The 55066-nt window shown below is 63.6% G+C and carries 57 protein-coding genes, 1 tRNA gene, 1 pseudogene and 1 riboswitch (1 of these 60 cut by a window edge); of the genes and pseudogenes, 28 read left to right on the top strand and 31 right to left on the bottom strand.

The window, feature by feature from the left end; genetic code table 11:
• Both IVB42_RS29530 and IVB42_RS29525 read left to right on the top strand, forming a co-directional pair.
• Positions 1-1185, top strand: the 3' portion of a protein-coding gene (locus IVB42_RS29530) for an acyl-CoA dehydrogenase (RefSeq protein ID WP_247391548.1). 30 nt of this gene lie to the left of the window's left edge; 1185 of the gene's 1215 nt are visible here — the last part of the coding sequence; the start codon falls outside the window, past its left edge; it ends in the stop codon at positions 1183-1185.
• 149 nt (positions 1186-1334) lie between these two features.
• Positions 1335-2258: an MBL fold metallo-hydrolase gene (locus IVB42_RS29525; protein WP_247391550.1), complete on the top strand. Its 924-nt coding sequence runs from the start codon at positions 1335-1337 to the stop codon at positions 2256-2258.
• Positions 2259-2265: 7 nt separating this feature from the next.
• On the opposite strand, the gene IVB42_RS29520 is transcribed toward IVB42_RS29525, so the two are convergent.
• On the bottom strand, positions 2266-3120 hold the full coding sequence (locus IVB42_RS29520; RefSeq protein WP_247391552.1) for a DUF1499 domain-containing protein: 855 nt from the start codon (positions 3118-3120) through the stop codon (positions 2266-2268).
• 240 nt (positions 3121-3360) lie between these two features.
• Positions 3361-4989 carry a fatty-acid--CoA ligase gene (locus IVB42_RS29515; RefSeq protein WP_085352551.1) on the bottom strand — a complete coding sequence of 543 codons (1629 nt, stop codon included), beginning with the start codon at positions 4987-4989 and terminating at the stop codon, positions 3361-3363.
• A gap of 65 nt (positions 4990-5054) precedes the next feature.
• Between IVB42_RS29515 and IVB42_RS29510 the strand changes: the two genes are divergently transcribed.
• Complete coding sequence (locus IVB42_RS29510) at positions 5055-6191, top strand: extensin family protein (protein ID WP_247396504.1); 1137 nt, start codon at positions 5055-5057, stop codon at positions 6189-6191.
• Positions 6192-6228: 37 nt separating this feature from the next.
• On the opposite strand, the gene IVB42_RS29505 is transcribed toward IVB42_RS29510, so the two are convergent.
• Entirely contained in the window at positions 6229-6915 is a 687-nt protein-coding gene (locus tag IVB42_RS29505) for a L,D-transpeptidase (protein ID WP_018456233.1), read from the bottom strand.
• A 336-nt stretch (positions 6916-7251) separates the two neighbouring features.
• Here IVB42_RS29505 and IVB42_RS29500 point away from each other — a divergent pair, with 336 nt between their 5' ends.
• Together IVB42_RS29500 and IVB42_RS29495 are read left to right on the top strand one after the other, a co-directional pair.
• The gene (locus tag IVB42_RS29500; protein ID WP_018456234.1) at positions 7252-8229 is read left to right on the top strand and encodes a magnesium transporter CorA family protein; all 978 of its coding nucleotides are present in this window, start codon (positions 7252-7254) and stop codon (positions 8227-8229) included.
• A 186-nt stretch (positions 8230-8415) separates the two neighbouring features.
• Positions 8416-8634 carry a hypothetical protein gene (locus tag IVB42_RS29495; protein ID WP_247298668.1) on the top strand — a complete coding sequence of 73 codons (219 nt, stop codon included), beginning with the start codon at positions 8416-8418 and terminating at the stop codon, positions 8632-8634.
• Positions 8635-8839: 205 nt separating this feature from the next.
• Here the strand turns inward: IVB42_RS29495 and IVB42_RS29490 are convergent, their stop codons facing one another.
• The gene (locus IVB42_RS29490) at positions 8840-9592 is read right to left on the bottom strand and encodes an SDR family oxidoreductase (protein WP_026233115.1); all 753 of its coding nucleotides are present in this window, start codon (positions 9590-9592) and stop codon (positions 8840-8842) included.
• Positions 9593-9689: 97 nt separating this feature from the next.
• The gene (pdxH, locus tag IVB42_RS29485) at positions 9690-10331 is read right to left on the bottom strand and encodes a pyridoxamine 5'-phosphate oxidase (RefSeq protein ID WP_247391556.1); all 642 of its coding nucleotides are present in this window, start codon (positions 10329-10331) and stop codon (positions 9690-9692) included.
• A gap of 113 nt (positions 10332-10444) precedes the next feature.
• Between pdxH and IVB42_RS29480 the strand changes: the two genes are divergently transcribed.
• Both IVB42_RS29480 and IVB42_RS29475 read left to right on the top strand, forming a co-directional pair.
• On the top strand, positions 10445-10852 hold the full coding sequence (locus tag IVB42_RS29480) for an RT0821/Lpp0805 family surface protein (RefSeq protein ID WP_247391558.1): 408 nt from the start codon (positions 10445-10447) through the stop codon (positions 10850-10852).
• A 109-nt stretch (positions 10853-10961) separates the two neighbouring features.
• The gene (locus IVB42_RS29475) at positions 10962-11927 is read left to right on the top strand and encodes a J domain-containing protein (RefSeq protein ID WP_018456238.1); all 966 of its coding nucleotides are present in this window, start codon (positions 10962-10964) and stop codon (positions 11925-11927) included.
• 328 nt (positions 11928-12255) lie between these two features.
• Here the strand turns inward: IVB42_RS29475 and IVB42_RS29470 are convergent, their stop codons facing one another.
• The gene (locus IVB42_RS29470; protein ID WP_085352549.1) at positions 12256-13026 is read right to left on the bottom strand and encodes an anti-sigma factor; all 771 of its coding nucleotides are present in this window, start codon (positions 13024-13026) and stop codon (positions 12256-12258) included.
• Positions 13027-13132: 106 nt separating this feature from the next.
• Positions 13133-13621, bottom strand: coding sequence for a sigma-70 family RNA polymerase sigma factor (locus tag IVB42_RS29465; protein ID WP_007594679.1), 489 nt, complete (start codon positions 13619-13621; stop codon positions 13133-13135).
• A gap of 171 nt (positions 13622-13792) precedes the next feature.
• Here IVB42_RS29465 and fabI point away from each other — a divergent pair, with 171 nt between their 5' ends.
• The 4 genes from fabI to IVB42_RS29445 all read left to right on the top strand — a co-directional run bounded on the left by fabI (position 13793) and on the right by IVB42_RS29445 (position 17747).
• Positions 13793-14608, top strand: a complete 816-nt coding sequence (fabI, locus tag IVB42_RS29460; RefSeq protein ID WP_027568710.1) for an enoyl-ACP reductase FabI — start codon at positions 13793-13795, stop codon at positions 14606-14608.
• A gap of 14 nt (positions 14609-14622) precedes the next feature.
• Entirely contained in the window at positions 14623-15222 is a 600-nt protein-coding gene (locus IVB42_RS29455) for a histidine phosphatase family protein (RefSeq protein WP_204513890.1), read from the top strand.
• A 165-nt stretch (positions 15223-15387) separates the two neighbouring features.
• Positions 15388-16476, top strand: coding sequence for a chorismate synthase (gene aroC, locus IVB42_RS29450; RefSeq protein ID WP_247391560.1), 1089 nt, complete (start codon positions 15388-15390; stop codon positions 16474-16476).
• Between the two features lie 80 nt (positions 16477-16556).
• Positions 16557-17747 (top strand): adenylate/guanylate cyclase domain-containing protein, encoded by a 1191-nt coding sequence (locus IVB42_RS29445; protein WP_247391562.1) that lies wholly within the window; start codon positions 16557-16559, stop codon positions 17745-17747.
• A 44-nt stretch (positions 17748-17791) separates the two neighbouring features.
• Here the strand turns inward: IVB42_RS29445 and IVB42_RS29440 are convergent, their stop codons facing one another.
• The 7 genes from IVB42_RS29440 to IVB42_RS29410 form a co-directional block, all read right to left on the bottom strand.
• Positions 17792-18961, bottom strand: coding sequence for an HWE histidine kinase domain-containing protein (locus IVB42_RS29440; RefSeq protein ID WP_026233117.1), 1170 nt, complete (start codon positions 18959-18961; stop codon positions 17792-17794).
• A gap of 61 nt (positions 18962-19022) precedes the next feature.
• Positions 19023-19274, bottom strand: a complete 252-nt coding sequence (locus tag IVB42_RS29435; RefSeq protein WP_026233118.1) for a hypothetical protein — start codon at positions 19272-19274, stop codon at positions 19023-19025.
• Positions 19275-19825: 551 nt separating this feature from the next.
• On the bottom strand, positions 19826-20131 hold the full coding sequence (gene clpS, locus IVB42_RS29430) for an ATP-dependent Clp protease adapter ClpS (protein ID WP_007594672.1): 306 nt from the start codon (positions 20129-20131) through the stop codon (positions 19826-19828).
• A 43-nt stretch (positions 20132-20174) separates the two neighbouring features.
• Positions 20175-20516, bottom strand: a complete 342-nt coding sequence (locus IVB42_RS29425; protein WP_247396500.1) for a DUF190 domain-containing protein — start codon at positions 20514-20516, stop codon at positions 20175-20177.
• Positions 20517-20518: 2 nt separating this feature from the next.
• Entirely contained in the window at positions 20519-20947 is a 429-nt protein-coding gene (gene crcB / locus IVB42_RS29420) for a fluoride efflux transporter CrcB (protein WP_018456248.1), read from the bottom strand.
• A gap of 6 nt (positions 20948-20953) precedes the next feature.
• Positions 20954-21352 carry a fluoride efflux transporter CrcB gene (gene crcB, locus IVB42_RS29415; RefSeq protein WP_247396565.1) on the bottom strand — a complete coding sequence of 133 codons (399 nt, stop codon included), beginning with the start codon at positions 21350-21352 and terminating at the stop codon, positions 20954-20956.
• 7 nt (positions 21353-21359) lie between these two features.
• Positions 21360-22568: an MFS transporter gene (locus IVB42_RS29410; RefSeq protein ID WP_247391582.1), complete on the bottom strand. Its 1209-nt coding sequence runs from the start codon at positions 22566-22568 to the stop codon at positions 21360-21362.
• A gap of 126 nt (positions 22569-22694) precedes the next feature.
• Positions 22695-22772, bottom strand: a riboswitch (Fluoride riboswitch).
• A 286-nt stretch (positions 22773-23058) separates the two neighbouring features.
• Here IVB42_RS29410 and IVB42_RS29405 point away from each other — a divergent pair.
• The gene (locus IVB42_RS29405; RefSeq protein ID WP_018456251.1) at positions 23059-23943 is read left to right on the top strand and encodes a DUF1194 domain-containing protein; all 885 of its coding nucleotides are present in this window, start codon (positions 23059-23061) and stop codon (positions 23941-23943) included.
• Between the two features lie 175 nt (positions 23944-24118).
• Positions 24119-24751, top strand: coding sequence for a hypothetical protein (locus IVB42_RS29400; RefSeq protein WP_018456252.1), 633 nt, complete (start codon positions 24119-24121; stop codon positions 24749-24751).
• A 4-nt stretch (positions 24752-24755) separates the two neighbouring features.
• Here IVB42_RS29400 and IVB42_RS29395 read toward each other — a convergent pair whose 3' ends face one another.
• Together IVB42_RS29395 and IVB42_RS29390 are read right to left on the bottom strand one after the other, a co-directional pair.
• Positions 24756-24920, bottom strand: a complete 165-nt coding sequence (locus IVB42_RS29395) for a hypothetical protein (RefSeq protein WP_018456253.1) — start codon at positions 24918-24920, stop codon at positions 24756-24758.
• Between the two features lie 624 nt (positions 24921-25544).
• Entirely contained in the window at positions 25545-26603 is a 1059-nt protein-coding gene (locus IVB42_RS29390; RefSeq protein WP_018456255.1) for a class I SAM-dependent methyltransferase, read from the bottom strand.
• A 167-nt stretch (positions 26604-26770) separates the two neighbouring features.
• Between IVB42_RS29390 and IVB42_RS29385 the strand changes: the two genes are divergently transcribed.
• On the top strand, positions 26771-27373 hold the full coding sequence (locus tag IVB42_RS29385) for a hypothetical protein (RefSeq protein ID WP_247391568.1): 603 nt from the start codon (positions 26771-26773) through the stop codon (positions 27371-27373).
• Here IVB42_RS29385 and IVB42_RS29380 read toward each other — a convergent pair whose 3' ends face one another.
• From IVB42_RS29380 to IVB42_RS29340, 9 genes are all read right to left on the bottom strand, one after another.
• Entirely contained in the window at positions 27374-28621 is a 1248-nt protein-coding gene (locus IVB42_RS29380) for a methyltransferase (RefSeq protein WP_204513896.1), read from the bottom strand.
• Positions 28614-29348: a TlyA family RNA methyltransferase gene (locus tag IVB42_RS29375; RefSeq protein ID WP_247369205.1), complete on the bottom strand. Its 735-nt coding sequence runs from the start codon at positions 29346-29348 to the stop codon at positions 28614-28616. The genes IVB42_RS29380 and IVB42_RS29375 overlap by 8 nt, the downstream gene beginning before the upstream one ends.
• Positions 29349-29374: 26 nt before the next feature.
• On the bottom strand, positions 29375-29929 hold the full coding sequence (locus tag IVB42_RS29370) for a nucleoside 2-deoxyribosyltransferase (protein ID WP_247391570.1): 555 nt from the start codon (positions 29927-29929) through the stop codon (positions 29375-29377).
• 33 nt (positions 29930-29962) lie between these two features.
• Positions 29963-31891: a 1-deoxy-D-xylulose-5-phosphate synthase gene (gene dxs / locus IVB42_RS29365; protein ID WP_247369204.1), complete on the bottom strand. Its 1929-nt coding sequence runs from the start codon at positions 31889-31891 to the stop codon at positions 29963-29965.
• Between the two features lie 175 nt (positions 31892-32066).
• Entirely contained in the window at positions 32067-32267 is a 201-nt protein-coding gene (locus tag IVB42_RS29360) for a hypothetical protein (RefSeq protein WP_085361378.1), read from the bottom strand.
• A 222-nt stretch (positions 32268-32489) separates the two neighbouring features.
• On the bottom strand, positions 32490-32741 hold the full coding sequence (locus IVB42_RS29355; protein ID WP_007594646.1) for an exodeoxyribonuclease VII small subunit: 252 nt from the start codon (positions 32739-32741) through the stop codon (positions 32490-32492).
• A 73-nt stretch (positions 32742-32814) separates the two neighbouring features.
• A complete protein-coding gene (locus tag IVB42_RS29350) occupies positions 32815-33744 on the bottom strand; it encodes a histone deacetylase family protein (protein ID WP_247396497.1) in 930 nt (309 codons plus the stop codon).
• A 133-nt stretch (positions 33745-33877) separates the two neighbouring features.
• Positions 33878-35536 (bottom strand): bifunctional metallophosphatase/5'-nucleotidase, encoded by a 1659-nt coding sequence (locus tag IVB42_RS29345; protein ID WP_247391574.1) that lies wholly within the window; start codon positions 35534-35536, stop codon positions 33878-33880.
• A gap of 198 nt (positions 35537-35734) precedes the next feature.
• Positions 35735-36493: an enoyl-CoA hydratase-related protein gene (locus IVB42_RS29340; RefSeq protein WP_018456264.1), complete on the bottom strand. Its 759-nt coding sequence runs from the start codon at positions 36491-36493 to the stop codon at positions 35735-35737.
• A 245-nt stretch (positions 36494-36738) separates the two neighbouring features.
• Between IVB42_RS29340 and IVB42_RS29335 the strand changes: the two genes are divergently transcribed.
• Positions 36739-37980, top strand: coding sequence for an MFS transporter (locus IVB42_RS29335; protein WP_247392917.1), 1242 nt, complete (start codon positions 36739-36741; stop codon positions 37978-37980).
• 91 nt (positions 37981-38071) lie between these two features.
• Here IVB42_RS29335 and IVB42_RS29330 read toward each other — a convergent pair whose 3' ends face one another.
• Positions 38072-39850 carry an acyl-CoA dehydrogenase gene (locus tag IVB42_RS29330; RefSeq protein ID WP_085352538.1) on the bottom strand — a complete coding sequence of 593 codons (1779 nt, stop codon included), beginning with the start codon at positions 39848-39850 and terminating at the stop codon, positions 38072-38074.
• A 254-nt stretch (positions 39851-40104) separates the two neighbouring features.
• Between IVB42_RS29330 and IVB42_RS29325 the strand changes: the two genes are divergently transcribed.
• Positions 40105-40179 (top strand) — tRNA-Gln (locus IVB42_RS29325).
• Between the two features lie 73 nt (positions 40180-40252).
• Here IVB42_RS29325 and IVB42_RS29320 read toward each other — a convergent pair.
• Positions 40253-40531, bottom strand: coding sequence for a hypothetical protein (locus IVB42_RS29320; RefSeq protein ID WP_247392916.1), 279 nt, complete (start codon positions 40529-40531; stop codon positions 40253-40255).
• Positions 40532-40636: 105 nt separating this feature from the next.
• On the opposite strand from IVB42_RS29320, the gene IVB42_RS29315 reads away from it, so the two are divergent.
• Positions 40637-42274 (top strand): tyrosine-type recombinase/integrase, encoded by a 1638-nt coding sequence (locus tag IVB42_RS29315; protein ID WP_247392915.1) that lies wholly within the window; start codon positions 40637-40639, stop codon positions 42272-42274.
• Positions 42275-42526: 252 nt separating this feature from the next.
• Here IVB42_RS29315 and IVB42_RS29310 read toward each other — a convergent pair whose 3' ends face one another.
• Complete coding sequence (locus IVB42_RS29310) at positions 42527-42787, bottom strand: hypothetical protein (RefSeq protein ID WP_247392914.1); 261 nt, start codon at positions 42785-42787, stop codon at positions 42527-42529.
• 98 nt (positions 42788-42885) lie between these two features.
• Here IVB42_RS29310 and IVB42_RS29305 point away from each other — a divergent pair.
• From IVB42_RS29305 to IVB42_RS42370, 3 genes and pseudogenes are all read left to right on the top strand, one after another.
• A pseudogene (locus tag IVB42_RS29305) lies at positions 42886-43188 on the top strand (SAM-dependent methyltransferase); the annotation flags it as partial.
• Between the two features lie 1583 nt (positions 43189-44771).
• Positions 44772-45107, top strand: a complete 336-nt coding sequence (locus IVB42_RS42375) for a hypothetical protein (RefSeq protein WP_346659089.1) — start codon at positions 44772-44774, stop codon at positions 45105-45107.
• Between the two features lie 64 nt (positions 45108-45171).
• Positions 45172-45474, top strand: coding sequence for a hypothetical protein (locus tag IVB42_RS42370; RefSeq protein ID WP_346659088.1), 303 nt, complete (start codon positions 45172-45174; stop codon positions 45472-45474).
• Positions 45475-45509: 35 nt separating this feature from the next.
• On the opposite strand, the gene IVB42_RS29290 is transcribed toward IVB42_RS42370, so the two are convergent.
• Entirely contained in the window at positions 45510-45695 is a 186-nt protein-coding gene (locus IVB42_RS29290; protein ID WP_106946902.1) for a DUF3606 domain-containing protein, read from the bottom strand.
• 397 nt (positions 45696-46092) lie between these two features.
• On the opposite strand from IVB42_RS29290, the gene IVB42_RS29285 reads away from it, so the two are divergent.
• The 8 genes from IVB42_RS29285 to IVB42_RS29250 all read left to right on the top strand — a co-directional run bounded on the left by IVB42_RS29285 (position 46093) and on the right by IVB42_RS29250 (position 52056).
• Positions 46093-46413, top strand: a complete 321-nt coding sequence (locus IVB42_RS29285) for a PepSY domain-containing protein (protein WP_204513968.1) — start codon at positions 46093-46095, stop codon at positions 46411-46413.
• 35 nt (positions 46414-46448) lie between these two features.
• Positions 46449-47069 (top strand): general stress protein, encoded by a 621-nt coding sequence (locus IVB42_RS29280; RefSeq protein WP_247392913.1) that lies wholly within the window; start codon positions 46449-46451, stop codon positions 47067-47069.
• A 71-nt stretch (positions 47070-47140) separates the two neighbouring features.
• Positions 47141-47599 carry a YidB family protein gene (locus IVB42_RS29275; RefSeq protein WP_231190556.1) on the top strand — a complete coding sequence of 153 codons (459 nt, stop codon included), beginning with the start codon at positions 47141-47143 and terminating at the stop codon, positions 47597-47599.
• A 25-nt stretch (positions 47600-47624) separates the two neighbouring features.
• Entirely contained in the window at positions 47625-47888 is a 264-nt protein-coding gene (locus IVB42_RS29270; RefSeq protein ID WP_247392912.1) for a GlsB/YeaQ/YmgE family stress response membrane protein, read from the top strand.
• 62 nt (positions 47889-47950) lie between these two features.
• The gene (locus IVB42_RS29265; protein WP_249803189.1) at positions 47951-48289 is read left to right on the top strand and encodes a hypothetical protein; all 339 of its coding nucleotides are present in this window, start codon (positions 47951-47953) and stop codon (positions 48287-48289) included.
• 175 nt (positions 48290-48464) lie between these two features.
• On the top strand, positions 48465-48671 hold the full coding sequence (locus IVB42_RS29260) for a hypothetical protein (RefSeq protein WP_247392910.1): 207 nt from the start codon (positions 48465-48467) through the stop codon (positions 48669-48671).
• A gap of 906 nt (positions 48672-49577) precedes the next feature.
• Positions 49578-51044, top strand: a complete 1467-nt coding sequence (locus IVB42_RS29255) for a helix-hairpin-helix domain-containing protein (RefSeq protein ID WP_247396487.1) — start codon at positions 49578-49580, stop codon at positions 51042-51044.
• Between the two features lie 277 nt (positions 51045-51321).
• Positions 51322-52056 (top strand): sensor histidine kinase, encoded by a 735-nt coding sequence (locus IVB42_RS29250; RefSeq protein WP_018455627.1) that lies wholly within the window; start codon positions 51322-51324, stop codon positions 52054-52056.
• A 6-nt stretch (positions 52057-52062) separates the two neighbouring features.
• On the opposite strand, the gene IVB42_RS29245 is transcribed toward IVB42_RS29250, so the two are convergent.
• Together IVB42_RS29245 and IVB42_RS29240 are read right to left on the bottom strand one after the other, a co-directional pair.
• Positions 52063-53011 (bottom strand): IS630 family transposase gene (locus IVB42_RS29245; protein ID WP_247396561.1). Its coding sequence is split into 2 segments (ribosomal slippage): positions 52063-52674 and positions 52676-53011, totalling 948 coding nucleotides; the frame shifts between segments, so codons are not numbered across the junction.
• A 717-nt stretch (positions 53012-53728) separates the two neighbouring features.
• Positions 53729-54175, bottom strand: a complete 447-nt coding sequence (locus IVB42_RS29240; protein WP_247396485.1) for a hypothetical protein — start codon at positions 54173-54175, stop codon at positions 53729-53731.
• Between the last annotated feature and the right edge of the window lie 891 nt (positions 54176-55066).

The following is a 55066-nucleotide window of genomic DNA, read 5'->3' as shown; positions in this document are numbered from 1 at the left end:
CCGGCTTCGGCTTCTTTCCAGTGGGACGATCCGTTCCTGCTCGACGAGCAGCTCACCGAAGACGAGCGCATGGTGCGCGACACCGCGCGCGCCTACGCCCAGGACAAGCTGCTGCCGCGCGTCGCCAAGGCCTATCTCGAAGAGAAGACGGATCGCGAGATCTTCAACGAGATGGGCGAACTCGGCCTGATCGGCATCACGTTGCCGGAGGAATATGGCTGTGCCAATGCAGGCTATGTCGCCTATGGTCTGGTCGCGCGCGAGATCGAGCGGGCCGATTCCGGCTACCGCTCGATGAACTCGGTGCAGTCCTCGCTGGTGATGTATCCGATCTACGCCTATGGCGACGAGAACCAGCGCAAGAAGTACCTGCCGAAGCTCGCCAGCGGCGAGTGGGTCGGCTGCTTCGGGCTGACCGAGCCCGATGCCGGCTCCGATCCGGCCGGCATGAAAACGCGCGCCGAGAAGGTGTCGGACGGCTATCGCCTGACCGGCAGCAAGATGTGGATCTCGAACGCGCCGATCGCCGACGTGTTCGTGGTCTGGGCCAAGTCGGCCGCGCACGACAACCAGATCCGCGGCTTCGTGCTGGAGAAGGGCATGAAGGGCCTGTCGGCACCGAAGATCGGCGGCAAGCTGTCGCTTCGCGCCTCCATCACCGGCGAGGTCGTGATGGACGGTGTCGTGGTTCCGGAAGACGCGCTGCTGCCCAACGTCTCCGGCCTGAAAGGCCCGTTCGGCTGCCTCAACCGCGCCCGCTACGGCATTTCCTGGGGCGTGCTCGGCGCGGCCGAGGACTGCATGCACCGCGCCCGCCAGTATACGCTCGACCGCAAGCAGTTCGGCAAGCCGCTCGCCGCGACCCAGCTCGTGCAGAAGAAGCTCGCGGACATGCAGACCGAGATCGCGCTGGGCCTTCAGGGCTCGCTGCGCGTCGGTCGCCTGATGGACGAGGGCAAGTTCGCTCCCGAGATGATCTCGATCATGAAGCGCAACAATTGCGGCAAGGCGCTCGACATCGCCCGCGTCGCGCGCGACATGCACGGCGGCAACGGCATCTCGATCGAGTATCACGTGATGCGCCACGTCCATAACCTCGAGACCGTCAACACCTACGAGGGCACCCACGACGTCCACGCCCTGATCCTGGGCCGCGCGATCACGGGCATTCAGGCGTTTTTCTGAGCAAACCGCCCCAGTGTGGGATGCGACTGAACTCTCCAATCGCGTCATGGCCGGGCTTGTCCCGGCCATCCACGTCTTAGACCACGCGAAGAACGTGGATGCCCGGCACGAGGCCGGGCATGACGAAGTCAGCAAGGTACGAGCAAGCCATGTCCGACAACGACGACGTCCCGTTCAACCGCGACTTTCCGCTGAAGCCCGGCATCGTCGAGGAAGTCCGCCCCGGCGTGCGGCGCGTGCTCTGTAACAATCCGAGTCCGTTCACTTTCACCGGCACGCTCAGCTACATCGTGGGCCGGGGCAACGTCGCGATCATCGATCCCGGTCCGGACGACGAGGCGCATGCGGCGGCGCTGCTCGATGCCGTCAGCGGCGAGACGGTGAGCCATATCTTCGTCACCCACACCCACCGCGACCATTCGCCGAACACCGCGCGGATCAAGCGGTCGACCGGCGCGCCAGTTTACGCCGAAGGCCCGCACCGCGCCTCGCGCCCGCGCTTCGAGAGCGAGAAGCACAACCCGGAATCCGGCGCCGACCGCGACTTCGCGCCCGATATCAGGATCGGCCATGGCGACGTGGTCGAAGGAGATGGCTGGCGGCTCGAGGCCGTGGCGACACCCGGCCATACCGCCAATCACCTCGCTTTTGCCTGGTCCGAGCGAAAATTCAACTTCGTCGGCGATCACGTGATGGGGTGGTCGACCTCGATCGTGGCCCCGCCCGACGGGTCGATGATCGACTACATGGAATCGCTGGATCGTCTCGCCGCGCGCGAGGAGGATGTGTATTTCTCCGGTCACGGCCCCGAAATTCCGGACGGTCCGCGCTTCGTGCGCTTCCTGATCCGTCACCGCAAGGCGCGCGAGGCCTCCATCCTGCACCGCCTTGCCAAGGGCGAGACCGACATCCCGACCATGGTCCGGGCGATCTATATCGGCATCGATCCGAGGCTCACCACGGCGGCGGGCTACTCCGTGCTGGCGCATCTGGAAGACCTGGTCGCCCGCGGCGTGGTGGCGACGGACGGCGATCCCGTGATCGGCGGGACCTATCGGATGGCGAACGCTTAGCCTTCCGTCACTTCTTCACCGTCTTTGCCTGCGCCTTCGGCGGCGCCACTGGCGTCTTCTTCACCGGCTTGAGTGCGTCGGCATCGGCGGCGGTGTTGAGATCGTCGATGAATTTCTTCACGCGTGCGGCGTTGCTGCCGAGGTCGCTCTCGAAATAGCGCGAGGCGGAGCGGATATCGACGCGGGAATCCTCGCCGTCGGGCACGACCCGGATGGCGATGTCCTCGCGGAAACCCATGATCGGGGAGCGCGCCACCGCCTCGATGCGGCCGATGCGGCGCGGCGGCTGCGGCGCGCGCTCGTCGATGATCAACCATTTGCGCTTGTTGACCAGCTGAAGCGCGATCGCATAGGCGCGGTCGACTGAAATCTCGAGCTCGATCGGCTCGATATCGGGATAGGATTGACGCTGCTGCTCGGCCGAATAGAGGCCGGCATACACAGCGGTATTGGCACCATCCCCAGTGCGCAGGCGAGCCAGTGCGTCGAAGCGCGGCGGGTCGATCGGGTCGGTGGTGATGTCGTGGATCGCCGGCAGCTTGCGGTATTGCAGGCCGAGATAAGCGGGATAGGCGAGGATCGCGCCGTCGATCAGGAACGCAAGCAGGATGCGCGCCATGCCGCGCGAGCCGTTCTGCCAGATCGCGGCAAAGCCGGCGAGCCCGAACAGGATCGAGAGCGCGGCGATCCCGAGCCCGCCGAAGAAGGTCGCGAGCGCCGGCTTCATCTCCAGGAAGCCGAACCGGACGATGATGATCGAGACCACCACCGCCACCACGGCGAACACGGCCAGATTGCGCGCCCAGCTCGCGAGGCTGGACACGGGCTCCGACTGGTAGGGAGCGGAAAACCTGCGGGCCATCGGGTGAGCTCTGCCGGGATCTTGGGGACGGTGCCGGCCGATCTGGCACGACGACGGGCCGTTGAGACCACGGCCCGCGGGCAAATTCAAGAGTTCCGCACAAGGCTGCATCGTCATGGCCGGGCTTGACCGGCCATTCACGTCTTTTTGCCACGAGGACGCGGATGCCGGCCTTCGCCGCGCCGAAGCGGCTTCGGCCCCGCAGGCGGGACGAAGCCCGGGCACGACGTCCGAGATGGCCTACGCCGCCGCGTTCGGGAAGCGGTATTCCCTAAACTGATCGCGCAGCGCGGTCTTCAGGATCTTGCCCGTCGCCGTGTGGGGGATACCGTCGACGAAGGCAACGTCGTCGGGCATCCACCATTTGGCGATCTTGCCATCCATGAACTTCAGGATGTCCTCGCGGCTGGCCTGCTGGCCCTGCTTCAGCTGCACGATCAGCAGCGGACGCTCGTCCCATTTGGGATGGAACACGCCGATCACGGCGGCTTCCGCCACCGCGGGATGGCCGACTGCGAGGTTCTCCAGCTCGATCGAGGAGATCCACTCGCCGCCGGACTTGATCACGTCCTTGGAGCGGTCGGTGATCCGCATGTAGCCGGCTTCGTCGATGGTCGCGACGTCGCCGGTGTCGAAGAAGCCGTCCTCGTCGAGAATGTTGGCGTCGACCCGGTAATAGGCCTTGGCGACGGCCGGGCCGGCGACCTTGAGGCGGCCGAAGGTCGTGCCGTCCCACGGCAGTTCCTTGCCGGCATCGTCGGTGATCTTCATCTCGACGGCGAACGGCGCGTAGCCCTGCATCTGGAGCACGTCGAGCCGCGCCTCGCCAGTCGCATTCTGGAACGGCGGCTTCAGCGCCGCGACGCTGCCGATCGGGCTCATCTCGGTCATGCCCCAGGCGTGACGGACGTTCGAGCCCATGTCGAGGAAGGCCTTGATCATCGAACGCGGCATCGCCGAGCCGCCGCAGATCACCATCTTCAGGTCCGGCAGCTTCAGATTGTTCGCGGTCATGTGCTGGAGCAGCATCAGCCACACCGTGGGCACGCCCGCGGTATGCGTCACCCTCTCGGTCGAGAGCAGCTCATAGACCGAGGCGCCGTCGAGCTTGGCGCCGGGCATGACGAGCTTGGTGCCCTGCGACGGCGCGGAGAAGGCGATGCCCCAGCTGTTGGCGTGGAAGAGCGGCACTACGGGAAGCATGGTTTCGGAGGCGCTGGTACCGAGCGCGTCGACATTGTTGGCCATCAGCGCGTGCAGCACGTTGGAGCGATGCGAATACAGCACGCCTTTGGGATCGCCGGTGGTGCCCGATGTGTAGCACATCGCGGCCGCCGTGTTCTCGTCAAAGTCCTTCCATTTAAACTTGCCGTCGGCCTCCGCGATCCAGTCCTCGTAGGCGACCACGTTCTTCAGCGTCGTCTGCGGCATGTGCGCCTTGTCGGTGAGCACGACATAGCGTTCCACGCTTGTCAGCTTGTCGGCGATCTTCTCCAGGACCGGAATGAACGTGATATCGGTCATCACGATGCGGTCCTGCGCATGGTTGATGATCCAAGCGATCTGCTCGGGGAAAAGGCGGGGATTGACGGTATGGCAGATGGCGCCGATCCCCATGATGCCGTACCAGACCTCAAGATGGCGCCAGGTGTTCCAGGCGATCGTTGCGACACGGTCGCCGAGCTTGATGCCGTCGCGCTCCAGCATCTGCGAGACCTTGAGCGCGCGCTTGTGGATATCGGCATAGGTGGTGCGATGGATCGGTCCCTCGACCGAGCGCGTCACGACCTCCTGCTTGCCATGAATCTTGGCGGCGTGTTCGATGATCCTGTGGCAGAGCAGGGGCCAGTCTTGCATCAAACCAAGCATTCCGTCGTTCCTCCGAGAAGCCGCTGGGCGGATTGTCGCTCTCAGCGTTGGGCCAAAGAATTGTCATGAGTTTTAGCCTGCCCGTCTTTCGCCGCAAATGGTCTTATCGCGGCTATATGTCCGTCGGCGCGGCAATGGTTACCGTCGCGCTCGGGCTCGCGGATCGGGCAGAGGCGCGCAAATATGGGTCCCCGCTGGACATCTTTGGTATTGCGGCACCACGGCCGCGCGCCACGGTTCATTCTGCCAATATCTCTGGCAGGATCCCGCTCCCAAGACCTCGCCCCGAGGAGGCCCCCAAGGCATCGGCCAAGGCATCGGACGAGGCTCCTGCGGAGACCGGCGGCAAGCCTTCCGCGGAAAAGCCTTCCGCGGACAAACCTGGCGCCACCAAGCCCGCCGAGTCGGCGCCGCCGCCCGAGAAGCAGGCCTCGGCGTGCCGCGTCGCGCTGACCGAGGAGATCGCGATCGCGCCTTCGATCCCGGATATCCGCGGCCCCGGCGCCTGTGGCGGCGAGGATCTGGTGCGGCTCGAGGCCATCGTGCTGCCGGACAAGCGCAAGGTGGCGGTCAAGCCGGCGGCGATCCTCCGCTGCACCATGGCATCCGCAATCGCCGATTGGGTGCGCAAGGACGTGGTGCCGCTGGCCGCGAGCCTCGGCTCGACCATCAGCGATCTCGACAATTTCGACAGCTTCGAGTGTCGTGGCCGCAACCGCGTCGTCGGCGCCATGCTGTCCGAGCACGGCAAGGCCAATGCGATCGATGTGCGCGCCATCAAGCTCGCTAACGGGCAGTCGATCGGCCTGACCGACCGCACCATGCCGCGCGAGGTGCGCGAGCGCGTGCTGCATTCGGTCTGCTCGCGCTTTTCGACTGTGCTCGGCCCCGGCTCGGATTGGTACCACGAGGACCATATCCATCTCGATCTCGCGCAGCGGCGCAACGACTACCGGATCTGCCAGTGGAACGTCTGGGATCCGCTGCCGCAGGTTGCCCCGCTGCTGCCGGCGGAACGGCCCGAGGAGGCGCCGCCGCGTGAGGTCGCGGCCAAACCCGAAGCGAAGCCCGAGGCCAAGCCCGAGACGAAGCAAGGAATTGACGACGAGGCGGCGGAGAAGTCGGCTGCCTCCCCGGACAAGCCGGCGGCCGACGGCCAAAAAGCCCGGCCGCACAAGCCGGCAACAAAAAAGCGCCGGTGAAACCGGCGCTTTTGAATGTCAGAGATCAGGTACCTGATCAGTAGCTGCCCGCCTGGCCAGTTTGGCTGCCGCCGAGCGCAAGCCGTGAATTGTAGGGCGAGTCGCCATGCTTGGGCTCGAGCACCACAACGAGGGTGCCGACCTTGACGCGATCATAGAGGTCGATCGCGTCCTCGTTGGTCAGGCGGATGCAGCCCGACGAGATCGACGCGCCGATATATTCCGGCTGGTTGGTGCCGTGAATGCGGAACAATGTGTCCTTGCCGCCGGAGTAGAGATACATCGCGCGGGAGCCCATTGGATTGTCCGGACCGGGGGCGACGAAGGTGGGCACGCCCAGGCGCGAAATTTCGCCGGGGGTAGGGTGCCAGGCCGGCCACTCGGTCTTGCTGCCCACCTTGGCGATGCCCGACCAAGCCATGGCTTCTTCACCGACGGTGATGCCGTAGCGGATCGCCTTGCCGCCATCCAGAACGTAGTAGAGGTAATGGTTGTCGGAATCGACCACGATCGAGCCCGGCGATTCCTTGCGGTGGTACTCAACGATGGCGCGGCGGAACGGCTCTGCGACCGGGGTGTTCTCGTACCGAACCTTGGCAAGGAGTTCCTTGTCCTTCGGCTTGAAGGCCTTGGTGTCGGTCGCTTCAAAATGCGTGGCCTGCATGCAGCCCGACAGCATCAGGCCAGCAGCCAAAATACCCAGCGTAACTTTCAGCGACGACATGATTTGGTTCCAATCGACAACAACAAGCTTTCGTGGAGCTTGAGTAAGCCCAATTCCACGATTCCGTTGGCCCCATTATCGTTGAAATCTGCCACAATTCCAGCCTCACGACGCTTCTCCCGCGCTGCAAGACCTTACCTGTGGCTTTTCTGCCGCAAGTTTTGCGGGCCAGAGCCGATTTCTGGGCAAAACGGTCGTAAGTGTCGATTCCGTGCCACAGTTGGGCCATGGCGTCGCCACAAATGCAAACGCTCCGTTAATGTGCTTGTCATCATCAACTTGTCAGAATCGCGCTAAGCGCTGTCAGTCTGTCGCAGGCCCCTGCTGGAGTTGTGCATGTTTTCTGTGTTCGTTCCCTTCGAGTCCTCCCTCAAGAAGGCCGTCATCGAGGATCTCGCAGCAGTCCCGGAGCATGCGGTCTGGATCGACCTGGTCAACCCCACCGCGGCCGAGGACAAAGCCGTCGAGAAGCTCTCGGGGATCGCAATCCCGACCCGGGAGGACATGCAGGAGATCGAGATCTCGAGCCGCCTCTATATGGAGAACGGCGCACGCTACATGACCGCGACGCTGATGTGCCAATCCGATACCGATATGCCGAGGACCACGGCGGTCACGTTCATTCTGGGCGACCACCGCCTGGTAACGGTGCGCTATGACCAGCCCAAGCCCTTTGCGCTGGTCGAGGCCAAGCTGGCCCGTTCCTGCACACCGGCCATCACCGGCGAGATGGTGCTGATGGAGCTGCTCGATGCCGTGATCGACCGCTGCGCCGACATCCTGGAGCGCTGCGGCGCCGAGATCGATCAGGTCTCCCATGACATTTTCGAGCCGGAGAGCGAGCGCCACGGTCACGCCAAGCAATATTCGCAAATCCTGATCTCGATCGGCCGCAAGGGCGATCTGACCTCCAAGGTTCGCGAGAGCCTGGTCTCGATCGGCCGCGTCGTCGCCTTCCTTTCCGCGGTGGTGGAGGGCGTGAAATGGTCGAAGGACATGCGCGAGCAGCTCAAGACCATGCAGCGTGACGTCGTCTCGCTGACCGATCATGCCTCCTATCTCTCCAGCAAGATCACCTTTGTGCTCGACGCCATGCTCGGCGTCGTCAATCTCGAGCAGAACAACATCATCAAGCTGTTTTCGGTCATGGCGGTTGTCCTGATGCCGCCGACGCTGATCGCCTCGATCTACGGCATGAACTTCAAGTCGATGCCGGAACTCGAATGGGTGCACGGTTATCCGTTCGCGCTGGTGCTGATGCTGATTGCGGCGATCGTTCCGTACTGGATCTTCAAGTGGAAGAAGTGGCTGTAATAGTGACCGAGACCTTACGCCGGACGCAGAGACACAGTGTCTGGTGTCGCAGAATAGAGCGGGATTGCGGCCGCACGGCGATGTGTGCTCGCCGCCCCAATTCCTCCGGTAAAATTTGAGCGGTGGGCTGAACGTTTGCGCGAAACTTGTCTGCGATAAGGAGCAGGTAAGCCGCGAGGAACAGCCATGGTTGAAAAACACATAACGACGCCCCCCAACGTCATCGATCTGGCGAGCTATCGCCACGTCGCGACGAGCGGCAAGGCGTCGTCGCTGTCGGCACGCATGTGCCGGCACTGTGGTGCTCCGCTGCTCGACGGCGAGAACGACGACGATTGCTCGACTGCAATCAGCACGGCCGCTCCGCAGCCACGCGAGAGGTCACGTCGGATTCGACTCGATTGAGGAACGGAAGCTAAGGGCGATCCAGGTCTTGCGGCGGCGTTGTCTGGATCGCCTTGCTTCTCCGGCGTTATTTCCAACATCATCATTGCGAGGACCTCGCGACAAAATTGCGAAGCAATTTTGCACTGAAGCGACGAGGCAATCCAGACTGTCCTCACCGAGGCAGTCTGGATTGCTTCGCTTGCGCTTGCAATGACGCGGTAGCCTACACGTGCTGGCCGCCGTTGATGTGGATCTCGGCGCCGTTGACGTAAGAACTGGTGTCCGTGCACAGCACGTAGATGATCTTGGCGACCTCGTCCGGTGTGCCGAGCCGGTGCATCGGGATCTGCTGGTCGACGATCTTCTCGGTGCCCGGCGACAGGATCGAGGTGTCGATCTCGCCCGGCGCGATCGCGTTGACGCGCACGCCGACGCGGCCGAAGTCGGAGGCCATTTCGCGCGTCAGGGACGCCAGCGCGGCCTTCGAGGTGGCGTAGGCCGCGCCCGCGAAGGGATGCACGCGCGAGCCCGCGATCGAGGTGACGTTCACGACAGAGCCCTTGGCCGCCTTCAATTCCTCGATCAGCCCGCGCGCCATCATGATCGGCGCGAAGAAGTTGACATTGAACACGTGCGTCCAGGTGTCGAGGTCGGTGTCGATCGAGCCGAGCCTGGAGCCGCCGGCCCCCTTCGGCGAGATCGCGGCGTTGTTGACCAGCGCATGCAGCATGCCGCCTTCGAGACGGTCGCGGATGTCGGAGATCGCGCGCGTGGTATCTGCGGGGGTGGCGAGGTCGACCTGGATATGGTCCTCAGGGCCCGCGTCCCAGGGACAATCCTCCGGGAACGGATGCCGCGAGCAGGTGATCACGCGCCAGCCGGCCGAGGAGAAACGGATCACGGTGGCATGGCCGATGCCGCGGCTCGCCCCGGTCAGGAGCAGCGTACGGCGCGGCGCATTGGACGACTGCGGCATGGACATCTTTCAGGCTGGAGCATGATCCGGACCCGGAGGGCCGCGTTAGCGCAAACTGTGCAGCGGTTTTCCGAAGGGATCATTCTCGAACAAAATTCTAGGGATACATTCGCGTCTTGGACCATTTCTGGCCGGCCGCGTCACGGCGAAATTCAATGCGGTCGTGCAGGCGGAACGGGCGGTCGTGCCAGAACTCGATACGCGACGGTGTTATACGCCAGCCGCTCCAGCCCGGCGGACGCGGCACCTCGCCGATCATGTGCTTGGCGGCGACCTTGGCGATCGCCTGCTCGAAAGCGAAGCGGCTCTCGAGCTCCTGCGACTGCTTGCTCGCCCAGGCGCCGATCTGCGCTTGCTTGGGACGGGTGGCGAAATAGGCGTCGGCTTCGGCCTCGGTCACCGGCGTCACGTTGCCGCGGATGCGGACCTGACGGCGCAGCGACTTCCAGTGAAAAAGTAACGCCGCCTTAGGATTTGCGGCGAGTTCGCGGCCCTTCTGGCTGGCGATGTGGCTGTAGAAGACGAAACCATCGGTATCGAAGCCCTTCATCAGCACCATGCGCACGTCCGGCAGGCCGTCGGGATCGACGGTCGCGAGCGCCATGGCGTTCGGATCGTTCGGCTCGCTCTTGATGGCTTCGTTCAGCCAGGCCTCGAACAGCGCAAACGGCTCGTCGGCGGCGGTGAAATCACCGGATGTTAAGGGTGTCTGGTGTTTCATCGAGGTCGTGTCGGTCATGTCTGGGGTCCGAGTTGCGTCCTGCGGTCCAAAACGCGTTGTTGTCTGCTACCGCCCTATATAGGGTATGGGGACGCGTTGGCCTATCGGCGATCCGGCCGTCCGGCTTCGTCATGACGATCATTCTGATCGGACTCGGCACCGGCGGTTGCAGCTTTTCCCGCAACGACAAGAGTGCCTACGCCAAGGCCGAGGACAGCGACCTTACCGGCTCGATCGCAATGCCGGCCAGGGTGGCGGCACCGACAGAGACCGATCTCGCCTTCGCCCGCAACGCCGCCTCCGACGTGCTCAGCAAGAACGATAAGGATTCCAGCCAGCATTGGGAGAATCCGGAAACCGGGGCGCGCGGTTCGGTCACGCCGATCGCGCAATCCTATGCCGCCGAGGACGGCCGCAAGTGCCGCGACTTCCTGGCGAGCTACGTCAATGGCAGCACCGAAAGCTGGCTCCAGGGCGCGGGCTGCCAAAGCAGCCGTGGCAGTTGGGAGATTCATACGCTAAAGCCGTGGCGGAGCTAGGAATCGCTTCACCAGGCTAGTTGCAAAAATACCACTCGCCCCCCACATGAGGCTCAGTTGGGGCGGGGAGCCCTTTGAACAATTCGATTTCTTGAAGGAGACGTCACGGATGCGCGACCCCTATGAGGTCTTGGGGGTGCCGCGGAGCGCCAACGCTGCCGCGATCAAGAGCGCCTATCGCAAGCTTGCCAAGAAGCACCATCCCGACAGCAACAAGAACGACCCGAAGGCGGCCGAGCGCTTCGCTGAGCTCAATACGGCCAATGAGATCCTCGGCGACGAGGACAAGCGCAAGCAATTCGACCGCGGCGAGATCGACGCCGACGGCAAGCCGCGCTTCCAGGGTTTTCCGGGCGGCGGCGGTGGGCCGCGCGGGCGCGCGGGTCCCGGCGGGTTCGAGAGCTATACGTTCCGCGGTGGCGGCGCGGGCCCTGGTCCGGGCGGCGGCGCGTTCGAGGACATCCTCAACAGCATGTTCGGAGGAGGGCCGCGTCCGCGCCCCGGGGCCGGCGGCGGTGCCCAGTTCGAATTCGACACCGGCGGGATCGGGCTCGATCTCGACGTCAATGTCGCCATGACCGTCTCGCTGGAGGAGGCGGTGAAGGGCGGCGAGAAGCGCGTCCGGCTGCCGAACGGCAAGGAGCTCAACGTCAAGATTCCGGCCGGCGTGACCGAAGGCCAGCAGATCCGGTTGCGGGGGCAGGGCGAGAGCGCTCAGGGCCATCCGCCGGGCGATCTCCTGATCACGATCGGCATCGCGCAGCATCCGTTCTTCAAGATCGAGGGCGCCGATCTCAGGATCGACCTGCCGGTCACGCTCTACGAGGCGGTGCTTGGCGGCAAGGTCCGCGTGCCCACCCTCGGCAATGCCGTGGAGCTTTCGGTTCCGCAAAACACCTCCAGCGGCCGGACCTTCCGCCTCAAGGGCAAAGGATTGCCAAAAACTGGTGGAACCGGGGATCTCTTCGTCACCGTCAGGATTATGCTACCGGACGGGAACGACGCCGAGCTTGAAGCATTGATGGAGAAGTGGCGGGAGCAGCGCCCCTACAATCCACGTAGCGGGCTTGGCTAAGTGTGATCCGGAAACTGTGAGGGGTTCTCCTAAAGACTGAGAGCGTCGTCCATCGAGATGATGCTCATCATATGCCCGAGGCGTGGTAGCCCTTCTTGGCTCACGTGCTCGACGTGTCGGCTGTCCGGCGGGGCAGCCGATAAAAAGGTGCGGCCTCGAGAGGGGGACCAGCGCGGTACCAAAAACCCCAATCGAGGCCGCCCGCGTCGATCGGCGGATCGAACGCTGCTCATTTTCGCGTGATCATCCGGTGCGATAATGAGACGCGCCGATGTCTTCATTCCAAATTTTCAATGTCGGAATCGAGGCACCGCGTTTGCGTGGTTGTCTAGGTGCCGCTTTTCTCTGCTTGGTCGTAGACCGCCTGCGCCACTTTGGTCAGCCGGTCCCGGTCGCCGCCACCGCTGACGACGTAGCCGACGCCGCGCTCCGACCAGAACAGCGCCCCGTCCTTGTCCGTTCTGGCATACCGCATCTGCGTCGCGCCATTCTCGGTCTTGGCGGTGTAGATCGTGTACCGCTCGCCCGAGGCGCCCTCATACATCAGGAACGACGCCGGGCCGTTCGGCCCCGGCAAGAGCCGGCCGCCGACGAGCTTTAGTCCACTCGCCTCCAGGTTCGGAGCAAACACGGTCCAGCCGCAGCGTCTGGTCAGCCAGGCCTGGAGGTGGTCGCGCTCGTTGCCGCCGACCTCGACGGGATGGCGAACCTCGACGACATAGAGGCGGTGGGCGTCGAGTGCGTCGGTCGTAAAGCTCTGGAAAGTCGAGGGCGCGTTGGCGGCACCGTGCGCCAGCCAGCCGGCGGTGCCGCCGGCCATGAAGGCCACCAGCACAGCCGCGGCGGCGCCATAGAGCCAGTGCCGCGGGCGGCGCTCCAGCCGTTCGAGCTCGAGCCGCGCCGGCACCGGCTCCTGGGCGACGGAATCGTAGCGGGCGTGCAGCATCTCGGCCATGGCGCGCCAGGACTGCACGCGCTCGCCATCCTCGGGCTGCGCGGCAAGCCAGGCCTCGACATCGGCGCGGCGCTCGGCCGGCAGCTCGCCGTCGACATAGGCGTGCAGTTCGTCCTCGGTGACTGGGATCTTGCGGTCGTTCATATCGATCGTCTCTGGCTCTGCGGCCCAAAATGTTCTTCGTGGTTCAACTGCGCCGCTTCCCGCGCCATGCAGGAGAAACGACCGGCGCGATGCATCAATCCTGCCATCATTTCACCCGCCTGAGCGCCGGGCGCTCGCCCTCCAGCGAGGCTTTGACGTGGGCGCGGGCGCGTGCCAGGCGCGACATCACGGTGCCGATCGGCACGCCCTGGATGTCGGCGACCTCGCGGTAGCTCATGCCCTCCAGCATCACCAGGAGCAGCACCGAGCGTTGCTCCTCGACGAGCGTCGCCAGCGCCCTCTCGATATCGCGCCCTTCGGCTTCGGTCCCGCTGGCATCCGGGTTGTTCTCCGTCAGCTGCATGAATTGCGGCCGTCGTGCCAGCGAACGCCGCCGGTTCTTGTTGAGGTTGGTCAGGATCGTATAGAGCCAGCTCCTGACGTCGCCTCCGAGGAACAGACGCTCCGAACGCAGCGCCCGCACCAGCGTATCCTGCACCAGATCGTCGGCCGCATCCGCCTCGCGCGTGAGCGCGCGGGCGTAGCGGCGCAACGCCGGGATCATGGCTTCAACACTCTGGCGAAACGCACTCATTGCGGTCTTGACGTCCTGATGTCGGCGCGAGCGCCACAACGATCATAACACCCGAGCGGAACGGCTATTCCGGCGCTTGAAACAGCGTTAACGCCGCGTATTAGGACTGTACCGCAACGGAGGGCTGGTGTACCTCCAAACCTCACCGGGAGCTCGACGGGACGTTAGCAAATGGCGCAGAATTCAGGTCTGATGCAGGGCAAGCGGGGCGTGGTCCTCGGCGTTGCCAACAACCGCTCGATCGCCTGGGGCATTGCCAAGGCATGCCACGCGGCCGGCGCCGAGCTTGCCTTCACCTATCAGGGCGATGCGCTGAAGAAGCGCGTCGAGCCGCTCGCCGCCGAGATCGGCGGGCTCGTGCTCGGCCATTGCGACGTCACCGATGCTGCGACCATCGATGCGGCCTTCGCGGTGCTGAAGGAGAAGTGGGGCAAGATCGACTTTCTGGTGCATGCGATCGCCTATGGCGAGCAGCTCGACGGCCGCTACGTCGACACCACGCAGGAGAATTTTTCGAAATCCCTGCTGATCTCCTGCTATTCGTTCACAGCGGTGGCGCAGCGCGCCGAGAAGCTGATGACCGACGGTGGCTCGCTCATCACGCTCAGCTATTACGGCGCCGAGAAGTGGATGCCGCATTACAACGTCATGGGCGTCGCGAAAGCGGCGCTCGAAGCGAGCGTGCGTTATCTCGCCGCCGATCTCGGCGAGAAGAACATCCGCGTCAATGCGATCTCCGCGGGGCCGATCAAGACCCTCGCGGCGTCCGGCATCGGCGATTTCAGATATATCCTGAAGTGGAACGAGGCCAACGCACCGCTGCGGCGCAACGTCTCCACGGAAGACGTCGGCGGCAGCGCGCTGTATTTCCTCTCCGACCTCTCGCGCGGCGTCACCGGCGAGGTGCACCACGTCGATTCCGGCTATCACGTGCTCGGCATGAAGCGCCCGGACGCGCCGGACATTTCGTTCGGCGGGAAGGACTAACTTTTCACCCAGCAATGCCCGTCCCCACGATCTATTACCTTCGCCACGGCGAGACCGAGTGGAATGCGCTCGGGAGGCTTCAGGGCATCAAGGACATTCCGCTGAACGCACGCGGTCGCGGTCAGGCGGTGCAGGCCGGCGGCATTCTCGCCGATCTCTTCAAGCGCGAGGACCGCGACAAGGCCGCATTACCCTACGTGTCGAGTCCGCTTGGCCGCGCACGAGAGACCATGGAACTGGCGCGGAGCAAGCTCGAACTGCCGACTGCGGGCTATACGCTCGACGATCGCCTGCGTGAGATCGGCTACGGCACCTGGGAGGGACTGACGCTGGCCGAGAGCGAGGCCTCCGATCCCGACATCTACGCCCGGCGCCTCGCCGACAAATGGACGGTGGGCCCCGCGGGCGGAGAGACCTACGCCGATGTGCAGGTCCGCGTGCGCGCTTGGTACGACCAACTCCGGACCGACACCGTCGCGGTCGCCCATGGTGGGACCTGCCGGGCCCTGATGGTTTCACTCGGCCTGGAGACGCCGGCGAGCGCCGCCGAACTTTATATCGAGCAGGGCGCCGTCTACGTGTTCCGCGACGGGCGGTTGGAGAAGTTTAGTTAAGCCGGTTCGCTTGCGCGTCCTGCGCCGTCATGCCCGGGGCGCCCTTTTGCGCTTGTGGGCCAAGAACGTGGATGGCGGGACAACCCCGGCCATGACGACCGTGTAGGCATTTGACCCCAATTTCAGGGCGAGTTAAGTCAGCACTGACTTACGAGCTAGATACGGATGTCCTTCAACACCTTCGGCCACATGTTCCGCGTCACGACCTTCGGCGAGAGCCATGGGGTGGCGATCGGCTGCGTGGTCGACGGCTGCCCGCCCATGATCCCGCTCGTCGAGGCCGACATCCAGGGTGATCTTGATCGCCGCCGACCCGGCCAGTCGCGCTTCACGACCCAGCGTCAGGAGCCGGACCAGGTCAAGATCCTCTCCGGCGTGATGGCGCATCCGGAGACCGGCGTGCAGGTGACGACGGGCACGCCGATCGGGCTCCTGATCGAGAACACCGACCAGCGCTCAAAAGACTATTCCGAGATCAAGGACAAGTTTCGGCCTGGCCACGCTGACTTTACCTATGAAGCGAAGTACGGCCTGCGCGACTATCGCGGCGGCGGCCGCTCCTCGGCGCGCGAGACCGCGACGCGCGTCGCCGCCGGCGCGATCGCTCGAAAGGTGCTGCCCGATGTGAAGGTGCGCGGCGCGCTGGTGCAGATGGGGCCACACAAGATCGACCGCGCGAAATGGGACTGGGACGAGATCGCGAAAAACCCGTTCTTCTGTCCGGACAAGGACAAGGCCGCGTTCTTCGAGACCTATCTCGACGGCATCCGCAAGAGCGGCTCCTCGATCGGCGCGGTGATCGAGGTCGTCGCCGAAGGTGTGCCGGCCGGCCTTGGCGCCCCGATCTACGCCAAGCTCGATGCCGAGCTCGCCGCCGCAATGATGAGCATCAATGCGGTGAAGGGCGTCGAGATCGGCGCCGGCTTCGGCGCGGCCGAACTCACCGGGGAAGAGAATGCCGACGAGATGCGCACGGGCAATGACGGCACGCGTTTTCTGTCCAACCACGCTGGTGGCGTGCTGGGCGGCATCTCCACGGGGCAGCCGGTGGTGGTGCGTTTCGCCGTCAAGCCGACCTCGTCGATCCTGCAGCCGCGTCTCACCGTCGATCGCAACGGCGCCGACACCGAGATCATGACCAAGGGCCGCCACGATCCCTGCGTCGGAATCCGCGCCGTCCCCGTCGGCGAAGCCATGATGGCCTGCGTGTTTGCGGATCATTTCCTGCGCGACCGCGGCCAGGTCGAGCGCTAGCGTTCCGCAGGGCGCTTGTATCGCGCCACTAGTCCACCGCGCAGCTTGACGATCCCACAACTTCGTCCGCAAATGCGCGCATGGAAAGCTCCGAGCTCCAACGTATCACCAACTGGCTGATCGACGGCGCCTGGTCGTCGAAGGCCCCGGCCGAGATGACGGCCGAAGCCTGCGAACGGATGGTTGCAGCCGGTCTGCCGCTATGGCGGTTCGGCATCTTCATCCGCACGCTGCATCCCGAAATTTTCGGTCGCAACTTCATCTGGCGGGAAGGCGAGGAGGTCGAGATCGGCACGGTCGATTTCGAGATCCTGGAGACGCCGGAATTCGCCAGAAGTCCGCTGCGGGTCGTGTTCGAGCAGGGACTTGAGGTGCGGGGACGCATCGACGATCCCGGCAGCAAGCATTTCCCTTTTTTCGACGATATGCGTGCCGAAGGCGTAACCGACTACGTCGCGACGCCAATGCAGTTTCTCGACGGCTCGGTCCACGCGACGAGCTGGACAACGCGCCATCCAGGCGGCTTCACCGATGAACACATCGCGGCGATTCACACCATCGTCAAGCCGCTCGCGCGCATCACCGAGATCATCAGCCTGCGCCGCACCGCCGAGATGCTGCTCGACACCTATGTCGGCAATCGTGCCGGCGCGCGCATCCTTGGCGGTCAGATCCGCCGCGGCCACAACGACACCATGCAGGCTGCGATCTGGCTCTCCGATCTGCGCGGCTTCACGGCACTGTCGGACCGGCTGCCGGCCGAGACCGTGGTCGAGATCCTCAACCATTATTTCGACTGCCAGGTTGCCGCGATCCGCGGCCATGGCGGCGAGGTGCTGAAATTCATGGGCGACGGCCTGCTCGCGGTATTCCCGATCGACGAATATGTCGGCGATGCCGCGCATGTCTGCACGCGGGTGCTGGAGGCAGCGCGCGAATCTCGCGCCAGTGTCGAGGCGCTCGCGTATCCTGTCGGCGACGTCGTCGAGCGCTTCCGCTTCGGCGTGGCGCTCCACGTCGGCAACATCCTCTACGGCAATATTGGCGGCGGCAACCGCCTCGACTTCACCTGCATTGGCCCCGCGGTCAATCTTGCTGCGCGGCTGGAGAAGATCACGGGTCGCCTGGGGCGGACCGTCGTGGCCTCAGAAGGCTTCGCCAATGTCTGCCGCCACGACTGGCACGAGCTCGGCGAATTCCCGATCGCGGGCTTTTCCAAGGCGCAGCGCGTGTACGGGCTGACGGAGGAGACGCCGGTGGTGATGGCCTGAGGTCATCCTCGGATGTCCGCCGCCGTCAGCCTGGTGAGCAGAATTCAGGCGTTCGACGCCATCACCGACTTCAGCGGTACATCCAGCTGATAGACAAATCCGGACGGTTCGTAGGCCAGCCGCACCTGTCCGTTCAGTTGCTGGCCGAGCGACTCGATCATCCGGGTGCCGTAGCTCCGTCGTGTCGGCGGCGCCACCACGGGGCCGCCGCTTTCGCTCCACTTCAGGCGCAGCCTTTGCTCGATCTCGTCCACCGTCCATGCGATCTCGACATGTCCGGAGGAACTGGACAGTGCGCCGAACTTCGTCGTGTTGGTGCAGAGCTCGTTGAACGTCATCGCGAGCGCTATCACGGCACCGGATGTGATCCGGAGATCCGGCCCATTGAAATGGAATCGTCGACCTCCCTGACCGTCATAGGGATCGGTGGCGCCGCTCAGGGTATGAGTGAGGCTCGCATTGGACCAGCTGACCTGTATCAACAGGTCGTGGGCGCGCCCCAACGCCAGCAAGCGGCCATCCATGGCTTTTTGGCCTTGCTCGAGATTGATTGCGGCCCGGAAGCTCTGGGCTGCGATTGCGCTCACCGTCGCAAGCGTATTCTTGATGCGATGATGCAGCTCTCCGAGGATGAGCTTTTGCAACTTGTCGGCCGCCTCGCGTTCGTGGGCTTCGATGCCGGCTTGAGCGAGCAGGACCTTGGCGTCGGTGTCGGCCTGTTCCAGCAACAGGCGCAGATTGTCGTTCTCCGCCACCAGAACCGATTCCTGTGGCGATCGAGCAACCCCAAGGTTTTCCCCGGGATCCGTCGTTGTGGTCGGAAGGATTTTTAGCGCGCCCGCTCCGATCATCGTCTGCAACTGCGAGATCATTTCGTCGACGGCGAGCGGCTTGCGAAAGAAGCGGCTGTCCGCCGGCGTTTCGGTTTCAGACGGCTTTACCTGACCGGAGACCAGTACGATCTTGATGGCAGGCCAGCGATCGTGCACCGCGTGGGCCAGCTTCAGGCCGTCCATGGTCCCGGGCATCTGGATGTCGCTGAACAGAAGCGAGATGTCCGACCGCGACTCGAGGATCGAAATGGCTTCGTCGGCGTTGACGGCCTCCACAGGGCAGAAGCCTGCATCCTCTACGATATCGACCGCGCGCATGCGCAGGATCATCTCGTCTTCGACGACGAGAACGTTCGGCAAGGAGGTTGGGGGCGTTGACATCTGTGCACGACACTTTCCTGGATCATCCGACAAGCTCGGCCGGCGCTTTGCGATGGTTGGTCTAGCGGCGAGCCGTCACCAAACGAGCTTCATGAACCCTGACATCGGATTCACCCCGGCGCAGACACGATGCTTCGAAGTCCGGCCAGACCTGGCCCAGGCAATTCCGCGCCACCGGAAGGCTCGCCAGCCGGTCCGCCTTCGCCAAAGCAACGGTTTCGCGCGCTTTTACTTGCGGAGCAAAACCGGGCAGCACCATTACGGACACTCCGAGGAGCGCGAACATCGCGAACGCGACAAGAGATTTCATCATTTGGGCTGCTTTGGCTGTTGACCGCCCCGTTTCGTTTGGGGACGCTGTTATAACAACCAAAATGAAATATAGTTCATTTCATACAACTTATATTTGAAGTGCGATTTGAAGGCGGATGCCGCCCTTGGCCCGGATCGTCGCTCGACGTGAACAGGCGGTCGACAAGGTTTGCTTGCCATTACCTCGGGGTTTTGGGGCCAGGCAGGCTTATCCAATCATGAATGTGCGAGGCCGTTTCACTCAATCGCGCCGCCTTGAGCAGCGATTCCCGCTGAACGCCGGGCGGGGCAATCTCTGCGCGACGGCGAGCCTCGGCTGCCAATTGGGCAAGGCGATTGCTCAGAGGGATGGTGCGCTTGGTGGTGTCTTGCATAGGACGCTCCGCATTGGGCGGGAGCGCAAAGACTCTCTCAGTCACCGATGGATGCCGTGATGAGCCGGTGATGGCTCAGCATGCGCCTGTTGACAGCCAATAGATACACTATTCGGCAGAGCAGATTCGGCGCCGAAATCGAAAGCGGGCGCAAAAGCACCAAAGCCGGACCGGTGCACTATTCCTCCGGCTCCGTGGTGAACAGCAGGGGATAGCCCTTGGTGCGGCCGGCATCCGTTGCGCGGGTAGCCTTGGTCTCGGCGACGTCCTTGGTGAAGACCGCGACCACGCAGGCGCCGAGCTTGTGGGCGGTGATCATCACCTTGTAGGCCTGATCCTCGGTCATGCGGAACTCGGCCTTGAGGATCATCGTGACGAATTCGCGGGGCGTAAAGTCGTCGTTGATCAGGATGACCTTATGCAGCTTCGGCCGCTCGACCTTGGTCTTCGTCCTGGTTTTCGGTTTGGCAACGGTATCGTTCATTCCGCCTCCCGGATATGGCGGGCTCGGGTTCCTGCCGGCGCGCTCAGCGCGCGGCCTTCTCACCATATTGCAGGACCTGCACCTTCTCCAAGGTGATCAGGCCGCTCGACATCATGCCATCCAGGATGGGCAGGAATGCATTGATGTTGTCCTCGCTGTCGACGATCTCAATCAGCAACGGCAAGTCTTCCGAGAGCCGCAGAATCTTGGAAGTGTGGAGCCGGCTGGACTTGCCGAAGCCCATCGGGCCGCGCAGCACGGTGGCGCCGGCCAGATGCCGCTCGCGCGCCGTCACCACGATCGCTTCATAGAGCGGCTTGCCGTCGAATTGGTCGTTCTCGCCAAGGAAGATCCGGAGCGAAACTGCCTGATTAAGGATTTGCATGGTCAGCTCCTTCGCAAGCGGTTGGTGCCGCTGGCTATCATATGGCCTGCCCATACCGACACCAGCCAGCAGATGACGGATGCCGCGATATAGGCGAGCGCCGTATATTTCATGCCGCCGTGGAACAGGCGGAAGGTCTCCAGGCTGAAGGTTGAAAAGGTCGTGTAGCCGCCGCAGAACCCGGTCATGACGAACTGCCGGTGCTCGGGCCGCGCCAGCAGGCGGCCGTCGGGCCCGGTCAGCGTCGCGTAGAAGCCGATGATTAGTGAGCCGGTGGCGTTGATGAACAGCGTCGCGACCGGGAAGCCGGAGCCGGTGTCGAGCGCGAGCCCGACCAGATAGCGCGTTAGCCCGCCGACCATGCTGCCGGCGGCAATCCAGGCATAGAGCGTCGCGGTGCGCCAGCGATCGGCAGAGGAGGGGGACTTCATCTGCCTCTAGCCTCCCAGAGTGTCCGCGAGGAGGAAGCCGCAACTGACGGCCGCGAGGCAGAGCACGACCGAGACCGCGAGATTCCCGAGCGCGTGCATCGCCTCGCCGTTGCGCGCCAGCGTCAGCGTTTGCAGGCTGAACGAGGACACCGTGGTGTAGCAGCCAAGAAAGCCGGTGACCGCGAACAGCCATGGATCGGGCGCGGCGAAGACCGAGCCGGGATGGGTCGCCAATGCGCCAAAAATGCCGATCAGGAAGGCGCCGGTGACGTTGACGGTCACGGTGCCCCACGGAAACGTCTCGCCCAGCCGCCGCGCGATCGAGCCGGAGATGAAATAGCGCGCACAGCCGCCCAGCACGCTGCCGATCATAATCGCAAGCACTCCGCTCAGCACGGCGAACAGCCCCCCGTCATCGTTTCTCCTCCGTTGCCAGCCCGTTGCCGACGGCAAATAGTCCCATGAGCGCGACCAGCGCGAAGCCGAGCCCCGCCAGGAACGTGCCGGCCGGACCATAGGCATCCCACAAGGCGCCGGCGATCACGCTTGCGGCCAGCAAGGCAAGGCCGGTGAACAGGTTGAAATAGCCGAACGCGGTGCCGCGCAAGCTCGGTGGCGCTGCGTCGGCGACGAGGGCCGAGAGCAGGCCTTGCGTCAATCCCATATGCAGTCCCCACAGCACGACGCCGAGGGCGAGGCCGCCAAGGTTTGGCAGCAGCGCGAGCGCGAGATCGGCGCCGGCGAGGAAGACGAGGCCGAGCGCGAGCAGGCCGGTGCGGTTGATCCGGTCCGAGAGCACGCCGGCCGGATAGGCCGACAACGCATAGACGATGTTCATCAGCACCAGCACGGCCGGCACCCACATCGCATTGAGCCCGATATTCTGCGCACGCAGGATCAGGAAGGCCTCGCTGAAACGTGCCAGCGTGAACACGACGCCAACCGCGACCACGCGCCAGTACACGGACCCGAGCTGGCGCATCGCAGCGGTATTCAGCGGATTCCTTGACGGCTCCCGGCCGGGGTCCGGCTCCGGCTCGCTCACCGCGAACGCGATCAGTCCGAACGACAGGAAGCCCGGCAGCACGGCCACCCAGAACACCATCGTAAAATTGTCCGCCGTCCACCACATCAGGCCGATCGCCATCAGCGGCCCGACGAACGCACCGATGGTGTCGAGCGACTGCCGCAGGCCGAAGCTCGCGCCGCGCAGACCGATAGGTGCTATATCGGCGATCAGCGCATCGCGCGGCGCGCCGCGAATGCCCTTGCCGACGCGATCGATGAAGCGCGCGGCAACCAGCCATTCGACGCTGGGGGCAAGCGGGAACAGCGGTTTTGTCAGCGCGGCCAGCCCGTAGCCGAGCGCAGCGAGCAATTTGCGCCGACCGAGCCAGTCGGACAACGCGCCGGAGAAGATCTTCGTGATCGAGGCGGTCGCCTCGGCAATGCCCTCGATCAAGCCGACGGTGAGCGTGGAGGCGCCGAGCACGGTGACGAGATAGACCGGCAGCAGCGCGTGGATCATCTCGGAAGAGACGTCCATCAGCATCGAGACGAAACCGAGCACCCAGATCCCCCTGGGCAGCCCCGCACGCGCAGCATTCGGTGTTGTCGTCATCACGTCCAGGACTTCTCCTCGGCCTCTGCTTGACCTCTCCTCGGCCTTCATCCAGGCAACAAAAAACCCGCCGGCGGCGGGTTTGTCCATGCTCCCGCCGAAGGCAGAGGCCTAGAAATTGCCTCTCCTCAAGCAGGAGTCATCAGCCCACTACGGTCACAGGCCGCCGGGCGGTTGTCGGGGGACTCCATCCCCATCTGTCCGGCCAGCCTAACATGGAAATCGCGCCGGACAAGTGGGCGAGGTGCGCTGTCCAGTGGCCCGTCAGTCCGGGAGCGGACCGCACATGACGGCATGCCGGCGCCAGCGATCGCGCAGTCCAGCGGCGCGAGCGCGGCAACATCGCGGCCGCTTTGCGTACTGCTTCGCAATTCCGCCTGCAAATGCCTAACTGGCAAATGCCTAACCGGAATGTGAAGCGCGAGCGATCTTCGGACTTTGCGGCAAGGCGATTGCATGTCACCATCAGGTCATACGACGGGAGGCTGCGATGCGCTTGCTGTTCTCGATCGGGGCTGTGCTGGTGACCGGCATGTTCGCCGGAGGGGACGTCGCGGGCATCGCGGCACCAGGACCCAAGTTTGAGTCGCCCAGACTGGCGCTACTCAAAAATCAGCCGCAGCGGCAAGCAGCCGACAGAGACGCGCAGACGGTCGATGTCGAGCTGATCCTCGCCGTCGACGTCTCCTACTCCATGGACATGGACGAGCTCGCGGTCCAGCGTGAAGGCTATGCGCAGGCGATCCAGTCGAAGGAATTCCTGCAGGCGCTGAAGCTGGGCCCGAACGGCCGGATCGCGGTGACCTATTTCGAGTGGGCCGCTTCGACCGACCAGAAGATCATCATTCCGTGGCGGCTGGTCGACGGACCGGAGACCGCCGATGCCGTCGCCGCCGAAATCCTGAAGACGCCGATCCGGCGTGCCTCGCGCACCTCGATCTCCGGCGCGATCAGTTTCGCGATGCCGCTGTTCGACGAGGATCCCTATCGGGGCTTGCGCCGCGTGATCGACATTTCCGGCGACGGTCCCAACAACAATGGCACTCCGGTCACGATTGCGCGCGACGCAGCGATCGAGAAGGGTATCGTCATCAACGGCCTGCCGATCATGGTCAAGGAACCCTCCTACTCGACTATGGATATCGACAATCTCGATTTCTACTATGAGGATTGCGTCATCGGCGGCCCCGGTTCCTTCGTCATCACGATCAAGGACCGCGATAAGTTCAAGGAAGCCATCCGCACCAAGCTCTTGATGGAGGTTGCGGGCCGTATGCCGGAGCGTCCCGTGATGCGGGTTGCGGAGAAGGACAAGGAGCCGCGTGTGAACTGCATGATCGGCGAGAAGATCTGGTCGGACCGCTGGGGTCGCTGAGCGCGGCCACCGGACGAGACCTTTTGCCCTATTTGCCGGCGATGGAATTTTAACCATGCGTTTACCGTTGCGTGGCCCTAATCGGCTGCTTTCATTTGTTTCCGGATAAGGTTCTGACGTTGCTGTCGGGGCGCGAAAGAAGCGGGCCTGTCAGACACATCCGCCGAGCAACCCAATGGCCATCGTCACCTCGAGCACCAGCCAGATTTCTCCCGCTCTCGAGCGAGTGTATCACCAGAGCTCCCTGCTCGGTGAGTGGAAGGGCAATTGGGCTGGCAACAACCAGCCCGTCAGCTTCAAGGTCGTGAACATCCGCGGGGCCCGGGCGCAAGTCGAGTACACCCATAACGGGCGCACCGAGCGCGGCTTTGGCGAGGTCGCCGGTTCGCTTCTCACCTTCGGCACGGTCACGGTCGGCACCAAGGACGGCAAGAGTCTGGTGCTGTTGTCATCTGCAGGCGCGGGCAAGCAGACCGCGACTCTCGAGAAGCAGGCGCCGCCGGCCTCCGACAGCCGCCTGATGGGAAGCTGGGGCGGCTATTCCAGTGACAATGGCAAGAGCGCGAGCTTCAGGGTGCTCGCTGTCAACGGCAACGAAGCGCAGGTCAGCGTCACCACAGATGGCGTCACCCGTCAGGGCACCGGCACCGTCTACAAGAACGTCATCATGTTCGGCCAGGCGCAGATTGCGACCGACGACGGGCAGAATGGCAAGATCATCTACCAGGTCCGCAACAAGTCCTTCGTGGTGCCCGTGACCAAATATCCGCCGTCGGATACATCGTCCTCGGTGGACAGGACGGCGTAGCAGATCACGGCTGCTGCTCGCTGGACCGCGTCAGCGCCTTCAATTGCCGGTCGATCTGACGCAAGACGTCGCAGGCGGTCGCCAAAGCGCCATTGCCGATCAGTCGCCAGATCTCCGTCGCCTGCTCGTCCAGATGCGGAATTGTCAGCGGTAACCGCGCTGCTTCCATAGCGCACCCTTCTCGTTGATGAGATAGCGCTCGTTCAGTGCGAACACGATCTGCGCAACGCAGGCCAGCGACCGGTAGACGCATCCGGCGATAATGGGTCTGCTCGTTACGTGCGGCCGCAAGCTCCGCATTCTCGATGCCGAAGAGGATTTCCCACTGGAAGCGCCGGATCAGAGCATTCCGCAACGGTTACGGGTAGGGCAGCGCGATCGATTTCAACCGGTTGATCAGGTCTTGCGGATCGCGCAGTGGTTGGCAATGCGATCTCGCCCATCCAGATCGCCGAGCAGAAGCCGTGTGGATGGCCGGGTTGGTAGTCCATGGTGATGATGCCGGCCCGACAGGATTCCATGATGACTTCGACAGCGTCGGCGTTGCGATAGAGCAGGTCGACCCTTTGTCCGCCAACGGACAGCCAGGCACCTCCGATGATCCACGGCCCCCATTCAGCGCCATCGCAAATTCATGGAGAGCGGCTTCGTCGTCCTCCCGTCATGACGGACTCGCGTCGCCTTGTCCGATCGCCAGCTTATGTCGCGGCGCGAGCGAGGGAGGGTGTCGGCGCCGGGCGTGGCTGCAGCATCGGCATGGCATATGCCGCGGCCACGCGCCGGAATCGGAAGATCAGATCCGCGCCTCCAGAATCAGATTGAAGGGCGTTTCAGCGGCGCGGCGGAAGCGCGTCAGTCCGCCCTCTCGCGCGACCTTGCGCAGCCTTGCCTCGCCCGCTTGCGCGCCCAGTGCGAGGCCCACCTCCTGGTCGAGCGAGGCCGGCGTGCAGATCATGGTCGACGCCGCATAATAGACCCGCCCGACCGGGTTGAGATTGTCCTCGAGGCGGTCGCCTGCGAACGGCTCGACCAGCATGCAGGTGCCGTCCTTTGCCATGGTCTCGCGCACGTGGCCGATGGCGCCGACGGGATCGCCCATGTCATGCAGGCAATCGAAGAAGCAGACGAGATCATAGCCCTCGGCCGGATAGGTCTTGGCGGAATGAACAGCGAAGCTGACCCGGTCGCCCAATCCGGCTTCGGTGGCCGCCTTTCGCGCGGCCTCGATCGAACCCTCGTGATAGTCGAAGCCGTAGAAGCGGGAGTTCGGGAAGGCTTCCGCCATCAGCCGTGTCGAGACGCCGTGCCCGCAGCCGACATCGGCGACCTTGGCGCCGCGCTTCAGCTTGTCCACGACGCCGTCGAGCGCGGGCAGCCATTCCTGCACCAGATGATGCATGTACCCGGTCCGGAAGAAGCGGGCGGTGCCGCAGAACAGGCACTCGCTGCGCCGGTTCCAGCCGACGCCCTTGCCGGATTTGAATGCGTCCGAGATCTTCGGCTCGTCGAGAAACGCCGAAGCAATGACATTGCCGAACGCGCCGAGGAACACCGGACTGTCCTCATCGGCAAGCGCCATCGCCTGCTCCGGTAGCATCGAGAATTTTGCCGAAGCGGAATCGTATTCGATGTAGCCGGACGCCGCCTGACTCGCGAGCCATTCGCGGACGTAGCGCTCCGCCGTCCCGGTGGCGCTTGCGAGCTCGGACGAGTTCATCGGTCCCTTGGCGGCAAGGGTACGGTAGAGACCGAGCTTGTCCCCGAGCAGGACCAGCGATGCATTCATCGCCGCCCCGAATTCGGTGACCATCTTGCCCATAAAGGCATTCAACTTGTCGGAATTGACCTCCATGACAGCCTCCGTGCTGACGCGCCCCCTTAGGTGGGTCAATCCGGCATGGGGGAAGTTCAAATTGGCAGAAAAACGTGATCCCCGAACTCAGGGAAGAATGGTGTCGCTATGCTGGCATTCATGATGTCTGGTGGGTATAATTCGCAAGCTTTTCGACGGTTATTTGAATGTTCAGGCTTACACCCTCTTGCGGTCTCGCGGTTTTTCTGGCCCTGCTCTGCCTCGGCGAAGCGCCGGCTCATGCGCAAGCCGCACCCCTGCAATATTGGATCCCCGGCGGACCTTTCGGCTTCGGCGGTGTTGCCGGCCAGAGCGCCGATAGCTACGGCATTTTCCCGAGCTTCAATGGCGGCGACGCAAGCGGCCGCAGCAATTCTGCGAACGGCTTCTTTGTCGGCAGCCAGCATGGCAATCTCAATTGGAGCGGCCTCAGCCCGGCCGGACTGAGCGGCAATTTCAGCGCGCTCTCCTACGACAGCACGCAGTTCGGCTACAACACCAAGACCGCGGGCGGCATGCCCGTCACGTTCTTTGCCGGGTTCGACACCCTGAAATACGGCGGCGGCATTGGCAGCTCGCTTGCGCCGCTCACCTCCAGCGCCTCGCCCGGCTACGGCGCATTTGCGGGTGTCGAGCTCAAGCCGACCTCCAACCTCAGCCTGTCGTTTGGGGCCGGGTTCACCCAGCAGGACTCGGGCCGCATGGATAGCGATCTCAGATCGAACATGCTGCCCGGCGAGTCGCCGGCGTTGAATGGCCTTCGACGCTAACTAGCGCGTGAACTTCGCAACGAGCTCGACATGCGGCGTGTGGCGGAACTGATCCACCGGCACGACTACGTCGATCTTGTACCCGCCATCGATCAGCAGCCGCGCGTCGCGGGCAAAGGTCGCGACATTGCAGGAGACCGCGACCACCACCGGCACCTTGCTCGCGACGAGCTTCAAGGCCTGCGCCTGCGCGCCCTGGCGCGGCGGGTCGAACACGACGGCGTCGAAATCGCGCAGCTCCGGCGCCACCAGGGGACGGCGAAACAGATCGCGCGGCTCGGCCTTGATCGGCTTGAGACCCGGCGTGCGCGCGGCCTTTGCGAGCGCTGCAATGGCGCCGGCGTCGTTGTCATGGGCGGTGACGCGGGCCTTCTCGGCGAGCCGCAATGCAAACGGCCCGACGCCGCAGAAGAGATCGAGAACGTTCTTCGCCTTGCCGATGCGCTCGGCGACCAGCGACGCGAGCGTCTCTTCGCCGGCGACGGTCGCCTGCAGGAATGAGCCCGGCGGCAGCGTCACCTCGGCGCGGCCCATCTGCAGGGTCGGTGGCAGGCGTTGCAGCACCAGTTCGCCGTGCCGTGTCAGCCGCGCCAGGCGGTGCTGCTCGGCGACGCGCGACAGCGCCGTCACGAGCGACGTGGGCAGCGGGCCGGAGCCGCGCACGTCGACATCGAGACCGTTGGCGGTCGCGGTGACCTGGATGTCCAGCGGTTTCGTCACCGGCATTTTGGACGTCAGCAGCTCGGCGAGCGCCCAACCGGCATCGAGTGCACCCTCGAGCCCGGGATCGAGGATCGGGCAGCGATCAATCGGGATGACGTCGTGCGCGCTGGCAGCCGAAAAGCCGACCTTGAGGATGTCATGGGTGCCGAACCGGCCGTGCAGCGTGATGCGCCTGCGCCCCGCGCCGTGAGCGTCGACCAGCGGCGTCACCTCGCAGTCGATGCCGGCCTGGGCCAGGGTCTCGACCACGATGCCGCGCTTCCAGGCGTGATACGGTTCAGTCGCCCAGTGCTGGATCGCGCAGCCGCCGCAGACGCCGAAATGCGGACAGAACGGCGCGACGCGCTCGGGACTGGCGACGTCCACTACCAGCAGCTTGCGGCGGTCGGGATGATTGCCGACGACATGATCGACTTCGACGGTCTCGCCGCCGAGCGTGTAGGGCACATAGATGGCATCGCCAGCGTCGAGCGAGACGCCGTCGCCGCGATGGCCGACGTGATCGATCGTCACGCGCTCAACCACGGCGCGCGCCCAGGAAGAATTCGATGTTGCCGTCGCCGCCGGTGATCGTCGACGGGAACACCTCGATATCGGTGCAGCCGAGCGAGGCAGCAAAGGCGGCGATGTCGTCGCAGATCTCGCGGTGCACGGCGGCGTCGCGGACGATGCCCTTCTTGTTGTGCTTCCGGTCCGCCTCGAATTGCGGCTTGATCAGCGCCAGCAGGCTCATCGGCGCGGCGGCCAGCGACAGCGCGATGGGCAGCACCGTCTTGAGCGAGATGAAGCTGACGTCGATCACGACGACATCGGGCCGCGCCGGCAGGCGCTTGCCGTCATAGGCGCGGATGTCGGTCTCTTCCATCGACACGATCTTGGCGTGACCGCGCAGCGAGGGATGCAACTGGCTGGTGCCGACATCGACGGCAAAGACGAGGCTCGCGCCATTCGCCAGCAGTACCTCGGTGAATCCGCCGGTGGAGGCGCCGACGTCGAGGCAGACATGGTCCTCGATCTCGATCGGGTAGCGCTCCAGCGCGCCGGCGAGCTTGACGCCGCCGCGGGAGACGTAGGGGTGCGCGGGCTCGGCCTGGATCACGGCGTCCTCGGCGATGGTCTCCGACGGCTTTGCGACCTGCTTGTCGTCGGCGGTGACGAGCCCGGCCTCGATCGCCGCGCGCGCCCGCGCCCGGCTCTCGAACAGGCCGCGCTCGACCAGCAGAACATCCGCGCGCTTGCGGGCAGGGGACATCATCTCTCCGAAGACGCCTGAGGCGCTTATGTAGCGATCAATCGCGCGGCCGCCATCCGGACGCAAGCCTCGAACGCGGCCAGATCGTGCCAGACGTCGATCGGCATCTGCGCCGGCGTCACCAGCGGGCAGCCATGCAGCTCCAGCGCGTGGATCATCATGAGATTGTCGACGAGGCCAAAATCCTCGACCGTCAGCCCCTGCACGTCGACCAGCCGTCCGTCTTCGGAGGTCACGTCCATGAAGCGACTGACACGGTCGGCATAGGCGGCACCGTCATTGGAATAGGCGAGGCAGAACTTGCGGCGGCCGGCCATGTAGCCGAGCTCGTAGACGGTGCCGGGATCGGCGCCGGCGCCGCGGAACGGCGTGAGGTTGGCGATGATCGCATCGGCCGCGTCCATCATCGCCTCGTTGCCGCGAAAGATCTGCCGCGAGGCGTCGGGCGCGGCGAGGTCGATTTCGTTGTCGAGGGGATAGAGGCCGGTGACGCCGTGCGCGGCACAGACCGCGACTTTGTGCCGGCCGATCTCGACCGCATCTGGCAGGAACACATCGGGGCCTGCCAGATAGATTTTCATCACAGCTGCTTCGCGGAAGGTCGAAGCTCGCTATCAGGCGAGCTTGACCGTCTCGGCCTTGACGTCCTTGCCGAGCGCCTCGAACACCTTGGCGACGATGCCCTTGGCGTCGAGACCGGCACGACCGTACATCGCCGCCGGGGTGTCGTGGTCCTGGAACACGTCGGGCAGCACCATGGTGCGGAACCGCACCAGGCCGCTGTCGAGCGCGCCCTGGTCGGTCAGGTACTGCGCGACATGCGAGCCGAAACCGCCGACTGAGCCTTCCTCGATCGTGATCAGGATCTCGTGGTCGCGCGCGAGCTTGAGCACGAGCTCGGTATCCAGCGGCTTCATGAAGCGCGCATCCGCGATCGTGGTCGAAAGGCCGTGGGCAGCGAGCTCGTCGGCGGCCTTCTCGCATTCGGCGAGGCGCGTGCCGAAGGAGAGCAGGGCGATCTTGCTGCCCTGGCGGACGATGCGGCCCTTGCCGATCTCGAGCGGAACGCCGATTTCGGGCATCTCGATGCCGCGGCCTTCGCCGCGCGGATAGCGCAGCGAGCTCGGACGATCATTGATCGCGACCTGGGTTGCAACCATGTGCACCAGCTCGGCTTCATCGGACGCGGCCATGATCACCATGTTCGGCAGACAACCAAGATAGGCGTTGTCGAACGAGCCGGCATGGGTGGCGCCGTCGGCGCCGACGAGGCCGGCGCGGTCGATGGCGAAGCGAACCGGCAGGCTCTGGATCGCGACGTCATGCACGATCTGGTCGTAGCCGCGCTGCAGGAACGTCGAGTAGATCGCGCAGAACGGCTTGTAGCCCTCGGTGGCGAGACCGGCGGCGAACGTCACTGCGTGCTGCTCGGCGATGCCGACGTCGAAGGTGCGGTCCGGGAAAGCCTTGTTGAAGATGTCGACGCCGGTGCCGGAAGGCATGGCCGCGGTGATGGCGACGATCTTGTCGTCCTTCTCCGCTTCCTTGACGAGGCTCTGGCCGAATACGTTCTGATAGGCCGGCGCGTTCGGCTTGGACTTGGCCTGGGTGCCGGTCGCGACGTCGAACTTGACGACCGCGTGGTACTTGTCGGCGGAGGCTTCCGCCGGGCCGTAGCCCTTGCCCTTCTGCGTCACGACGTGGAGCAGGATCGGGCCGGTCTCCATGTCGCGCACGTTCTTCAGCACCGGCAGGAGATGGTCGAGGTTGTGGCCGTCGATCGGGCCCACGTAATAGAAGCCGAGCTCCTCGAACAGCGTGCCGCCATCCATCATGAAGCCGCGGGAATATTCCTCGACGCGGTTGGCTCGGTTGGCGAGGATCTTGGGCAGGCGCTGGTTGATCTGCTTGGCCACATCGCGCAGCGTGCGATAGGTCTTGCCCGAGTAAAGCCGCGACAGATAGGCGCTCATCGCGCCGACCGGCGGCGCGATCGACATGTCGTTGTCGTTGAGGATGACGATCAGGCGCGAGTTCATCGCCCCCGCATTGTTCATGGCCTCATAGGCCATGCCCGCCGACATCGCGCCGTCACCGATGACGGCGATAACGTTGTTCTTGCCGCCGGAGAGGTCGCGCGCGACCGCCATGCCGAGGCCGGCGGAGATCGAGGTCGAGGAATGCGCGGCGCCGAACGGATCGTAATCGCTCTCGCTGCGCTTGGTGAAGCCGGACAGGCCGCCGCCGGTGCGCAGCGTGCGGATGCGATCGCGCCGGCCGGTGAGGATCTTGTGCGGATAGGCCTGGTGGCCGACGTCCCAGATCAGCCGGTCGCGCGGGGTGTCGAAGACGTAATGGATTGCAGTGGTGAGCTCGACCACACCGAGGCCTGCGCCGAAGTGACCGCCGGTCACCGAGACGGCATCGATGGTCTCCTGACGCAGCTCGTCGGCGACCTGGCGAACCTGCTCGACCTTGAGTTTGCGCAGGTCGTCCGGCGTCCGGATGGTGTCGAGAAGCGGCGTTTTACTATATGCGTTCACGGCGATTTCCAATTTGTCAGCGCCGGAAGATCGTTCCGGCGCGCGATGGGTTTGCTCAATATCGGCGCAGCGCGAGTCCTTAAACCGTCGGAGCCACCTGCATGGGGCAAAGCCCCGTCTTCAAGCTTAGGTGAGCTTAAGTGCTCTCCGGTTCAGTCTCTGTGATCCCTGTCACTTAGATCGGCTTCGTCCATCCCAGCCAATTCATCAGCAGTTTGAAGCGCTTGTCGTCGGTAATCAGTGCCCACGCAAGGCTTACAAAAAGCCACACTCCGCGCAGCTTTACACCAAAGCTTGGGCCAAAGCCAACCCGCTGGGCCCGATTACGGGCATGCACCTGCAACCCGCGGGCCAGAGTGGTTAATCCTGGCGCCATCGGAAGGGTTCCAAGCTAGCCCGGTTCCTCGGCAAGGTTTTTCGCGTGGGGAAGCTATTTTTAGGCCGGATTCAGGAGGACGAGGGGCGCTCTGAGGGAGGTTCCATAATCTCCGGAGCGCCGGTTCCCTGGAATCAGGCAGCAGCAACGCCGACGGCGGCGTGCGATCATGAAAAATTGCCGGTGCGCGCTGCGTGAGATAGGCGGCTTTGAAGGCGGCCCTTACTGGACGTCGAGCGGCGCGGTGCCGGTCGCCTGGCCGCTGGCATCGGTGGTGATCTTGTCGACGCGCGCCTCGGCCTGGCGCAGCAACTCCTCGCAGCGGCGCTTCAGGGCCTCGCCGCGCTCGTAGATCGTCACGGATTCCTCGAGCGGCACCTTGCCGTCCTCGAGCCGTTTCACGATCGTTTCGAGCTCCTCGATGGCGCGTTCGAAGGTCAGCCTGGAGATGTCGATTTGGGTATTTTCGGCCATATAAGTTTCCGATTGCCCGATTCGCTTCACGTCGGAGAAAGCAAAGTTTTGCGGGCGCAATGTGGCGGGTGTGTCAGGCGCCCATCAGGGCGCCGACATGCGCCGTAACAGATTCTTTCAGTCCTTGCAGGTCGTAGCCGCCCTCGAGCACAGAAACAACGCGCCCTCCGGCGGTCTTGTCAGCGAGGTCCATCAACTTACGCGTCACCCAGGCATAATCCTCCGCGCGCAAATTCAGCGACGCCAGCGGATCGCGATAATGCGCGTCGAAGCCGGCAGAGATGACGAGCAGCTCCGGGCTGAATTTTTCGAGCTGCGGCAGGATCAGATTCTCGAACGCGATGCGGAATTCCGGCCCGCCGTCCTCGGAGGCGAGCGGTGCGTTGACGATGGTGTCGTGGTCGCCGCGCTCGCTCTTGCCACCGGTGCCCGGAAACAGCGGCATCTGGTGCGTCGAGCAGTACATCACGGTCGGGTCCGACCAGAAAATATCCTGCGTGCCGTTGCCGTGATGCACGTCGAAATCGACGATGGCCGCGCGCTTGACGCCGTATTTACGCTGCGCGTGGCGCGCGGCGATCGCGACATTGTCGAAGAAGCAGAAACCCATCGGCTTGCCGATCTCGGCGTGGTGGCCGGGCGGGCGCACCGCGACGAAGGCGTTGCGATGCTCGCCCGCCATCACCGCTTCGGTCGCCGCGACCGCGCCGCCGACGCCGCGCATCACCGCTTCCCACGTGCCAGGCGACATCGAGGTGTCGCCATCGATATAGACCTGTCCGCTGGTTGGCGCGATGTGGCGCAGCTCCGTGACGTAGTGCTCGTTGTGGCAGAGCGTGACGAGGTCGAGATCGCCCTCCGGCGCCTGGTCGCGCACCAGGAACTGGAAGCGCTCATGCGACAGCGCTTCCTCCACCGCGCGCAGGCGGTCCGGCCTTTCAGGGTGTCCCGGCGGCGTGACGTGGTCGAGGCAGGCCTTGTGGGAGAGGAGAAGCGTACTCATCAGTCGGCCTCATGGGATGCGGGCTCTCGATGTCGCTTGGCGCATCCGGCGCCAAAACGCAAATGCAAAACCCAATCTATGCGTTCCCCCGGGAATGGCAAAGGGTGTCCCGGAGCGGCCTGTTTGATCCGGATCAATTCACGCGCAGGATGCGGCTCAGCGGCAGCGGTCCGATCGGTCCGTGCGCCCGGAAGAACGCGAACAGCGCGTCAGCGTCGTAGCCGCCATATTGCGGCCCCGTGCCTTGTTTGGCGACCGTAAACCCGTCGCCCCCGACTGCGAGGTAATCGTTGAGGGTGACGCGGTAGCCGCTTCCGGCTTCGATCAACCTGCCATTGAGCGTCATCTTCTCGTTGATCACGCGCTCGCCGTATGGCTTCGCCGCATCCCAGGCGTAACTGAACCCGTTCGAGACCTGGAGAATCCTCGGCCGCTTCGGATCGAGCCATTGCTGCTCCAGCATGTCCTTGAGCTGGCTGCCCGTGAGCGTCATGGTGACGAGCCGGTTGCGGAACGGCTGGCTGGCGAAAACGTCGCCGAAGGTGATCGCGCCGTTCTCCTTTGGCACGATGTCGGTGCGGATGCCGCCGGGATTGGTGAGCGCGATGACGGCGCTGCCGTCCTTGGCGTCCCTGGTCGCGGCCAGCTGCGCGTCCGCAATGACGTCACCGAGCGGGCTTTCGCCGGCCTCGTTCGGCACGCGTGACAGCGTCTGCGTCACCGATCCAGCCGGGCGATTGGCGATCGGCGCCGAAAGCCTGTCGTAAGCGTCGATCAATGCGGTCTGCTCGGGATCCCTAGGCAGCGAGGCATTGGCGACGAGGACGTTCTCGGCCCTGGCGCTGACGATGTCGCGCGTTGCCGGATCGAGCTTGAGGTCGATCGCGGTAACCAGGGTACCGTATTTGTCGCCGCTGGTGACGAGCCGCCCGTCAATATCGCAGACATAAGCACGATGGGTGTGGCCGCTGACGACGACGTCGACGGCGGGATCGAATTTTTTCACGATGTCGACAATCGGCCCCGTGATGGCAGGGCATTCGTTGTAGTCGCCAGCCGGCTCGCCGCCCTGGTGGATCAGCACCACGATCGCCTCGACCCCGCGCGCCTTCAGCTGCGGCACCAGCGCATTCACCGTCTCGGCTTCGTCGCGGAATTCGAGGCCCGTGACGCCCGATGGCGAGACGATGCCCGCGGTCTCCTTCAAGGTCAGCCCGATGAAGGCGATGGGGATGCCTTCGAATTCCCTGATCTCGTAAGGCGGCAGCACGCTCTTGCCCGTCGCCGTCTCGATGGTGGACGCCGCTAGATAGCGGAATCTGGCGCCCGTAAAGGAATGCGGCCCCTGACAGCCGTCGACGGGATGACAGCCCCCGTTCTGCATCCGCAGGAGCTCGGTCTTGCCTTCGTCGAATTCGTGATTGCCGACCGAGCTGATCGCGAGCCCCATCATCGAGAGCGACTCGATCGAAGGTTCGTCGTGGAACATGGCCGACAGGAACGGGCTCGCGCCGATCAGGTCGCCGGCGGCGACGAAGATCGTGTTCTTGTGGCCCTCGCGCAGCTGCTTCACCAGCGTCGCCATGTATTCGGCACCGCCGGCCGCCACCATCACCTTCCTGGCCTTGTCCTCGGGATCGCTGATCCGGATGCCGCCCGGCGGCGGGCGCAGATTGCCGTGGAAATCGTTGATCGCCAGGATGCGCAGCTCGACGGGTGCGGCGGTTTGGGCGGACGCGGGCAGGGCGGCGAGCGCGAGCGAGAAGACGGTCAGCCGGAGAACATGTTGCATGAAACCAGACTAGTCGTTCCGCACGAAGATTTCACGAAGCTTTCTTCCTTCTCCTTCTGGAGAAGGTGTCGCGAAGCGCCGGATGAGGGGGTGTCTCCGCAAATTCAAATGTGAGTTCGACTCGCGGATAGAACCCGTCACCCGTCTCGCCGCTTTGCGGCGAGCCAGGCTCTCCCGCCATGGGAGAGGGAAGACAGCCTACCGCTTCTTCCTGTTCATAAACGCGTTGAACGCGGCGGTGGCTTCTTCCGACTTCAGCCGCTCGCCGAACAGATGGGCCTCCTGATCGATGCGGCGGGTGAGCTCCTCGGATGCGACGCGGAGCAGTTTGCGCGAGATCGCGACCGCTTCGGCGGGAAGCCGGCAGATATCGCGCGCCACCTTGCGTGCCTCGACCTCGGTATGACCCGGCGAGACCACGGTGTTGACGAAGCCGGCGGCATGCGCTTCCGCGGCCGTAAAAGTCCGTCCCATCACCAGCATGGCGAAGGCGCGCTGGTAGCCCATCGTGTTCGGCATCAAGAGGCTGGACGCGCCGACCGGCACGAGCCCGAGATGGATGTAGGGCGCGGAGAAGGTCGCCGCGTTCGAGGCCAGCACATAGTCGCAATGGAACAGCATCACGGTGCCCATGCCGATCGACGCGCCGTCCACGGCCGCGATCACCGGCTTGGCGTTGAGAGCTAGCGAATAGAGAAACTTGGCGCCGTCGGACAGCGTCTCGGGGCGCGACGTGTCGGCGTGCATGAAATCGTCGATGTCGTCGCCGGCGGTGAACACGCCGGAGCCCCCGGTGATGATCATGCAGCGGATGTCGGGATTGTTCTGCGCGGTGTCGATCGCGCGGCTCATCTCCCGATACATGTCCTGCGTGATCGCGTTCTTCTTGCTCGGGCGGCGCAGGGTGATCACGCGCGTTCCGCGCTCTTCGCTGACGACGATATTGCCATTCGGCATGAGGGGCCCCTGCGGTCGCCGCGATACTGACATTGCTAGACTCGCGAAACGTCAGCCTACATCATCTTGCAGGCGTGCCAATGCGCTAGCGCGACCTTTTGGAGACCGAATTCGCCCGAGACGGGCGCATCACGCTCGCCGCCGTGTTCCGCGTTGCAATGATCAACCGCCATTTTCGATTGAAAAACCACTGGTTGTGGTGCACGATCGCCTCGCGCCGTTCCATTTGGCCGATTGCCCGATTGATGATTGCCGCCACTCGTGTTGACGAATCCTCGCTGCACTATCGCGGCTGGCGCGTCGTGCTGGCCTGCTTCCTGATGGCTTTCTTCATGTTCGGCTTCGGCCTGTACGGTCAGGGCGTCTATCTCGCGGAACTGCAGCGCGCCCATGGCTGGCCGGGCACGCTGGTCTCCGCGGCCAGCACCTTCTCCTTTCTCCTGACTGCCGTCCTCGTCATCTTCACCGACGATCTGCTCGCCCGCATCGGGCTGCGGTCGCTGATCCTGTGCGGCCTGTCGGCGCTCGGCGCTTCGACGGTGCTGCTGGCGCTGCTGCAGACGCCGTGGCAGCTCTATCTCGCTTATGCGCTGATGTCGGTCGGCTGGACCGGCATGGGCACGGTGGTGATCGCGACCGTGCTGAACTCCTGGTTCGAACGGCGCCGCGGGCTCGCGCTCAGCCTCGCCTACAACGGCGCGACCTGCGGGGGCATCGTGCTCGTGCCGCTGCTGCTGTCGCTGATCGGCAGCATCGGCTTTCGTTCCGCGATGCTGGCGGCCACGCTGGCGATGGTGGTGCTGGTGCTGCCGGTGGTGGTCATCTTCACCGGGTGGCGAACCGAAATGCCGCCGACGTCGGGTGGGAATTCATCCACTGGCGGCACTGCCTTGCCTTCGGTTCACTCACGCAAGACGCTGCTCGCCAACGCGGCGTTCTGGACCATGGTGCTGCCGATCGCGGTCGCGCTGCTGGCGCAGATGGGATTCATCATCCATCAGGTGACGTTCCTCGAACCGCTGATCGGCCGCGCCAGTGCGGGCCTTGCCGTCACCGTCATGGCGGCGATGGCGGTGGTCGGGCGCCTCTCGCTCGGCCTGTTCGTGGACCGGCTCGATCCGCGGCTCGCCTGCGCGGCATCGATGACGAGCCAGGCGGCGGCGCTGTTCGTGCTTCTGCAAAGCACGAATCCGACCGTGCTGCTCGTGTGCTGCGCCGTCTACGGTTTCTCGATCGGCAACATGATCACGTTTCCGCCCTTGATCATCCAGCGGGAGATCGGCGCGAGCGCCTTCGCCGCTGCGATGGGGCTGGGCACCTCGATCAGCGGCATCGTCAGCGCCTTCGGCCCCGGCATCGTCGGTCTCGTGCGCAGCGTAACCGGCGACTACACGAGCGCGTTTGCGATGTGCGTGGTGCTCGACGTGGTGGCGGCGAGCGTCGTACTATGGCGGCCGGGGCGACGTACGAAGCTTGCGGCTTCGTAGCCCGGATGGAGCGCAGCGCAATCCGGAATTCGTGTCACCAGCAATGATGGCCCCGGATTGCGCTGCGCTCCATCCGGGCTACGCGTCCCAGCTACCCCAACAGCACCGCATCCGCTGCCGCGACCGACTCCGCACTCTCCGTCACGGTGCGCTCGAGCGCGCCGGCCTGCACGGCGATGTTCTCGGCGAAGAAGCGCGCCAGCGAGACGTAGCGCCCGGCGTCCGCGATGCCGTCGGATTTCGCGGCGAGCGCTTCAGACGCCAGCATGCAGCCGCCGAGCGTGGCGCCGAACTGTTGCAGATACGGCGTCGCGCCGGCCAGCGCCTCGTTCGGCGCGGAAGGAAGCCGCTCCAGCAGCCATTTGCTGGTGCGCGTCAGCGCCTCCAGTGCCTCACGCAATTTCACGCCCGTGGTGCCGAAGGCGGGATCGTTGGAGGCTTCGACCTGCTTCACGATTGCGGAGAGTTCGTCGAGCAGCGCCCACACCGACGCGCCGCCGTTGGCCGCGAGCTTTCGCGTGACGAGGTCGATGGCCTGGATGCCGTTGGTGCCCTCGTAGATCGCGGTGATGCGGGCATCGCGATAGTGCTGCGCCGCGCCGGTCTCCTCGATGAAGCCCATGCCGCCATGCACCTGCACGCCGAGATAGGCGACCTCGTTGCCGATGTCGGTCGAATAGCCCTTGGCCATCGGCGTCAGCAATGCCGCACGCGCTGCAGCGTCGGCGCGGACCTTCGGATCCCTGGCACGCGTCGAGACGTCGATCGCCACCGCGGTCGCATAGCAGATGGTGCGCGCCGCAGCGGTCTGCGCCCGCATCCGCATCAGCATGCGCTTGACGTCGGGATGCACGAAGATCGCATCGGAACCGTCACCCTTGTTGCCGAGGGCGCGGCCCTGCTTGCGCTCTTGTGCGTACGACAATGCCTGCTGATAGGCACGGTCGGCAACACCGACGCCTTCGAGGCCGACGCCGAGGCGGGCCTGGTTCATCATCGTGAACATGCAGCGCATGCCCTGGTTCTCTTCGCCGACCAGGAAGCCGATCGCGCCGCCATGATCGCCCATGGTCATGGTGCAGGTGGGGGAGGCATGCATGCCGAGCTTGTGCTCGACGCCGGAGGCAAAGATGTCATTGCGCGCACCCAGCGAGCCGTCTTCGTTGACCATGAATTTCGGCACGAGGAACAGCGATATCCCCTTGGTCCCTGCGGGCGCGTCCGGCAGGCGCGCCAGCACGAAATGCACGATGTTGTCGGTCATGTCGTGCTCGCCGTAGGTGATGAAGATCTTCGTCCCCTTGATGCGATAGGTGCCGTCGGCCTGCTTCTCGGCGCGGGTGCGCAACGCGCCGACATCGGAGCCGGCCTGCGGCTCGGTCAGCTGCATCGTGCCGGTCCATTCGCCGGAGACGAGCTTCTCGAGATAGATTTTCTTCAGCTCGTCGCTGCCATGCGCGTCCAGCGCCTCCATCGCCGACGCCGTCAGCAGCGGGCAGAGGCCGAAGGCGACGTTGGCGGCGCTCCAGATCTCGGTGCAGGCGGCGTTGATCGCGAGCGGCAGGCCCTGGCCGCCGAAATCCTCGGGGCCCGAGACCGCGTTCCAGCCGCCCTCGGTCCAGCGCTTGTAGGCATCCGGCCAGCCCGGCGCGGTCGTGACCTTGCCGTCGCTGAGCTTGATGCCGTGCTCGTCGCCGACTTTGTTGAGCGGCGCCAGCACGTCGGTTGCGAACTTGCCGGCTTCCTCCAGCACGGCGCTCACGATATCGCCGTCGAAATCGCCGTAATGGCCGGCCTCCATGGCAGCTTTCAGGCCGGCGCCGTGGTTGAGCGACAGCAGCATGTCAGAGATCGGCGCGCGGTAGGTCATGGCTCACTCCCGTGGACAGTTCTTGGCGCCGTATTCCCATGAAACGGGGGAGGTCTCAACTGTCAGGAGGGGTGGCGGAACGCCCGTCGGCAACGGGCTGGCGTAGCGCTCCTGTAAGGCATGGCGCGGCGCCACCGGCGCCTGTGGTATTTTGCCCCTCCGGGCGGTTGAAATGCCGCGCCTCTCCCTATAGACCGGCACCACTCGAGGGAATCCGCGGACGCTCCTGTCGCCGCCGTTTCCCGAGGGCCTGATGGGGCGTAGCCAAGTGGTAAGGCAGCGGATTTTGATTCCGCCATTCGGAGGTTCGATCCCTCCCGCCCCAGCCAGGAGCCCCGCTTCCCCTGAAATTCCTGACGAAACTGGCCTGGCTGGGGCGCTGCTGCACAGCGCTGCGACACATCACTGCTGCACAGGGTGTCGCTCGCAATGGCTTTCCACATCTTTCGGCGCGAAGCCGTCTACTACTGGCGCCGCCGAACCCCCCGAGCGCTTGCCATTCGCTATGGCCGCCCGCATGTTTCTATGAGCCTTCGGACGACGAGCCGCGCTGTCGCCCGTCGCCTGGCCAACCAGCTCAACCTGACCTTGGACGATGTTGCGATGCTCGCCGACGGCCCCGACCCGCATCTGACGAAGTCTCAAATCGAGACAATGCTCCATGCCGTCGTCGACGGGCATCTGGCCAAGCTCGACCGTGTCGCCTTCGCGGCCAAGAGCTCGCCCGGGTTTGATCTCGGGCAGGCGAGAGCCGACGACTGGAGGGCCTATTGGGCCTACGCGCTGTTGGACGCCCAGGGCGTCACTGCCGTGGTGCGCGAGGAAGATCGCGAGCGCATGACCGCCGGCGGGCTCTCCGAAGCCGACATCGGGGCCGTCCAGGACCACTTGGCCATGCTCCGCGTCAACGACCTCGTCCCGACGAAGCACTACATCCTGCGGGGCATGATCGAGGGCGTGGCCGCCACGCCGACCGCCATGAATCTTGCTGTGGCCCAGGGGACCTATCTTCGGGGGATGAAGCTGGCGCTGGCCCAGTCCGACCGGCGCTACGGTGGTGTGAGGATCGAGGATGACGGACTGGTGGATCGCATGATGCTCGCAAAGAGCGATCCACCGAAGCCGCCTCCGTCTATCGTGAATCGTCCGGTGGCTCGTCCCACCGATCCACCGGAGGTCGACGCTCCGACGATCCCGCAGTTCATTCCCATGGCCGAGTTCGCGCAATTGGCGGATCGCGTTGCCCAGCAGAATCGCGCGGACGAACACTGGGACGACAAGACGCAACGGCAGGCCAAGAGCATCGCAAACCTGTTTGTCAAGTTCATGGTTCAGGATCAGCGCATTCTCGATCTCAGCCTGCTGCGCCAGGAACACGTCGGCAAGTTCGTCGATTTCCTCCGCTTCGACATCTACAAACACTACGGCAAATCGGCGCGTGATGAGCAACTGACGATCGAGCAGCTACGCGAGAAGGGGCGATCCGTCGTGCAGGCCAAGCGCGGGATCAGCGGCGGTACGATCAATCGCCATGCGACCTTCCTTGGCCAGATCTTCGACCACGCCACGGCGCGCGGCGTGAAGAGCCTGGAAGCGATCGATCTGACCAAGCTGCGTGCAAAGAACCGCAGCAAGAACAAGCGCGCTCGCGACGAGAGGCGCAAGCTGCCCATCGACAGCGCGAAAGCGATCTTCCAGACGCCGCCGTTCATCAACTGCGCCGGCTGGGACGATCTCGGGAAGTGGGGCGAGCAGGGGGCCGCCCAGATCTTCCACTGTGCGCTCTATTTCGTTCCGATCCTCATCTACTACTCGGGGGCGAGGCGCGAGGAGCTTTGCGGCGCGATGGTGGACGATATCATCTTCGATCGCGAGGGGTGCAAACCGTACATCCACATCGCGGCCAACGAGCAGCGGCGCATCAAGAACCCCCAATCGAAACGAAACATTCCCCTCCATCCGGAGCTGATCCGGTTGGGTTTCCTCGACTATGTCAGGAAGATCAGGGCGCTCGGATACAAGCTGCTCTTCCCCGACCTGTACTCTCCCAGCAGCCGGTCGCCGCTCGGCAACCGCTTCTACAAACTGTTCAAGCCGATCCTCGCGGAAGCCAAAATCACCGAAGAGGGGCTGGGCGCGCATGCCGTGCGCCATCTCTTCGGCGCGCAATTGAAGAAGAAGCTGCTGACGAAAGAGGACCGCGCGGATCTCCTCGGGCACGGCGGCGACAGCGAAACCAGCGAGCGCTACTGCGAGCCCCATGAACTCGACACCTTGTTCGAGTTCATCATGAAGCTGGAGGTGCTCACCGGCCATCTCGAGCCACAGACCATCAACATTATCCCTTGGGTCGAGAGAATGGAGATTGCGCCGTTTTCACAGCCATCGCGTGCAAAACATTTGGCACAAGCAGCCGATGGTTAGACCACCGGAATCATAATCCTGGGGTCGGGGGTTCGAGTCCCTCTCCCGCTACCAACCTTTCCATGTTAGATTTGAAGGCCTTGCCGGATATCGCGCCAGGCCTTTTGCTCGCCGCCGGCGAGCAGAAAACGCCTCCGTACCCACTTCTGTACCCAAGGATTTGCGCCGAGGCCGATGCGACCTCCTACACCTGCGGTGCCGCGGATGCGGATTTCTCCACCTCGGCGCCCAGTTCAGCTTTTTCCGCCGGCGCTATGCGGGGTTCGGTTTTTTCTGCGCGGGTTCACCTTTTTCTGCGGTCATCGAGCCTTGCGCTTCGGCACGCGCCGGCCGTGTAGGAAACCATGCGACGCCTTGGCGTAGACATCGGACAACTCCTGCTCGAGCATGCTGTTCGCGACAATCAGCGCGCACCGCGCCGACCGGATCGCCGCCGCAGGCCTCGATCTCCTGGGCGACGGCGGCCTCCAGCTCGGCGGCCTGGTCGACGGGTTGCTCGGCGGGGTCGGCCATCGAAGGATTCCGGGGATGTAAGAAATATGGGGCATGCAGAACTTTGTGCCCCATTTTTCTTACATCAGTTGACTGTGAAACCATCTTGTTCTCTATGGGGTGATCCCCGGGGGTGCGCCAGGTATGTGCGGAGCATGCTTAAGCCCGGTGGTTCCTGGATGATCGTCGAGCCGATTGCCGCGGATGATCCGGCCGACAACGTCGGCAATCCGGTCAGCCGTCTCTACTATAATGCATCGACGATGATCTGCGTGCCGACCTCGATGGCCCAAGAAGTCCGCGAAGCACTCGGCGCTCAGGCCGGAGAGGCAAAGCTCACCGAGGTGCTGAAGGAAGGTGGCTTCCGTCAGGTCCGTCGCGCCACCCAGGGTCCGTTCAATATGGTGCTGGAAGCGCCATGAAAACGTGGTCGGCACCTTGCAGGCGCGCCGCCCCCAATTCCTTGGTCGGTCCTTTCTGTTCCTAAGTTGGTCGGCTTCCGACCCATCTGTGGCCTCTGAGGCGATCCGCTCTTCGGCAGATGCTGACGGCAAACCGGACATCAGAGGTCTAGCCGCTTAATGCGTACGCACCTCAGTTAGAGCCCGGGGCGGCTCTGGCCACGCTGCTCCGCTTCAGAGCACATAATTCCGCACTCTCGGGGCCTCGCAAGTACACTCCCGCCGATCTGCTCCAGCCTGTCGACCGATGTCTCGCCCTGCTGGCCTTCGAGGATCATGGACGCGAGTGGTGCGGGCAGAGCTCTCGTAGCGTGACACGCTCTCGCACACCTCGTCGAGGACTGCGCGTAAAAACGCGGTGGTTTCAGCATGGAATATTGGAGGTCTCCCCCAGCGAAAGCAGCATTCTGTCCGAAACCGCCCGGCCGGACGCAAGTTACGGTCAACGAAAAATTCTGCAGGGGCGAGAATGAGCGTGGCCCCGTCTTTTGGGGGCTGGGGGGCTTGAGGGCGGAGCCACGCAGGCCGTGCATTCGCGCGGGCCCGCCACATCAACCGTATCCGGCCGAGCCCGCTCCACTGCTTGAGGCAAAGTCGGCGCGCAGCGAAGGACCTACGGCTCGAAGGGCCGCAGGGGGCCGTCGGCCAAGTTTCGACCGATCGGGTTGCGCAGCGGTCGCCGTCGCAGTCTGCTCAAGCGCATTGCAGAATCCTTTCTGCGCACCCGGCGGCCTGGCGGGAGGGCCTCTGCCGGTGATTTTAGCCTCACCAGCGAGGATTTGAGGTCGTAGACGGGTGCGGCATCGCACTTCGCCTGAACGAGGGCCTAGCAGCCTGAGAGGGGGTAGGGGAAGGCGCTGCGCCTTGCACCGGCAACGAGCTGCCGCTTAGGCGACGCTTCTTCGACAGCCCCCCGGAGGCGAGTGAGTTCTGACCACGCCAGCGCGGCGGTGATCCATCTCTGCCGCTCTGGGCCGTTGGCTTCGGCGGCAAGCTTCATCGCCGCGACGGCCTCGCGCTTGGGGTCGTACTCGAGATCCATGGATACAAATATAGTTGAAGATCGTAAACGATCACGCACCGGTGGGACCGTAGCAATCCGGGGTCGGCGCCATATGGGGATCCTGTCTAGCCGTCCGGAGATGCCGGCCCCGATCCGCCCCCATTCATAGGCGCGGACCTCCGGAGCGCTCGCGATCGAGGCCCTTGCGCGAGCCTCCCGCGACGGGATCCAACTGCACCGACACTCCCGAAAAGCCCGTGAATTGCTTGTCTTTCAGATATCTCGTGACCGGCTCGCCCCGTATTGTAGGGGCTCAGGGCCTACCTGGTCGCCTCACCATGAGAAGAGATGTTTCAAAACGCAGCGGATCTGGCCGCGATGGCCGAGGCGTTAGGCCGATCGGGTGACTACCGGGTCCTCCGGCGCCTGGTGCCGCGTCCGAGGTCGATGGCGGTCTCCGGACAGGAAACGAGGTCGGCATCCTGCTCGATACCGAAACACCGGCCTCGACCACCGCAAGGACGAAGTCATCGAACTCGGCATGGTCAAGTTCGGCTACACGCCGGACGGGCGCATCATTGATGTCAGGGACACGTTCTCCGCCTTCAATGAGCCGTCCGAGCCGATCCCGGCCGAGATCACGGCGCTTACCGGCATCACCGACGAAATGGTGGCCGGCCACAGCATCGACGAGGCCGCCGTGAACGCCTTCGTCGATGATTCCGTGGTCCTGGTCATCGCGCATAACGTGGATTCGATCGGAAGTTTTCCGAACGCTACTGGCCCGTCTTCGAGCGCAAGGCGTGGGCATGTTCCGCGACCGAGGTCCAGTGGCGGCAGCACGGCTTCGATGGAGCGAAGCTCGGCTACCTTCTGAATGGCGCCGGCTATTTTCACCAGGCGCACCGCGCGGTTGACGACTGTCCGCGCTGCTCGAGATCTTGGACTTCGACCTACCAACGACCGGCGCGCCCGCGCTCGCCGTCCTGCTCGAGACCGCACGACAGAAGACCATCCGGATCTGGGCCGAACAGTCGCCGTTCGAACTAAAGGATTCGCTGAAGCGGCGCGGCTATCGCTGGAGCGACGGCACGGACGGTCGGCCAAGGTCCTGGTACGTCGACGTCTGCGAGTCCGCGCTCGACGCGGAGCTCGCATTTCTCCGGTCAGAGATCTATCTCCGCGACGTGGAGCCGCGGCTGCAGACGCTGACCGCTTTCACGCGCTTCTCCAGCCGGATCTGAGGCCGGCAGCTCGGGAAGAAGCTGCCGCCTGCGCATCAGCGCCCGAGACGCTTCTCGACCCGCTTACGGGAATTGCCTACTTTCTTGACCGCCTTCTTGACCGCGGGCGCGGACCGTCCGGTCTTCTTCGCCTCATAGCCGACTTCGTGCTTCTGCCCGCCTGCGACGCGCGCCCGGTCCTGCTTACGTCCTCGCGCAGTCTTCTTCTTCGCGGCTGCCATCAAGTCCTCCTTCTGCGAATCTAATGGCAGTGCAACGTTGTAAGGATTCGCAGGTTCCGCAACGGTCCCTCTATCCGAGCGCGACGGCGGGCGGCAACCGGGATGGACCGGCCTGCATCGGCGTAACTCGACAGGTGTATCCAGCACCTCCTGTCGCGGCTGCTTCGATGCTTTCCAAGAGTGGTCGCGCCAAGTCGAACCAAACGAATGATGTCGTCAAGAGGCAGCACTGTTCGGCGTCATGAGGCGAGGACGCAGACCTCGCGCAGTACGCGACGGCGCCAGCTGCCATCTTGTAGTTCTCCTGAGGACCCTTCCACCCAAGCCGACCGGACCGGGAAAAATTGGAACTTCTCGGACCAGCACCTGTTGTGCCGTGCCACTATTGGAGGACGACATGAACAATAAATTTCTTCTTCTGCTGACGGCGGCCTCGCTACTCGCCGGCCCGTCGTTTGCGCAAAAGCCGCCGGCTGCCGATCGGCCCAATAATAATGCGGTCAACAGTTCTGGCCAGAACAATTCCAGCAAGCCGGTTGCAGGCGCCAACAGCTTCACCGAGGGCCAGGCCAAATCCAAGATCGAGGACGCGGGCTACACGAACGTCACATCGCTGAAGAAGGACGACAACGGCGTTTGGCGCGGAAAGGCCAGTAAAGGCGGCGCCTCATCCAATGTGAGCCTGGATTTCCAGGGCAACGTCAACGCGGCCAAATAATTTCGCGCAGCAGCGAAGATTTAGAGGGATTCAAGATGACGATTACGATTTCACGTCTCTACGACAACTATTCCGATGCGCAGCGCGCGGTGACGAGCCTGGAGGCCGCGGGCGTGCCGCATTCGGATTTGAGCATCGTCGCGAACAATTCGGACAACTGGTACAGCACCGACAAGAAGGTCGATCGCGATCGCGATGGGGTTGACGATCGGGCGGAAGGCGCGGCTACGGGAGCGGGCCTCGGCGCAGGTCTTGGTGGCGCGGCCGGCTTGCTCGCGGGCCTTGGTTTGTTGGCTATCCCCGGCCTCGGTCCGGTAGTGGCGGCCGGATGGCTCGCGTCCACCGCGCTCGGCGCCGTTGCCGGCGGCGCGACGGGCGGAGTCGTCGGGGCGTTGACGCAGGCTGGCGTATCCGACGAGGAAGCACCACTCTACGCCGAAGGTGTGAGGCGCGGCGGCACGCTGGTTTCGGCTCGTGTGCCGGATGCGGACCGCGCGCGATACGAAGCGATCCTGAACCAGTCCGCCGTCAATTTGCGCGACCGAAGCGCAGCCTGGCAGAAGGCCGGGTGGAAGAGCTACGATCCCTCCGCCAAACCTTACGGCGCGGAGGAGGTCCGCAGAGAGCGCCAACTCTACGGCACCGGAATGCGATGAATAACCGGCGGCCCGCACACCAGGCGGGCCGCCATTTTCTTCACGACGATCATCGAACTCAGGAGCCGAAAATGAGCCGCGGAATGCCATCGATGACCGCCCTCCTGGGTATGCTCGCAATCGCCGGTTACCAAAATAGGGACAAGCTGGCGGACATGTTTCGCAATGCTACCTCCGGTCAGCCGGCGGGTGCCAAGGATTCCCTGAGCGGCATGCTCGGCAATCTTGGTGGCCTTGTGGGAGGCGGTGGCGTGGGTTCGCTGCTGAATGGCGGGATCGGCGAATTGCTCGAGCACTTCAAGCAGAACGGACAGGGCGACGCGGCTCAATCCTGGATCAATCAGGGGCCAAACCGCGAAGTCACCCCGCCCGAACTCCAGCAGGCTATCGGTCCGGATGTTCTTCAAAAGCTGGAGCAGCAGACCGGCCTGTCGCAGCAGGAGATCCTCGACCGCTTGTCGCGAGAACTTCCGACGGCCGTGGACAAATACACGCCGGACGGACGCCTTCCGGCGCAATCCGCGGGATAACACTCCTCAAGACTCGAGAAAAGATATGAGCATCATCTGGACGATCATCATCGGTTTCATCGCAGGCGTCATCGCGAAGTTCATCATGCCTGGCGACAACGAGCCCTCGGGTTTCATCCTGACCACGATCCTGGGAATAGTAGGCGCGTTCGTTGCGACCTATCTTGGTCAGGCTCTCGGCTGGTATCGGCCCGGAGAAGGCGCAGGACTAGTGGGGGCGGTGGTAGGCGCCATCATCGTGCTTCTCGTCTACGGTTTTGTGGCCGGTCGCAGCCGCCGGGCCATCTAACCACCGTGAACGGAATTCTTTGCGTTAGCGGTGAATGCCCGGTGTGAAAGGTGATCGGCAAGATGAAATGGATGCTCGTTGTCCTGGTAGGAGGCATGACACCGGTCAACACCGACCTGGTGTTCGACAAATTCGCCGATTGCCTTGCCGCCGAGGAGCAGATGCGGAAACACTACACCGACGCCTTCGAGGTCTGGGACCGATGGGCCGCGGCCAATATCGAGCGAAGACGCGAATACTCAAAGGTGCGCGACCTCCAGGCCAAACGCCTGCTCAGCAATATCGGTACGTGCGTTCCTCATGCGGGCGGCGACCCCGCGGCGCCTCAGCAGCAGAGCGATCCAACACCTCCTCAAACTCCTCAAGCCGCACCTACGCCGCAGCCAAGTCCGAAAACGTGAGGTCTGACCGTTCGGAGCCGGGCGGTCGCGAACCAATGTTGCTGCTGCTTGCGAATCGCTTTTCACCGCCGACGGTAGGCTGAGCTCCGGCTTAGTGTGCGAGCGCGCGAGTGGAGGGAAGCTGACCCTTTTGAGACCCCTTAATGCACCCGAACAGGCCTGGGGCCTCCTCGCTTTGCCGCGCCTGACGCCGAAGCTTCTGTGGCCCATCACCTCTGTCGTCGATGCTTTAGCAGTTTTTGCATATCTTTTTCACGGTCTGGTCGACTTTGCTGTTCTCCTGATCGATCTTGGCGTCACTATCGTGTTGATCAGTGGTCGTCGGCCGACCGATGCCGCCCGCGGCGGCCCCTTGGGTATTGGCAGCAGGCGTTCCGGATGAAGCTGCGGTTCCGGCAGCATTGGTGCCGGGGCTTGCGGCATTTGTGCTGTTTCCATTGACCGCTCCCTGATTGAGCCCTGATTGAGGAGTAGGAGTACCATTGGCGATACCGGTTATCGCATTGGTGGTGCCGGTGGTTGGATTGGTATTTGCATTCGGGGCAGTTGCCGACGGGCTTGCCGTTCCGCCCGAGTTCGCAGCGCCTGCGGCTCCTGTAGCGGACGGAGATGCTGCAGTCGAGCCCCCTGCAGTCGAACCCCCTGCACCTGGAGACGACGACGCACCGCCAGCGCTTCCACCGGCAGATCCGCCGGCACCGCCGCCGCCTCCGCCCCCACCTTGGGCAAATGCTGCGCAAGGGATGACGAGAGCTAAGACAAGTGCAATGCCAGAGCGTTTCATGGCGCGGCTCCTTTAGCGACCAAGCCACGCTGCTGCGTTTCGTTCCTAGACATTGGGTCGAGCCGACTCGGCTGGCGAGATTGAGGACCAGGCGAAATCGGCCGGCGGGAAGGTGCAGCATCCGTTCTCAAGCGAATGTGCGAAGACTTTGGGGGGGCCTCTCAGCAGGGCCGAGGCCAGCAACCGAACTATAGGGGGAGACCAGGCGTTATCGACATTATGTCAGACGCATTCGACTACTTCCGGGCTTACGCTGTCCGCGCTCTGTGTAAGGCCCGATCTATGCCGCACGGCAGGGTGAAGCATCTGCAGCTGCTGGCCGGGCGGATCTATAATCTCCTCAAGAAAGAGGCCGCTTACGCCCCGAATGTGGAGCACCTTGAGGACTTCCGGGCAGCTCAGAAGCTTGAAAGGTCTCTCGACCGTCCGCCAGGCGAAGGCTCGGGCACTGGGAGTGGCTTTGGTCCGCCGAGGTCGCAGGACGCGGGACGGGAGGCTAGTTAAATGGCCTCCCTCGACACTCGTGGTGTAGCAAGCCTGCTGCGGGAATATGCGCAGCGCACCGCCTTGCGTGGCGGCAACCCCTACCGGGCAAAAGCCTATTCTCGGGCCGCTGACAGCTTGGCAGCCCTTGCCGTCCCTCTGGACGTGCTCATCGCCGAAGACCGACTGACCGAAATCCCCGGTGTCGGCGAGGCGATCGCCGACATCATTACCAAGCTTTACAAGTGCGGCACTCATCCGAGCCTTGAAAAGCTGCGCAAGGAGTTTCCCGAGGGTGTGCTCGAGATGCTGTCGGTGCCCGGCCTCCGCCCCGAGAAGGTGCTGCGTCTATACAAGGATCTCGGCATCACTTCGCTCGCCGAGTTGGAGGCTGCCGCCAAGGACGACCGCATCAAGAAGGCCAAAGGCCTCGGCGCGGCGCTGCAGACCAAAATTCTGCAGAACCTGGCCATCGCGAAAAGCGGAAAAGGTCGCCTCCATCTGCACCGTGCGGCCGCCCTGCTCTCGCACGCCAAGGATTCGCTTCGCAAGGTCCGGCCGGAGCTCAAGCGGGTGACGATCGCAGGCGACTTCCGCCGCGGCTGCGAATTAGTGGGCGACCTCACGATTGTTGCGGAGGCTTCCAAGGCCGACAAGACATCGAAGGCCTCCGCGACGGACGGATTGCAGATCCGCCTGTCCGATCGCAAACACTTCGGCGTCGCCCTTCTCTTCGCCACCGGCTCTGCCGCTCACATCGAGCAGCTCCGGGCGATAGCCAGCGAGAAAGGAATGCGACTGGAGAGCGACGGGTTGCACAAGGGTCGCACCCTGATCGGCGGCGACGAGGCCCAGATCTATAGCGCCCTCGACCTGCCGTTCATCGATCCTGAACTGCGGGAGGGGCGCGGAGAGGTCGAACTGGCTCAGAAGGGCAAGCTGCCGAAGCTCGTCACCGACAAGGACTTGCGCGGAATCCTTCATTGCCACACCGATGCCTCCGACGGCACGGAGACCCTGGAGACGATGGCCAAGGCCACGCGCCAGCGCGGTTTTGAATATTTCGGCGTCGCCGACCACTCCAAGTCCGCGCACTACGCGGGCGGTCTCTGGGAGGAAGAGATCAGGCAGCAGCACCGGGACGCCGACCGGTTGAACAAGCGCTTCGGCAAGGATTTCCGGATCCTCAAAGGCATCGAGTCAGACATTCTGGCCGACGGCTCGCTGGACTATGCGGACGACGTGCTGCAGCGCTTCGACTTCGTGGTCGCAAGCATCCATGGCCGCTTCAAACTCGACCGCAAGGCGCAGACGCAGCGGCTGCTGCGCGCCGTCTCCGATCCTCACACCACCATCATCGGCCATATGACCGGGCGCCAGCTCAAGCGGCGGCTAGGCTACGAAATCGATGTCGAAAAGGTGCTGCGCGCTTGCGCGAGGCACGACGTCGTCGTCGAGATCAACGCCCAGCGTGCCGCGCTTCGATGACCTCGAAGCCTAACTCGGTAATTACCTCAGCAGCCATCATCATCAACAATGGCTCATCTTCAACGACAAGCACCACGAGCCGTGACTGCATGACCCCTCCCATGGCGTGAGCCTCTAAAGGGCTCCAATCACCGGGATGCCTGCAATGATGCGATGATGCATGCTAACCGCTTGATGATGGAAGGGTTCCGTCGGCTCCCGAATATAGACCAACCTTGGATCTATTGAAGTTTGTCGGATATTGTCGTCCAAGTACCGTTCGCCGGAGTGACATGGAATGAATGCTTCAAGCGGGGCCGATCAGCGCATGCGAGAAGTTGAAAACGAAAACGACGTGCTTCGCGAGCTCCTTTTGAAGGCAGGCGTTGAAGCCAACGCCCACGTGGCTGCCGCAAAACTACAAACCGTTCTTATCGGGGAACTCCACCATCGCGTAAAGAACATGCTCGCGATTGCATCCGCGATTGCGGCTCAAAGCCTACGCGATGCTTCATCTATTGACGCGGCGGCCAAGACCATCGCCGAGCGGATGAGCGCGCTCGGCGTATCTCATGATCTCTTGATCCAAGAAAGCTGGACCGGGGCGGGTTGCCGAACGCTGATCGAGAACGCGATCAAAGCATTTCAGACCAAAGGCTTCGAGCAATTCACTATTGAGGGGAACAACGTCGCCGTGTCTTCAGGACCTGCGGTCGCGTTGTCTATGATAATTCACGAGCTAAGCACCAATGCGTTGAAATATGGCGCGCTCTCAGTTGCTGAGGGACGGGTCGCCATCACTTGGTCGATTGACGCGGAAAACCAACGCTTTCATCTTGAATGGCGCGAACGCGGTGGACCGCCGGTTGTCGAACCAGCCAAAAAGAATTTTGGTAGCCGTTTCATTCAGACGGCTTTGCCCGGTCAGCTTAAAGGCGAAGCTCGATTGCTGTTCGAGTCAACCGGAGTCGTTTGCGACATCAACATTCCCCTAAGCTCGCTTCAAGAAACCATTATTGCGGTAGTCGACTAGAGCGATTCACTTTTTGACTGAAGCGTAACCGGCGTTAGCGAAGTAGTTGGCGCATTCACGAGGCTGGATGTCCTGGGCGAGGTGACCGATGTGTCGCCAAGTGTCCTCGATGGTGCGCTTCTGAGCTTGCCGCATCCAGTGCTTGATCTTGGCGAAGGCCTGTTCGATCGGGTTGAGGTCGGGCGAGTATGGCGGCAGGTACCAGAGCCTGGCGCCGGCAGCCTGGATCATTTGCCTGACAGCTTTCGACTTGTGGCTTCCAAGATTGTCGAGAATGACGATGTCGCCTTCGCGCAGAGTTGGCAGGAGAAGGTGCTCTACATAAGCGCGGAAGCATTCGCCGTTGATCGAGCCGTCGAAGACGCAGGGTGCCGTGAGTTGGTCGTGGCGGAGCGCGCCGAGGAACGTGAGGGTGCGCCAGTGACCGTGCGGCGCGAAGCCGCGCAGGCGGGCGCCTTTGGGCCCCCAGCCCCGCAAAGGGGCCATGTTGGTCTTGATCCAGGTCTCATCGATGAAGACGAGCCGGCCCGGGTCGAGCCCGGCCTGCCAGGATCGCCAGCGCCGGTGCCTACGAGAGACGTCGGCGCGAGCCTGTTCGAGGGCGAACAGTGTTTTTTTTGAACCGAAGCCCTTCCCGGCGCAGGAACAGCCAGACCGCATTGTGGGAGACCTTGACCCCGCGGGCTGCCAGTTCCGCTTTCAAAGCATGTAGCGTCAGGTGCGGCGTCTGAGTAATCCGCTCGACGATGAAGGCGCGGTGCGGATCAAGCACAGGCTTGCGGTGACCGCCCATCTTGCCGGGCGCAACCGAGCCGGTCGCCCGCTGCCGCTGTGACCACTTCACAACCGACGAGACCGCAACACCAAACCGTTCCGCCACAGACCGGCAGCTCTCGCCCGCCAAAACCGACGCCACCACTCGCTCGCGAAGATCCAGGGAAAGAGGTCGGGTCATCCGATGCTGGCCTCCAATCCAGTCAGCATCTTGAATCACAAACCGCCAGAAACCGGAATCCCCTCCGATTCAATTAAGCAATGAAACGCTCTAGAGCATGGTTGGACCGCTCGACTCGTCCCCAAACGCTCGCAGCGAAACAGCGCCGGTGAAGTCGCCCAGCATCCGGTTGCCCGTGGCGCTGAAAGCAGCCGCTCCGATCATGCCTTCCCCACGGCGCGCATCCACAGGTCAAGCGAACACGGAGCTGGCACCCAAAGCCTGCATCGTCTTGCCGCGCGGTGCCCATTGTCGCACACGGCGGCCATCCTGCTGGACCATCAAGCAACACGAGTTCAGTTCGGTACGGCGGACGTAACAGCCCCGCGATCGGCCAGAACGGCGGCGCGTCTTCATGCGGGCAGGACGACACCGGTTATGGTGGGCTCGCTGCCCGGCCTGACATCGGCGCCGAGGAGATCAAGTCCGGTGTCCCCTGGAAGCAACCGGCGGATAGGCCGCGTGTGTGTCGGCCTCCAGCTGCTCTACAGCCCGGTGCCAGTATTCTTCGGCTCGCCCCTCCTGGCGCCCCTCAAGTGCCCAAAGATGGTAGGCCCGCTCTCGGATGCGCCGTTCTTGATCGGAATGACTGCTGGAATCGGACATGTCTTCAACCTCAGATGTTGCGGCGGCCGTTGCCGGTGGAGATCTTACCGTTCAGGCTGTGTTGGCAGTCCTTTACTCCTCGATCACCATCTCGACCAGCTTCGCTATTTTGGCTCGCGTCAGATCACCGGAGTTAGAAATGTAGGGCTCGACATCAGGGGTAAAAACGAAAGGGATACCCTTCTTGGTTCCGCTGTCACCGATGCGAGTTACGACGATGTTGCCGAATGCAGTTGAGATGCTGGTCGGAGGACCATTGCCGATTGTGAAAGAAACCCCGACTGGGCGGTGGTCGTTGCGCTCAATCTGCGGAGCGAAGGAGAACTGCTCCTCCCCGAAATGATGCTTCAGCTCCTCCAGAAAAGGTATGACTTCGCGCTCCATCGCCTGCTTGCAGTGCTCGATATCGGCGGTTCGCTTGTCCTTGTTTTCTGCGGCGATGATCGCCTGCCTCTCTTTTTCGGCGACCGCTGCGGATAATTTCTGTCGGAATTTCTCAGCCAGCTGCTCGGCGTTCATTCTTGTTCCAATCGAGCTCGGCCCCACCTCATCATGTCTTTCATAATACTACGGCTTATCGGCGGCGTCAGCGGATCCGGACGCATCGGAGCTGGTATCGATGCCGTTCCGGCCGTTACGTGATTAGCTAGTCGTGCGAACGGGTGCCCCGGTCTATTTGTATGAGGCGGCAAATCAAGGTCTTGAGGAGACGAACGCGCTGCCCCTTGGTTTGGCTTCGTCGGGGTTTGCGGCTTCCGATCCACGCGGCTGATTGCATGGGGGAACCAAGAGGGGGCAGGAGCGTTGTTGAGTGTCATCGGTCAGGCAGTTGATGCGGTGCGCTCTGGCCATCGTGTATGGCCATCGTCTCTCCGAAGATGCTACCCGAACAGGCTATCCTCAAGGATTTTGGTGCCGCTACACTACAGAGCCGGTCGAACTCAGTGCCCGCGGTCTGGGATGCTCATACGCCAAGGTTCTCGAATATCTCTGCTGAAAGGCGTTTGATCGTGCGTGCCGGGATCGGCTGGCCGGCTGGGACTGTAGATCATGTGACTCTCGGTGCCGATATTGGATCGCCCGTCGCCTTTGCCTATCAGACAGGTCACTCGGGGATGTCCAACCATTGGAGCAAGTGATTCGTCTTCCGAACGCCGAAACTTCTCGCCGAACATGGGATCAAGCGCGCGATAAACGTGCTTATCCGTCTGGGTGGCGAGGGCGACATTTATCCCGAAGCCGTACCAGCCCGAGCAGATTGTCGACCCGATCCGTGAGCTTACCAGCGCGGCGTGAAGAACAACCCCGAGCGACTCCTTGGCCGTTAGCCGTAGGCTACCCAGCGGGCGAGACCGGCGGAAAGCCATGGTTGTCGAGACGCGCTATGTGACCAGCGGCGAGGTCTTCGTC

Source organism: Bradyrhizobium sp. 45 (genome assembly GCF_023073155.1).
GTDB classification, from domain to species: domain Bacteria; phylum Pseudomonadota; class Alphaproteobacteria; order Rhizobiales; family Xanthobacteraceae; genus Bradyrhizobium; species Bradyrhizobium canariense_D.
This window is presented reverse-complemented; position numbering and strand designations above follow the sequence as displayed.

Excerpts from the sequence above, each read along its gene's own strand:
- IVB42_RS29525 (WP_247391550.1), top strand. The coding sequence starts at position 1,335 with ATGTCCGACAACGACGACGTCCCGTTCAACCGCGACTTTCCGCTGAAG.
- IVB42_RS29520 (WP_247391552.1), bottom strand. The coding sequence starts at position 3,120 with ATGGCCCGCAGGTTTTCCGCTCCCTACCAGTCGGAGCCCGTGTCCAGC.
- IVB42_RS29515 (WP_085352551.1), bottom strand. The coding sequence starts at position 4,989 with ATGCTTGGTTTGATGCAAGACTGGCCCCTGCTCTGCCACAGGATCATC.
- IVB42_RS29510 (WP_247396504.1), top strand. The coding sequence starts at position 5,055 with ATGAGTTTTAGCCTGCCCGTCTTTCGCCGCAAATGGTCTTATCGCGGC.
- IVB42_RS29505 (WP_018456233.1), bottom strand. The coding sequence starts at position 6,915 with ATGTCGTCGCTGAAAGTTACGCTGGGTATTTTGGCTGCTGGCCTGATG.
- IVB42_RS29500 (WP_018456234.1), top strand. The coding sequence starts at position 7,252 with ATGTTTTCTGTGTTCGTTCCCTTCGAGTCCTCCCTCAAGAAGGCCGTC.
- IVB42_RS29495 (WP_247298668.1), top strand. The coding sequence starts at position 8,416 with ATGGTTGAAAAACACATAACGACGCCCCCCAACGTCATCGATCTGGCG.
- IVB42_RS29490 (WP_026233115.1), bottom strand. The coding sequence starts at position 9,592 with ATGCCGCAGTCGTCCAATGCGCCGCGCCGTACGCTGCTCCTGACCGGG.
- pdxH (WP_247391556.1), bottom strand. The coding sequence starts at position 10,331 with ATGACCGACACGACCTCGATGAAACACCAGACACCCTTAACATCCGGT.
- IVB42_RS29480 (WP_247391558.1), top strand. The coding sequence starts at position 10,445 with ATGACGATCATTCTGATCGGACTCGGCACCGGCGGTTGCAGCTTTTCC.
- IVB42_RS29475 (WP_018456238.1), top strand. The coding sequence starts at position 10,962 with ATGCGCGACCCCTATGAGGTCTTGGGGGTGCCGCGGAGCGCCAACGCT.
- IVB42_RS29470 (WP_085352549.1), bottom strand. The coding sequence starts at position 13,026 with ATGAACGACCGCAAGATCCCAGTCACCGAGGACGAACTGCACGCCTAT.
- IVB42_RS29465 (WP_007594679.1), bottom strand. The coding sequence starts at position 13,621 with ATGAGTGCGTTTCGCCAGAGTGTTGAAGCCATGATCCCGGCGTTGCGC.
- fabI (WP_027568710.1), top strand. The coding sequence starts at position 13,793 with ATGGCGCAGAATTCAGGTCTGATGCAGGGCAAGCGGGGCGTGGTCCTC.
- IVB42_RS29455 (WP_204513890.1), top strand. The coding sequence starts at position 14,623 with ATGCCCGTCCCCACGATCTATTACCTTCGCCACGGCGAGACCGAGTGG.
- aroC (WP_247391560.1), top strand. The coding sequence starts at position 15,388 with ATGTCCTTCAACACCTTCGGCCACATGTTCCGCGTCACGACCTTCGGC.
- IVB42_RS29445 (WP_247391562.1), top strand. The coding sequence starts at position 16,557 with ATGGAAAGCTCCGAGCTCCAACGTATCACCAACTGGCTGATCGACGGC.
- IVB42_RS29440 (WP_026233117.1), bottom strand. The coding sequence starts at position 18,961 with ATGTCAACGCCCCCAACCTCCTTGCCGAACGTTCTCGTCGTCGAAGAC.
- IVB42_RS29435 (WP_026233118.1), bottom strand. The coding sequence starts at position 19,274 with ATGATGAAATCTCTTGTCGCGTTCGCGATGTTCGCGCTCCTCGGAGTG.
- clpS (WP_007594672.1), bottom strand. The coding sequence starts at position 20,131 with ATGAACGATACCGTTGCCAAACCGAAAACCAGGACGAAGACCAAGGTC.
- IVB42_RS29425 (WP_247396500.1), bottom strand. The coding sequence starts at position 20,516 with ATGCAAATCCTTAATCAGGCAGTTTCGCTCCGGATCTTCCTTGGCGAG.
- crcB (WP_018456248.1), bottom strand. The coding sequence starts at position 20,947 with ATGAAGTCCCCCTCCTCTGCCGATCGCTGGCGCACCGCGACGCTCTAT.
- IVB42_RS29410 (WP_247391582.1), bottom strand. The coding sequence starts at position 22,568 with ATGACGACAACACCGAATGCTGCGCGTGCGGGGCTGCCCAGGGGGATC.
- IVB42_RS29405 (WP_018456251.1), top strand. The coding sequence starts at position 23,059 with ATGCGCTTGCTGTTCTCGATCGGGGCTGTGCTGGTGACCGGCATGTTC.
- IVB42_RS29400 (WP_018456252.1), top strand. The coding sequence starts at position 24,119 with ATGGCCATCGTCACCTCGAGCACCAGCCAGATTTCTCCCGCTCTCGAG.
- IVB42_RS29395 (WP_018456253.1), bottom strand. The coding sequence starts at position 24,920 with ATGGAAGCAGCGCGGTTACCGCTGACAATTCCGCATCTGGACGAGCAG.
- IVB42_RS29390 (WP_018456255.1), bottom strand. The coding sequence starts at position 26,603 with ATGGAGGTCAATTCCGACAAGTTGAATGCCTTTATGGGCAAGATGGTC.
- IVB42_RS29385 (WP_247391568.1), top strand. The coding sequence starts at position 26,771 with ATGTTCAGGCTTACACCCTCTTGCGGTCTCGCGGTTTTTCTGGCCCTG.
- IVB42_RS29375 (WP_247369205.1), bottom strand. The coding sequence starts at position 29,348 with ATGTCCCCTGCCCGCAAGCGCGCGGATGTTCTGCTGGTCGAGCGCGGC.
- IVB42_RS29370 (WP_247391570.1), bottom strand. The coding sequence starts at position 29,929 with ATGAAAATCTATCTGGCAGGCCCCGATGTGTTCCTGCCAGATGCGGTC.
- IVB42_RS29360 (WP_085361378.1), bottom strand. The coding sequence starts at position 32,267 with ATGGCGCCAGGATTAACCACTCTGGCCCGCGGGTTGCAGGTGCATGCC.
- IVB42_RS29355 (WP_007594646.1), bottom strand. The coding sequence starts at position 32,741 with ATGGCCGAAAATACCCAAATCGACATCTCCAGGCTGACCTTCGAACGC.
- IVB42_RS29350 (WP_247396497.1), bottom strand. The coding sequence starts at position 33,744 with ATGAGTACGCTTCTCCTCTCCCACAAGGCCTGCCTCGACCACGTCACG.
- IVB42_RS29345 (WP_247391574.1), bottom strand. The coding sequence starts at position 35,536 with ATGCAACATGTTCTCCGGCTGACCGTCTTCTCGCTCGCGCTCGCCGCC.
- IVB42_RS29340 (WP_018456264.1), bottom strand. The coding sequence starts at position 36,493 with ATGCCGAATGGCAATATCGTCGTCAGCGAAGAGCGCGGAACGCGCGTG.
- IVB42_RS29335 (WP_247392917.1), top strand. The coding sequence starts at position 36,739 with ATGATTGCCGCCACTCGTGTTGACGAATCCTCGCTGCACTATCGCGGC.
- IVB42_RS29330 (WP_085352538.1), bottom strand. The coding sequence starts at position 39,850 with ATGACCTACCGCGCGCCGATCTCTGACATGCTGCTGTCGCTCAACCAC.
- IVB42_RS29320 (WP_247392916.1), bottom strand. The coding sequence starts at position 40,531 with ATGCCCGTCGACGACGGCATGGAGCATTGTCTCGATTTGAGACTTCGT.
- IVB42_RS29310 (WP_247392914.1), bottom strand. The coding sequence starts at position 42,787 with ATGGCCGACCCCGCCGAGCAACCCGTCGACCAGGCCGCCGAGCTGGAG.
- IVB42_RS42375 (WP_346659089.1), top strand. The coding sequence starts at position 44,772 with ATGGTCAAGTTCGGCTACACGCCGGACGGGCGCATCATTGATGTCAGG.
- IVB42_RS29290 (WP_106946902.1), bottom strand. The coding sequence starts at position 45,695 with ATGGCAGCCGCGAAGAAGAAGACTGCGCGAGGACGTAAGCAGGACCGG.
- IVB42_RS29285 (WP_204513968.1), top strand. The coding sequence starts at position 46,093 with ATGAACAATAAATTTCTTCTTCTGCTGACGGCGGCCTCGCTACTCGCC.
- IVB42_RS29280 (WP_247392913.1), top strand. The coding sequence starts at position 46,449 with ATGACGATTACGATTTCACGTCTCTACGACAACTATTCCGATGCGCAG.
- IVB42_RS29275 (WP_231190556.1), top strand. The coding sequence starts at position 47,141 with ATGAGCCGCGGAATGCCATCGATGACCGCCCTCCTGGGTATGCTCGCA.
- IVB42_RS29270 (WP_247392912.1), top strand. The coding sequence starts at position 47,625 with ATGAGCATCATCTGGACGATCATCATCGGTTTCATCGCAGGCGTCATC.
- IVB42_RS29265 (WP_249803189.1), top strand. The coding sequence starts at position 47,951 with ATGAAATGGATGCTCGTTGTCCTGGTAGGAGGCATGACACCGGTCAAC.
- IVB42_RS29255 (WP_247396487.1), top strand. The coding sequence starts at position 49,578 with ATGGCCTCCCTCGACACTCGTGGTGTAGCAAGCCTGCTGCGGGAATAT.
- IVB42_RS29250 (WP_018455627.1), top strand. The coding sequence starts at position 51,322 with ATGAATGCTTCAAGCGGGGCCGATCAGCGCATGCGAGAAGTTGAAAAC.
- IVB42_RS29240 (WP_247396485.1), bottom strand. The coding sequence starts at position 54,175 with ATGAACGCCGAGCAGCTGGCTGAGAAATTCCGACAGAAATTATCCGCA.